This window comes from Aurantimonas sp. Leaf443, assembly GCF_001425575.1.
Lineage (GTDB): Bacteria > Pseudomonadota > Alphaproteobacteria > Rhizobiales > Rhizobiaceae > Leaf443.
In genome coordinates this window covers 1-57,671 of record NZ_LMRD01000007.1, presented here as the reverse complement: position 1 = coordinate 57,671, position 57,671 = coordinate 1, and the positions used below count along the sequence as shown (strand labels likewise).

General features: G+C 67.8%; 45 protein-coding genes (1 of these 45 running past the window's edge). 21 read left to right on the top strand and 24 right to left on the bottom strand.

What is annotated here, in order from left to right; all coding sequences use genetic code 11:
• The 9 genes from ASG48_RS08565 to ASG48_RS08525 form a co-directional block, all read left to right on the top strand.
• A protein-coding gene (locus tag ASG48_RS08565) for a transketolase (protein ID WP_082529357.1) crosses the window boundary here: on the top strand, nt 1–635 show its 3' portion. 226 nt of this gene lie to the left of the window's left edge; only the last 635 of its 861 coding nucleotides appear in the window; the start codon falls outside the window, past its left edge; the stop codon is at nt 633–635.
• The gene (locus ASG48_RS08560) at nt 632–1,579 is read left to right on the top strand and encodes a transketolase C-terminal domain-containing protein (protein WP_055848185.1); all 948 of its coding nucleotides are present in this window, start codon (nt 632–634) and stop codon (nt 1,577–1,579) included. Before ASG48_RS08565 ends, ASG48_RS08560 begins: the two co-directional genes overlap by 4 nt.
• A gap of 5 nt (nt 1,580–1,584) precedes the next feature.
• Nucleotides 1,585–3,138, top strand: coding sequence for an FGGY family carbohydrate kinase (locus ASG48_RS08555; protein ID WP_082529356.1), 1,554 nt, complete (start codon nt 1,585–1,587; stop codon nt 3,136–3,138).
• Between the two features lie 23 nt (nt 3,139–3,161).
• Complete coding sequence (locus ASG48_RS08550; RefSeq protein ID WP_082529355.1) at nt 3,162–4,139, top strand: ABC transporter permease; 978 nt, start codon at nt 3,162–3,164, stop codon at nt 4,137–4,139.
• A 76-nt stretch (nt 4,140–4,215) separates the two neighbouring features.
• Nucleotides 4,216–5,148: a substrate-binding domain-containing protein gene (locus ASG48_RS08545; protein ID WP_055848182.1), complete on the top strand. Its 933-nt coding sequence runs from the start codon at nt 4,216–4,218 to the stop codon at nt 5,146–5,148.
• Between the two features lie 104 nt (nt 5,149–5,252).
• Nucleotides 5,253–6,794: a sugar ABC transporter ATP-binding protein gene (locus tag ASG48_RS08540; RefSeq protein WP_082529354.1), complete on the top strand. Its 1,542-nt coding sequence runs from the start codon at nt 5,253–5,255 to the stop codon at nt 6,792–6,794.
• Nucleotides 6,795–6,843: 49 nt separating this feature from the next.
• Nucleotides 6,844–7,608 carry an SDR family oxidoreductase gene (locus tag ASG48_RS08535; protein WP_055848180.1) on the top strand — a complete coding sequence of 255 codons (765 nt, stop codon included), beginning with the start codon at nt 6,844–6,846 and terminating at the stop codon, nt 7,606–7,608.
• 125 nt (nt 7,609–7,733) lie between these two features.
• Nucleotides 7,734–8,696, top strand: coding sequence for a PfkB family carbohydrate kinase (locus tag ASG48_RS08530; protein ID WP_055848177.1), 963 nt, complete (start codon nt 7,734–7,736; stop codon nt 8,694–8,696).
• Complete coding sequence (locus ASG48_RS08525) at nt 8,693–9,517, top strand: inositol monophosphatase (RefSeq protein WP_055848174.1); 825 nt, start codon at nt 8,693–8,695, stop codon at nt 9,515–9,517. Before ASG48_RS08530 ends, ASG48_RS08525 begins: the two co-directional genes overlap by 4 nt.
• Before the next feature lie 40 nt (nt 9,518–9,557).
• Here ASG48_RS08525 and ASG48_RS08520 read toward each other — a convergent pair whose 3' ends face one another.
• The 7 genes from ASG48_RS08520 to ASG48_RS08490 all read right to left on the bottom strand — a co-directional run bounded on the left by ASG48_RS08520 (nt 9,558) and on the right by ASG48_RS08490 (nt 16,844).
• Nucleotides 9,558–10,943 carry an FGGY-family carbohydrate kinase gene (locus tag ASG48_RS08520; RefSeq protein WP_055848171.1) on the bottom strand — a complete coding sequence of 462 codons (1,386 nt, stop codon included), beginning with the start codon at nt 10,941–10,943 and terminating at the stop codon, nt 9,558–9,560.
• Nucleotides 10,940–11,254: an L-rhamnose mutarotase gene (locus ASG48_RS08515; protein ID WP_055849591.1), complete on the bottom strand. Its 315-nt coding sequence runs from the start codon at nt 11,252–11,254 to the stop codon at nt 10,940–10,942. The genes ASG48_RS08520 and ASG48_RS08515 overlap by 4 nt, the downstream gene beginning before the upstream one ends.
• A gap of 8 nt (nt 11,255–11,262) precedes the next feature.
• A complete protein-coding gene (locus ASG48_RS08510; protein ID WP_055848168.1) occupies nt 11,263–12,306 on the bottom strand; it encodes an ABC transporter permease in 1,044 nt (347 codons plus the stop codon).
• Nucleotides 12,303–13,292, bottom strand: a complete 990-nt coding sequence (locus tag ASG48_RS08505) for an ABC transporter permease (RefSeq protein ID WP_055848165.1) — start codon at nt 13,290–13,292, stop codon at nt 12,303–12,305. Before ASG48_RS08505 ends, ASG48_RS08510 begins: the two co-directional genes overlap by 4 nt.
• Nucleotides 13,289–14,815 carry a sugar ABC transporter ATP-binding protein gene (locus ASG48_RS08500; protein WP_055848163.1) on the bottom strand — a complete coding sequence of 509 codons (1,527 nt, stop codon included), beginning with the start codon at nt 14,813–14,815 and terminating at the stop codon, nt 13,289–13,291. The genes ASG48_RS08505 and ASG48_RS08500 overlap by 4 nt, the downstream gene beginning before the upstream one ends.
• Before the next feature lie 160 nt (nt 14,816–14,975).
• Nucleotides 14,976–15,974: a rhamnose ABC transporter substrate-binding protein gene (gene rhaS / locus ASG48_RS08495; protein WP_055848160.1), complete on the bottom strand. Its 999-nt coding sequence runs from the start codon at nt 15,972–15,974 to the stop codon at nt 14,976–14,978.
• Nucleotides 15,975–16,031: 57 nt separating this feature from the next.
• Nucleotides 16,032–16,844: a DeoR/GlpR family DNA-binding transcription regulator gene (locus ASG48_RS08490; RefSeq protein ID WP_055848158.1), complete on the bottom strand. Its 813-nt coding sequence runs from the start codon at nt 16,842–16,844 to the stop codon at nt 16,032–16,034.
• A 194-nt stretch (nt 16,845–17,038) separates the two neighbouring features.
• Here ASG48_RS08490 and ASG48_RS08485 point away from each other — a divergent pair, with 194 nt between their 5' ends.
• Both ASG48_RS08485 and rhaI read left to right on the top strand, forming a co-directional pair.
• A complete protein-coding gene (locus ASG48_RS08485; RefSeq protein ID WP_055848155.1) occupies nt 17,039–19,141 on the top strand; it encodes a bifunctional rhamnulose-1-phosphate aldolase/short-chain dehydrogenase in 2,103 nt (700 codons plus the stop codon).
• 173 nt (nt 19,142–19,314) lie between these two features.
• Complete coding sequence (gene rhaI, locus ASG48_RS08480; RefSeq protein ID WP_055848153.1) at nt 19,315–20,610, top strand: L-rhamnose catabolism isomerase; 1,296 nt, start codon at nt 19,315–19,317, stop codon at nt 20,608–20,610.
• 34 nt (nt 20,611–20,644) lie between these two features.
• Here rhaI and ASG48_RS08475 read toward each other — a convergent pair whose 3' ends face one another.
• Nucleotides 20,645–21,892, bottom strand: a complete 1,248-nt coding sequence (locus ASG48_RS08475) for a D-amino acid dehydrogenase (protein WP_055848150.1) — start codon at nt 21,890–21,892, stop codon at nt 20,645–20,647.
• Between the two features lie 163 nt (nt 21,893–22,055).
• Between ASG48_RS08475 and ASG48_RS08470 the strand changes: the two genes are divergently transcribed.
• Entirely contained in the window at nt 22,056–22,511 is a 456-nt protein-coding gene (locus ASG48_RS08470; protein ID WP_055849589.1) for an Lrp/AsnC family transcriptional regulator, read from the top strand.
• A 6-nt stretch (nt 22,512–22,517) separates the two neighbouring features.
• On the opposite strand, the gene ASG48_RS08465 is transcribed toward ASG48_RS08470, so the two are convergent.
• Nucleotides 22,518–23,339 carry a metallophosphoesterase gene (locus ASG48_RS08465; RefSeq protein ID WP_055848147.1) on the bottom strand — a complete coding sequence of 274 codons (822 nt, stop codon included), beginning with the start codon at nt 23,337–23,339 and terminating at the stop codon, nt 22,518–22,520.
• 445 nt (nt 23,340–23,784) lie between these two features.
• On the opposite strand from ASG48_RS08465, the gene ASG48_RS08460 reads away from it, so the two are divergent.
• Complete coding sequence (locus ASG48_RS08460; RefSeq protein WP_244486835.1) at nt 23,785–25,479, top strand: type I secretion system permease/ATPase; 1,695 nt, start codon at nt 23,785–23,787, stop codon at nt 25,477–25,479.
• A gap of 32 nt (nt 25,480–25,511) precedes the next feature.
• Nucleotides 25,512–26,966, top strand: coding sequence for an HlyD family type I secretion periplasmic adaptor subunit (locus ASG48_RS08455; protein ID WP_082529352.1), 1,455 nt, complete (start codon nt 25,512–25,514; stop codon nt 26,964–26,966).
• A 127-nt stretch (nt 26,967–27,093) separates the two neighbouring features.
• On the opposite strand, the gene ASG48_RS08450 is transcribed toward ASG48_RS08455, so the two are convergent.
• Together ASG48_RS08450 and ASG48_RS08445 are read right to left on the bottom strand one after the other, a co-directional pair.
• Entirely contained in the window at nt 27,094–28,623 is a 1,530-nt protein-coding gene (locus tag ASG48_RS08450; protein ID WP_055848140.1) for an SGNH/GDSL hydrolase family protein, read from the bottom strand.
• 11 nt (nt 28,624–28,634) lie between these two features.
• Nucleotides 28,635–28,964: a hypothetical protein gene (locus ASG48_RS08445; protein ID WP_055848138.1), complete on the bottom strand. Its 330-nt coding sequence runs from the start codon at nt 28,962–28,964 to the stop codon at nt 28,635–28,637.
• Between the two features lie 351 nt (nt 28,965–29,315).
• Between ASG48_RS08445 and ASG48_RS08440 the strand changes: the two genes are divergently transcribed.
• The 4 genes from ASG48_RS08440 (at nt 29,316) to ASG48_RS08425 (ending at nt 34,327) form a co-directional block, all read left to right on the top strand.
• Nucleotides 29,316–30,095, top strand: a complete 780-nt coding sequence (locus ASG48_RS08440) for a calcium-binding protein (RefSeq protein ID WP_162243920.1) — start codon at nt 29,316–29,318, stop codon at nt 30,093–30,095.
• Between the two features lie 267 nt (nt 30,096–30,362).
• Nucleotides 30,363–31,781: a polysaccharide biosynthesis/export family protein gene (locus ASG48_RS08435; protein ID WP_162243919.1), complete on the top strand. Its 1,419-nt coding sequence runs from the start codon at nt 30,363–30,365 to the stop codon at nt 31,779–31,781.
• A 237-nt stretch (nt 31,782–32,018) separates the two neighbouring features.
• Nucleotides 32,019–33,146, top strand: coding sequence for a glycosyltransferase (locus ASG48_RS08430; RefSeq protein WP_055848128.1), 1,128 nt, complete (start codon nt 32,019–32,021; stop codon nt 33,144–33,146).
• 47 nt (nt 33,147–33,193) lie between these two features.
• Nucleotides 33,194–34,327: a glycosyltransferase gene (locus tag ASG48_RS08425; protein WP_055848125.1), complete on the top strand. Its 1,134-nt coding sequence runs from the start codon at nt 33,194–33,196 to the stop codon at nt 34,325–34,327.
• 24 nt (nt 34,328–34,351) lie between these two features.
• Here the strand turns inward: ASG48_RS08425 and ASG48_RS18460 are convergent, their stop codons facing one another.
• The 7 genes from ASG48_RS18460 to ASG48_RS08390 form a co-directional block, all read right to left on the bottom strand.
• Nucleotides 34,352–35,302: a glycosyltransferase family 2 protein gene (locus ASG48_RS18460; RefSeq protein ID WP_055848121.1), complete on the bottom strand. Its 951-nt coding sequence runs from the start codon at nt 35,300–35,302 to the stop codon at nt 34,352–34,354.
• Nucleotides 35,303–35,367: 65 nt separating this feature from the next.
• Nucleotides 35,368–36,213 (bottom strand): sulfotransferase, encoded by an 846-nt coding sequence (locus ASG48_RS18455; protein ID WP_055848118.1) that lies wholly within the window; start codon nt 36,211–36,213, stop codon nt 35,368–35,370.
• Nucleotides 36,214–36,452: 239 nt separating this feature from the next.
• Nucleotides 36,453–37,643: a polysaccharide biosynthesis/export family protein gene (locus ASG48_RS08410; protein WP_156381530.1), complete on the bottom strand. Its 1,191-nt coding sequence runs from the start codon at nt 37,641–37,643 to the stop codon at nt 36,453–36,455.
• Nucleotides 37,644–37,971: 328 nt separating this feature from the next.
• Nucleotides 37,972–40,803: a type I secretion C-terminal target domain-containing protein gene (locus ASG48_RS08405; protein WP_055848115.1), complete on the bottom strand. Its 2,832-nt coding sequence runs from the start codon at nt 40,801–40,803 to the stop codon at nt 37,972–37,974.
• Between the two features lie 343 nt (nt 40,804–41,146).
• Entirely contained in the window at nt 41,147–42,331 is a 1,185-nt protein-coding gene (locus ASG48_RS08400; RefSeq protein WP_162243918.1) for an acyltransferase, read from the bottom strand.
• 122 nt (nt 42,332–42,453) lie between these two features.
• Nucleotides 42,454–43,275, bottom strand: coding sequence for a sulfotransferase family 2 domain-containing protein (locus ASG48_RS08395; RefSeq protein WP_055848109.1), 822 nt, complete (start codon nt 43,273–43,275; stop codon nt 42,454–42,456).
• Between the two features lie 117 nt (nt 43,276–43,392).
• Nucleotides 43,393–44,730 (bottom strand): O-antigen ligase family protein, encoded by a 1,338-nt coding sequence (locus ASG48_RS08390; protein ID WP_162243917.1) that lies wholly within the window; start codon nt 44,728–44,730, stop codon nt 43,393–43,395.
• 153 nt (nt 44,731–44,883) lie between these two features.
• Here ASG48_RS08390 and ASG48_RS08385 point away from each other — a divergent pair, with 153 nt between their 5' ends.
• Entirely contained in the window at nt 44,884–45,957 is a 1,074-nt protein-coding gene (locus tag ASG48_RS08385) for an acyltransferase (protein ID WP_055848105.1), read from the top strand.
• Nucleotides 45,958–46,077: 120 nt separating this feature from the next.
• Here the strand turns inward: ASG48_RS08385 and ASG48_RS08380 are convergent, their stop codons facing one another.
• From ASG48_RS08380 to ASG48_RS08365, 4 genes are all read right to left on the bottom strand, one after another.
• The gene (locus ASG48_RS08380; protein ID WP_055848102.1) at nt 46,078–47,460 is read right to left on the bottom strand and encodes a lipopolysaccharide biosynthesis protein; all 1,383 of its coding nucleotides are present in this window, start codon (nt 47,458–47,460) and stop codon (nt 46,078–46,080) included.
• 259 nt (nt 47,461–47,719) lie between these two features.
• The gene (locus tag ASG48_RS08375; RefSeq protein ID WP_156381529.1) at nt 47,720–48,205 is read right to left on the bottom strand and encodes a hypothetical protein; all 486 of its coding nucleotides are present in this window, start codon (nt 48,203–48,205) and stop codon (nt 47,720–47,722) included.
• Between the two features lie 131 nt (nt 48,206–48,336).
• Nucleotides 48,337–50,604, bottom strand: a complete 2,268-nt coding sequence (locus ASG48_RS08370) for a GNVR domain-containing protein (RefSeq protein ID WP_055848095.1) — start codon at nt 50,602–50,604, stop codon at nt 48,337–48,339.
• 172 nt (nt 50,605–50,776) lie between these two features.
• The gene (locus tag ASG48_RS08365) at nt 50,777–51,685 is read right to left on the bottom strand and encodes a hypothetical protein (protein ID WP_156381528.1); all 909 of its coding nucleotides are present in this window, start codon (nt 51,683–51,685) and stop codon (nt 50,777–50,779) included.
• Nucleotides 51,686–52,026: 341 nt separating this feature from the next.
• Between ASG48_RS08365 and ASG48_RS08360 the strand changes: the two genes are divergently transcribed.
• Nucleotides 52,027–52,905, top strand: coding sequence for a sulfotransferase domain-containing protein (locus ASG48_RS08360; RefSeq protein ID WP_162243916.1), 879 nt, complete (start codon nt 52,027–52,029; stop codon nt 52,903–52,905).
• Between the two features lie 162 nt (nt 52,906–53,067).
• Here ASG48_RS08360 and ASG48_RS08355 read toward each other — a convergent pair whose 3' ends face one another.
• Nucleotides 53,068–54,453 (bottom strand): O-antigen ligase family protein, encoded by a 1,386-nt coding sequence (locus ASG48_RS08355; RefSeq protein ID WP_055848090.1) that lies wholly within the window; start codon nt 54,451–54,453, stop codon nt 53,068–53,070.
• Between the two features lie 290 nt (nt 54,454–54,743).
• Nucleotides 54,744–55,739 (bottom strand): calcium-binding protein, encoded by a 996-nt coding sequence (locus ASG48_RS08350; RefSeq protein ID WP_055848087.1) that lies wholly within the window; start codon nt 55,737–55,739, stop codon nt 54,744–54,746.
• A gap of 1,073 nt (nt 55,740–56,812) precedes the next feature.
• On the opposite strand from ASG48_RS08350, the gene ASG48_RS08345 reads away from it, so the two are divergent.
• A complete protein-coding gene (locus tag ASG48_RS08345) occupies nt 56,813–57,397 on the top strand; it encodes a transglutaminase-like cysteine peptidase (RefSeq protein WP_082529341.1) in 585 nt (194 codons plus the stop codon).
• The last annotated feature ends 274 nt before the right edge of the window (nt 57,398–57,671 follow it).

Below are 57,671 nucleotides of genomic sequence, written 5' to 3'. Positions count from 1 at the left end.
ACCGCGATCGCTTCGTCCTCTCCAAGGGCCATTGCGCCGCCGCGCTCTACACCGTGCTGGCACGGCGCGGTTTCTTTCCGGAAGCAGAACTCGAGACGTTCATGAAGCCGCTGTCGCGGCTGAACGGCCATCCCAACCGGCGCAAGGTGCCGGGCGTGGAGGCCAATACCGGACCGCTCGGACACGGCCTGCCGATCGCGCTCGGCACGGCGGTCGGGGCCCAGGTGCGCGGCCAGACCTTCCGCTCCTTCTGCGTCACCGGCGACGGCGAGTTGCAGGAGGGCTCGAACTGGGAGGCGGCGATGTTCGCCGGCCACCGCAAGCTTTCCAACCTCACCCTCGTCGTCGACCGCAACGGCCTGCAGCAGGGCGCCAGCGTCTCGGACACCAACGATCTCTCGCCGCTCGGCGAGAAGTTCGCCGCCTTCGGCTGGGAGGTGCGCGACATCGACGGCCACGATCACGCGGCGCTGATCGACGCGCTGTCCCGGCCGGGGGAGGGCAAGCCGGTCTTCGTGCTCGCCCGCACCGTGAAGGGCAAGGGCGTCTCCTTCATGGAGCACGGCGTCGAATGGCACCATGGCGTGCCGAGCGCCGACCAGATCGCGATCGCGCTGAAGGAACTCTCCGCATGAGCGAGAAAACCGTTTCCGCAGGCCTCTTCGACTGCCGCAAGGCCTTCGCCGAGACGCTGACAGAGCTGGCCCGCACGAACGAGCGCATCGTCGCCGTCTGCAACGATTCCGTCGGATCCTCGAACCTCAAGGCGTTCCAGAAGGAGTTTCCGGACCGCCTGATCAATGTCGGCATCGCCGAGCAGAACATGGTGGGCGTGGCCGCCGGTCTCGCCAATGCCGGGCTCATTCCCTATGTCTGCTGCGCCTCGCCCTTCCTCACCGGGCGCGCGATGGAGCAGGTGAAGGTCGACGCGGCCTATAACGGCTATCACGTCGTCCTGTGCGGCATGAGCCCGGGCATGGCCTATGGCGAGCTCGGCCCCACGCACCATTCGATCGAGGATCTCGCCTGGATGCGGGCGATCCACGATCTGACCATCCTCGTGCCGGCCGATCCGTTCCAGACGCGCGAGGCGGTGCGCTGGGCGGCGCAGGCGCAGGGTCCGGTCTTCATGCGTGTCGGGCGCTACGCCGTGCCGGCCGTATCCGACGAGGCCGGCGGCTTTGCGGTCGGGCGGGCCGACGAACTCCACGACGGGTCGGACGTCACGATCGTGGCCACGGGCACGCTCGTCTCGCGCGCGGTCGAGGCGGCGCGCAACCTGAAGGCGTCCGGCATCTCGGCGCGCGTCCTCAACGTCTCCTCGCTCGCTCCGATCGATGCGCAGGCGCTGATCCGCGCGGCCCGCGAGACGCGCGGCATCGTGACGGCGGAAGAGGGCGTTCCGCAGGGCGGGCTCGGCGGCGCCGTCGCCGAGATCGTCGCGCAGAGCCACCCGGTGAGGATGCGCATTCTCGGCGTCTCGACCTTCGCCCCCACCGGCGACGCGAGCTTCCTCCTCGACCATTTTGGTCTCAACGCCGCCGGCATCGAAGCCGCCGCGCGCGAACTGGCGGCCTGACGGCCATGGCCGCCGCCCCCGACCTGATCCTGGCGATCGACCAGGGAACGAGCTCGACGAAAGGCCTTCTCGTCGACAGGGCCGGCGCGGTCGTGGCCCAGGGAACGGCGCCGCTCGGCGAGACCTGCCCGCAGCCCGGCTGGGTCGAGCAGGATCCGGACGCGATCTGGGACAGCGTCGCGGCGGCCGTGGCGTCGACCCTGCGCGGCATCGACCCCGCACGCGTGGCGGCGGTCGGCTTCTCCACCCAGCGCGAGTCGCTCCTCCTGTGGGACAAGCGCACGGGTCAGGCGATCTCGCCGCTCCTTTCCTGGCAGGACCAGCGCACGACGGGGATCGCGCGGGCCCTGGGAACGCCGACGGTGCGCGACACGGTGCGGCGCCTTTCGGGGCTGCCGCTCGATCCGATGTTCTCGGCGCTGAAGGGCCGCTGGCTCCTCGACCGGCACGATCCGGACCGGACACGATCGCGCGCCGGCGAAATCGCGCTCGGCACCGTCGACTCCTGGCTCCTCTTCCGCCTCGGCGGCGAGCACGTCATCGAGATCGGCAACGCCTCGCGCACGCAGCTGCTCGACACGGCGCAGGCCCGCTGGTCGGACGAGCTCTGCGATCTCTTCGGCATTCCGCTTCAGGCCCTGCCGCGCATCCTGCCCTCCACCGGCCCGTTTCCCGCAATCCGCAACCTTTCGCCCCTGCGCGACGGGACGCCCGTGACCGCTGTCCTCGGCGACAGCCATGCCGCGCTTTTCGGCCAGGGCGGCTTTCGCGCCGGCACCGTCAAGGCGACCTTCGGCACCGGCTCTTCGGTGATGGGCCTGCTGGGACCGGATGCGCGCGACCTCGACGAGGGCACCTGTCTGACGATCGGCTGGCAGATCGACGGGGAGGCGCCGGCCTGCGCCGCCGAGGGCAATATCCGCTCGGCCGGCTCGACGCTGCGCTGGCTGGCCGAGGTTCTGGGCCTGTCCGTCGAGGCTCTCGTGGGCGAGGGGCTTTCGGCCTCGCGCGGCTCCGGCGTCGCTCTGGTGCCCGCCTTCAACGGTCTGGGCGCGCCCTACTGGGACGACGAGGCCTGCGCGACGCTCTGCGGCTTCAAGCTCGGCACCTCGCGGGCGGCGCTGGCGCGGGCGGCCGTCGAATCGATCCCGCATCAGGTGGCCGACGTCATCGCCTCCGTCGAGCGCTCGACCGGCGTGCCGGTGACGGTGCTCTATGCCGACGGCGGCCCGTCCGCCAACGATGCGCTGATGCAGCTCCAGGCCGATCTCGCCGGCCTCACCGTCCTTCGCTCTCCCGTCGCCGGCCTTTCGGCGATCGGCGCGGCGCACATGGCGGGCCTTGGCGCCGGCTTCTGGAACATGGCGGGGCTTGCCGCCATCGAGCGCCCGCACGCCACCTTCGCCGCCACCATGCCCGACGGGGAGCGCGACGGCGAACGGCGCGACTGGGTTCGGGCGGTCGCCCGCGCACGGTACCGCATGGCCGACGCTTTCCCCGACGAGACGACAGCCGCCACGCCGACGAGCCCACCGATGCGCCTGCGCGCGGCGGGCTGACGGTGGTGAAACGGGAGGACACCATGACGACGACGACGCAGACGCCCGCGCAGCGGCGATCCTTCAAGTTCGATATCGGCGGCGGCGTGGCCGGGCCGCTGATCGGCCTCGTCCTCCTGTGCGTCGGCTTCGCGCTCGCCTCCGAGTATTTCCTCTCGGTGCGCAACGCGCTCAACATTCTCGACCAGGTCACGGTCCTCGGCATTCTGGCGATCGGCATGACGATGGTCATCGTCATCGGCGGCATCGACCTGTCGGTCGGCTCGGTCCTGGCGCTGTCGATGATGATGACGGGCTGGCTCGCCAAGACCGCCGGCCTGCCGCTGCCGGCCGCGATGATCCTCGGCGTCGCCACGGGGGCGGCCTGCGGCCTCGTCTCGGGCCTCCTGATCACCTATGCGCGTCTGCCGGCCTTCATCGCCACGCTCGCCGTCATGTCGGTGGCGCGCGGCCTTGCCAACATTCTGACCGACGGACGCCAGATCGTCGGCTATCCCGACTGGTTCACCAACCTCGCCACGATCCGCCATCTCGGCTTCTTCTCGGTGACGGTGACGCTCTTCATCGCCCTCATGATCGTGGCGGGCGTGTTTCTCCGATACCGCGCGACGGGCCGCAATCTCTTCGCCATCGGCGGCAATCCGGAGGTCGCCCGTCTCGCCGGCATCGACGTGCGCCGCTACACGCTCGCCACCTATTCGGCCGCCGGGGCGCTTGCGGGCGTCGCCGCCGTGGTGCTGGCCGCCCGCCTCAACTCCTCGCAGCCGAGCGCCGGTCTCGGCATCGAGCTCGACACGATCGCGGCCGTCGTCATCGGCGGAGCGAGCCTTGCCGGCGGCGTCGGCTCGATCGCCGGTACGCTGATCGGCGTCCTCATCATCGGCGTGCTGCGCAACGGGCTCAACCTCGTCGGCGTCTCGCCCTTCTTCCAGATGGTGGTGATCGGTTCGGTCATCGCGCTCGCCGTCGCCTTCGACACGCTGGGCCGCCATCGGAAATAGCCAAGGGTTCCGCGAGGCTGCGGAGGCAGCCCGCGAAGCGTCCAACCACCATCATCCGAGCAACGGGAGGAACCAAATGCTCAAGTCCCTGACCACCCTCACAATCGGCCTCGCCGTCTCCGCGGCCCTCTTCACCGGCGCCGCCTCGGCGCAGGAGAAGAAGACGATCGGTCTTGCCGTCGCCAACCTGCAGGCCGACTTCTTCAACCAGATCAAGCAGTCCGTCGAGAAGGACGCGGCCGCCAAGGGCATCGAGGTCATCACGGTCGACGCGGCCGGCGACAGCGCCACCCAGGTCAGCCAGATCCAGGATCTCATCACCCGCAACGTCGACGCGATCATCTACATTCCGGCCGGCGCGACCGCCGCGAGCGTGCCCGTGCAGGCCGCCAAGGCCGCCAAGATCCCGGTCGTCGCCGTCGACCGCAACCCGCCGGACGCGCCGGCCGACACGTTCATCGCAACCGACAGCGTCGCGGCGGCCGAGGAACTCGGCAACTTCGTCTGCAAGACGACCGGCGGCAAGGGCAAGCTCGCCGAGATCCAGGGCCAGATCGGCACGACGCCCCAGATCGACCGCGACGAGGGCTTCGCCAAGGCGATGAAGAACTGCCCGGGCATCACGGAAGTCGCCAAGCAGGCCTCCAACCAGTGGGCGCAGGACGAGGGCTTCAACATCGCCCAGGCGATGATCCAGCGTGATCCGGAGATCTCGATCTTCTGGGGCCAGGCCGACGCGCTGGCCCTCGGCGCCGCGCAGGCCGCCAAGGTCGGCAACCTGACCGACGTCGTCGTCGTCGGCTTCGACGGCGACGTGGCGGGCCTCGAGGCGGTGAAGTCGGGCACGCTCACGGCGACCATGACGCAGCAGACCCAGCTGATGGGCCGTCTGGCGCTCGAGTCCGCCATGAAGCTCGCGGCCGGCGAAAGCGTTCCCGCGCTCCAGCTGCAGCCGGCGACGCTGACCACGAAGGACAATGTCGAGCCTTTCCTGACCGAGCATCCCTGACCCGCAGCGACCGCGCGCGTCCCGCGCGCGGTCGCGCCCCGGACCGGCGAGACCTCCCAAGGCGCCGGTCCGGTTCCCTTCGCGCCGCGACGACGAGGATCGCCATGTCCGCACACGCCGAAGCCGCCGGCCGCCGCCCGGCGACGATCCCCGAGGCGACCGCCTCCGGCACCGCCGGCCTGTCCCTTCGCGCCATCTCCAAATCCTACGGGCCGAACCTCGTGCTCGACGGGATCGACCTCGACATCCGGCCGGGCGAATGTCTCGCCTTTCTCGGCGAGAACGGGGCCGGCAAGTCGACGCTCTCCTCCATCATCGCCGGCGTGGTGAAGCCGTCCGGCGGCACGATGCGCTGGATGGGCGAGGACTACGCGCCGCGCTCGCCCTCCGAGGCGCTGTCGCGCGGCATCGGTCTGATCCATCAGGAGATGCGCCTCCTGCCCGAACTCTCGATCGCCGAGAACGTCTTCGTCGGCCGCCTGCCGATGCGCGGCGGCAAGGTCGACCGCGCCGAGATGAACCGGCGCGCGGAAGTGCAGCTGCGCCGCCTCGGCCTCGCCGTGCCCGCGACCGCCAAGGTCGGCTCGCTCAAGGTCGCCGCCCAGCAGCAGGTCGAGATCGCCAAGGCGCTGACGCTGGACGCGCGCCTCATCATCTTCGACGAGCCGACGGCGGCTCTCGGCGGCGAGGAGACCGACCGCCTGTTCGAGCAGATCCACCGCCTGAAGGCGGAGGGCGTCTCCTCCATCTATATCTCGCACCGGCTGGAGGAGATCGCCCGCATCGCCGACCGGATCGCGGTCCTGCGCGACGGGCGGCTCGTGGCGGTGCACGAGACGGCGGACACGCCGGTGCGCCAGCTCGTCGAGGAGATGGTCGGGCGCTCCGTCGATCGGCTCTTTCCCGAGCTGTCCGCGCCGCAGGCGCGCGAAGTGCTCAGCGTCTCCAATCTGACCGGCGCCAAAGGTGCCTTCCGCGACATCGGATTCTCCGTCCAAGCGGGCGAAATCCTCGGGATCGCCGGCATCATCGGGGCCGGACGCACGGAGCTCGTGCGCGCCATCGTCGGCGCCGATCCGCTGGAGGGCGGCGAAGTGCGGCTGGAGGGGCAGGTGCTGGCCCTCGACCGGCCGCGCGCGGCCCTCGATGCCGGTATCGTGCTCGTGCCGGAGGATCGCAAGTCGCAAGGACTGCTGCTCGAGCAGACGATCGAGGAGAATATCGCCGTCGGGAATTTCGACCTGATGGACAGACGCGGCTGGGTCTGGCCGAGCCGCACCAGGGCCCTGGCGCAGAAGGCCATCGGCTCCATGGGCGTGAAGGGACGGCCCGAGCAGCTGGCCGGCCGCCTGTCCGGTGGCAACCAGCAGAAGGTGGTGATCGCCAAATGGCTGGCGCGCTCGCCCAAGCTCTTCATCATGGACGAGCCGACGCGCGGCGTCGACGTCGGCGCGCGGGCGCAGATCTACGAGGCGATCGTGGCGCTCGCGCGCTCCGGCATGGCGGTGATCGTCGTCTCCTCCGACCTTGAGGAGGTCATCGGTCTCTCCCACCGCGTCATGGTGCTCTCGCGCGGGCGCAACCGCGGCATCCTCGATCGTTCGCAGGCGACGCATGTCGCCATCATGGAGCGGGCGACCACCTGACGGGTGACGCTCTCGCTGCCAGTCTTTCCCTCCGATGGATTTTCCAGTCATGACCCTGTTCGATCTTTCCGGCGAGATCGCCCTCGTCACCGGCGCCGGCAGCGGCATCGGCCAGGCCATCGCGATCGGCCTGGCGCAGGCCGGGGCCGACGTCGCCTGTCTCGACCGGGCCGGCGGCGCCGGTCTCTCGCAGACGGTCGCCTCGATCGAGGCGGCGGGCCGGCGCGCGGTCGCGTTGGAGGCCGACGTGCGCGAGGCTGTGGAACTGGAAGCGGCCGTCCGGCGCGTGGAGAGCGGGTTCGGTCCCTTGAGCGTGGCGGTCAATGCCGCGGGCATCGCCAACGCCTTTCCCGCCGAGGAAATGAAGGAAGCGGATTGGCGCCATATGCTGGACGTCAACCTCACCGGCCTGTTCCTGTCGGCGCAGGCCGAGGCGCGCGCCATGCTGCCGCGTGGGCGCGGTTCGATCGTCAACATCGCCTCCATGTCGGGGTCGATCGTCAATCGGGGCCTTTTGCAGGCCCATTACAACACGTCCAAGGCCGGCGTGATCCATCTCTCCCGCAGCCTGGCGATGGAATGGGCGGCGCGCGGCATCCGCGTCAACGCCATCAGCCCCGGCTATACGCTGACGCCGATGAACCTGCGGCCGGAAGTCGCCGAGCAGCGCAAGATCTTCGAGGAGACGACGCCGCTCGGCCGCATGGCGAGCGTGGAGGAAATGGTCGGGCCGGCGGTGTTCCTGTCGAGCCGGGCGGCCTCCTTCGTCACCGGCCACGACCTGATCGTGGATGGCGGCTTCGTCTGCTGGTAGGAGGGGCGAGGTCGGGGCGCCGATGACCGTTCGCCGCGACCGGTCATCGCCGTGGAGCATCATGGCGGCTGGGGCGTTGGGGAGGCAGAGTTTCCGCAACCCGACCGTCCAGAGCGCAGGATCCGATGCCGCCATTCGCTTCCCGTTTCGCCCCGCCGCCGGCCGAAGAGGGGGGCGGCATCTGCGTCGTCGCGCCCTGGCCGCTCTTCACCGTCACCATTGAGCGGCACACGAACGGGGCGGACGACACCTATTTCCATGCCGGCGGGCAGGCGGTCTGGGTTGCGCGCATGATCGGCGGGCTCGGCGGCCGGGCGCGCCTCGTCGGTCCGTTCGGCGGCGAGGCCCGCACCGTCCTGGAGGCGCTGGTGGAGGCCGAGGGCATCAGCCTGCGCTCGGTGCCCGTGCGCGGCGCCAATGGCGGCTATGTCGACGACCGGCGGTCGGGCAAGCGCGAGCGCATTGCCACGATCGCGCCCCATTGCCTCGATCGGCACGAGACGGACGATTTCTACAACGCCGTCCTCGCCGAATCGCTGCGCTGCGGCACGGCCGTCATGACGGGGCTCGCCGATGACGACGTCCTGCCGCTCGACTTCTTCTCGCGCCTTGCCACCGACCTCTCGGCCAATGGCGTCAAGCTCGTCGCCGACATCGCCGGCCGCGTGCTCGAGGCGGTCGGGAGCGGCCTGACGATCCTCAAGGTCAGCCACGAGGAGCTGCAGGAGGCGGGCATCGCGAAGAGCGGCGAGCGGGCCGAACTGCTCGCGGCGATGGACCGTCTGCGGAGCAAGGCCGACAATGTCGTCGTCTCCTGCGCGGGCGAGGGCTCGCTCGCGCGGTTCGGCGACCGCCACTTCCACGCCAAGGGCCCCGAAGTGCACGCCCGCGACCACACGGGCGCCGGCGATTCCATGACCGCCGCGCTCGCCATGGCTGTCTCCGCCGGTCTCGACGGGCCGACGGCGCTGCGCCTCGCCACCGCCGCCGGCGCGATGAACGTGACGCGCGCGGGGCGCGGGACCGGCCGGCTGGAGGACATCGAGGTCCTCGCCGAGCATGTCACCGTCACGGAGATCCACGCGTGAGCCTGCCCGATCTCCAAAGCATCGAGGCGCTGGCGGTGGAACTCGCCGAACTGGCGGGCGCCGAGATCGTCGCCGCGCTCGGCCGCAGCCTCGCGGTGCGCTACAAGGCGCTCGGCGAGACCGACGCGGCCCTCTTCCGCGATCCCGTGTCGGAGATCGACCAGAAGGTCGAGCGCGTCATCCGCGAGCGGCTGGCGGAGCGCTTTCCCGCGCACGGCATCGTCGGCGAGGAGAGCGCCCCGCGCGAGGCCAGCGGCTCGGACTTCGTCTGGATCGTCGATCCCGTCGATGGAACGGCCAATTTCGTCAACGGCTACCCGCTCTTCGCCGCCTCGATCGGCGTCGCCTACAAGGGGCGTCCGGTCGTCGGCGCCGTCTGGTGTTCGTCGAGCCACGCGCTGCGGCCCGGCACCTACCACGCCGCCTCCGGCGGCCCCTTACGCTTCGAGCGTCAGGCGATCGAGAGCGTCGACCGCCGCCAGGTGCGCCGGCGCATCGTCGGCCTGCCGCGCCTGCCGGCCGGGCTCGACATCGGCTTCGAGGCCCGCCAGAGCGGCTCGGCCGCCATCGAATGCGCCTTCGTCGCCGCCGGCCTTCTCGCCGGCGCGCGCTTCGAGACGCCGAACACCTGGGACGTCGCCGGCGGGATCCCGCTTCTGGAGGCCAGCGGCGCGCGGATCCTCGCGCGTCCGGCCGAAGGGGCGCCGTGGGCGTCGTTCGCCGGCTTCGGCGAGGCCGGCTCCGGCGATGCGGGCTGGCGGCAGGCGCTCGTCGTCGGAGACAGGGCGACCTGCGAGGCGCTTTCCAAACTCCCGCTCTGAGCGGCGAGCGCCCGGACGGTCCGGCCGCGACGGGCCCCGTTCAGGCGCACCGGGCGCCGACCAGCGCCTCCCATCGCCGCCGATAGTCCTCGACGCGGGTGTCGCGGCGCGCCGGCGGCGGGAGGGTGGCGAGGGACGGCGAGACGTCGGCGCCTCTGGCCAGAAGGGCCGATCCGGCCGTCGTGCCGGTGGCGCTGTCGGAGGCGATGACGGGGCGGCGGGTGAGCGCCGCGAGGCTTTCGACATAGAGCGCGTTGCGGGCGAAGGGGCCTTCGACGACCGTCGGCCCCTTCGCGCCGATCGTGTCGAGCATGCGGAGCGTCATCAGCGCGCAGTAGAGCGTCGCCGCGGCCGTGCGGGCGCCGGGCGAGAGCGCGGCGGGGTCGGCGCTCCAGGCGCCCGAGCCGCCCGGCGCCGGACCGGTGCCGGGCGCGAGGGTCGGCAGGACGAAGGGGCCGTGTTCGAGGACGTCGGCGATCTCTTCGGCCTGCGGGGTGACCGCGTTGCGCTCCGTCAGGAGATCGAACTCCCGCCCGCCCATGAAGCGGGCGGAAGGGACGGGACGGCCGAGCGCGTCGACATTGGCGAGCGTGTCGCGCGCGGGGTCGAGCCCGCGCAGCGTGCCGCCGACGGCAAGGGCGATGATCCAGGTGCCGGTGGAGACGACGGCGAGCGGGGCGGGCCTCGAGAGGAGGTGGGGAAGCAGCGAGGCGTTGCTGTCGTGGATGCCGCAATGGACGGGCACGGCGCGTCCGCCGAGACCGACCGCGAGGGCGATCTCCTCGCGCAAGGGGCCGAGCGCGTCGAAGGCGCTGCGCAGCGGCGGCATCAGCCGGTCCCACCCGCGCCGGCGGGCAAGGCTGGAGGGCGCGCCGCGCTCGGGCGCCCAGAGATCGGTATGGCAGCCGAGCGAGGTCACCTCGCTCGCCGCGACGCCGGTGAGCCGCCAGGCCCAGTATTGCGGGTAAAAGAGGAGGTGGCGGGCGCGCGCGAAGGCGTCCGGAAACCGCTTTTCCAGGTAGAAGAGCTGCGCGCCGACGTTCAACCCGTTCGGCAGGGGCGGCGAGAAGGTCTCGGCGAAGGGCGGGCGCTCGGCCTCGTAGGCCGTCCGGCCGGCTTGCGGCGCCTCGCTCTCGTAGTCGAGGATCGGCAGGACGAGGCCCGCGTCGCCCACGAGCGCGGCGCAGGCGCCGTGCGTGGTGACGCAGATCGCCTCGACCGGATGGCGCGCGGCGCAGTCCATCAGCGCGCCGAGGAGGAAGGCCCAGAGACCCTCGACGTCGAAATGGCGGTAGGGCGGGCCGTCCAGCGGCGTGTTCGGGCGCGTGGCGACGAAGAGGTCGCGGCGGGTGTCGAGATCGTGCAGGGCGAGCTTGGCGTTGGTCTTGCCGATATCGACGACGGCGACGAAGCGCGCCTCGCTCATGGCAGATGGAAGACGGTCTGGAGGGGCACGGCGACCGGCTCGTTGTCGGCCTTCACCGCCATCAGATCGGCCATCATGTCCCACCAGCGGCGCATGACCGGATGGTCCGGCAGCGCCTCCATCCCGTGGTCGAGGGGCCGCCAGAGCGTGGCGAAGAGATGGCCCGTCTCGGCGTCGAGATGGATCGAGTAGTCGCGCACCCCGGCCTCGCGCAGCAGCGTCACGAGTTCGGGCCAGATCGCGTCGTGGCGGGCGCGGTACTGCGTCTCGCAGCCGGGTTTCAGGGTCATGCGGAAGGCGATCTTCTCCAGCGCCGGGCTCATCGCGGTCCCTTCGAGAAGCGCCGCGCGAGGCGCCCGGCGAGCACCGGCAGCGCGATGACGGCGATGAGGAGGAGGCCGATGAAGATCGACATGATGATGCCGGGCACGTTGAGAAGGCCGAGGCCGAAGGTGATGAGGCCCATGACGAAGGCGGCGAGGACGACGCCGAGGATCGAGCCCGATCCGCCGTTGATCGACACGCCGCCGAGGACGACCATCGTGACGATCTCCAGCTCCCAGCCGAGCGCGATGGAGGGACGGGTGGAACCGAGCCGGCTCGTCAGCATCACCGAGGCGAGGCCCGCGGCAAGGCCCGTGACCACGAAGGCCAGGAATTTCAGCCGCCCGACGGGAAGGCCGGAGAAGCGGGCGGCGAAGGGGTTGTGGCCGACGGCCCGGATGGCGCGCCCGACCACCGTGCGATGCAGGACGATGCCGGCGACGAGAGCGAGGACGAGGAAGGCGGCGAACTCGAAGCTCAGCCATTCCCAGACATAGCCCTGGCCGAAGAACTCGAAGCCCTCGGGATATTGCGTGAAGGCGCCGTCGCCGAGGATGGCGTAGGACAGGCCCCGGAACAGGCTCATCGTGCCGATCGTCGCCACGATCGAGGGCAGGCCGAGGCCGGTGACGAGCGCGCCGTTGACGATGCCGCAGGCAAGGCCCGTGCAAAGCCCGGCGCCCGCGACGAGCGGCAGGCCGGCGCCGCCGGCGGCGAGCAGGCCCATGACCGTCGAGGCCAGCGCGATGATGCCGGCGACCGAGATGTCGATCTCGCCGGACAGGATGACGAAGGCGAGCGCCAGCGCGACGATGGCCTTCTCGGTGAAGTTGAAGGTCGCGTCCGACAGGTTCCAGATGTCGAGGAAATACGGGGAGGCGAGGCTGTTGGCGAGGAAGATCGCGAGAAAAAGCGCCACGAGGAGCGCCTCCCAGCTGCGCAGCGCCTCCGACAGGCGCGAGCGCCCGCGGTCGGCGACGTGGCGGGGGGCGGGGGCGCGGTCCTGGATCTTGGAGAGCGGCGCGTCGGCAAGGCTCATGCCGGGGCTCCGGCATTGGCGTCGATGCGACGCAGGATGACGCGGCCGCGCGTCTTCTCGGCGCGCGTGTTGAGCGTGACGGCGGCCACGATGATCGCGCCGGAGATCGCCATCTGCCAGAAGGGCGAGACGCCGACGACGGGCAGCGCGTTCTTCAGGATGCCGAGGAAGAGGGCGCCCAGCACGGCGCCGGCCACCGAGCCGATGCCGCCGGCGATGGAGATGCCGCCGATGACGCAGGCCGCGATGACGTCGAGCTCGAAGCCGCTGGCGACGTCGACATAGGCGACGGCGAAGCGCGACACCCAGAGATAGCCGCACAGGCCCGCCAGCGCACCCGAGAGGCAGAAGGCGAGGAAGGTGGTGCGTCCGGCGTCGATGCCGGCATAGACGGCGGCGACGGGGTTGCCGCCGGTGGCGTAGAGCGCGCGGCCGAAGCGCGTCCAGCCGAAGGTGACGAAGGCGCCGGCGATGGCGAGGATCGCGATCCAGGCGAGCACCGGCAGGCCGAGGACCTGCGCGCGCGGAAGCGCCAGGAAGCTCTCCGACATCTGGAACGTGTTGACCCAGGCCCCGCCCGACAGGACGAAGGCGAGGCCGCGATAGATCGTGAGCGTGCCGAGCGTGACGACGATCGGCGGCAGCGAGAGCTTCCACACGAGTAGGCCGTTGATCGCCCCGAGGCAGAGCCCCATGCCGAGGCAGAAGAGGACGATGAGGGGAATGGGCAGTCCGGGCATGGCGGCGTTGATCATCGCGGCGGCCATGCCGGTGAAGGCGAGGTTGGCCGCCACCGACAGGTCGATCGAGCGCGTCATGATCACCGCCGCCTGGCCGAGCGCCAGGATGACGAGGATCGACGTGTCGGTGAAGATGGTGGCGAGATTGCGCGCCGTGGCGAAATCCGCGCTGCGCGAGGAGACGAAGAGGACGAGGAGGACGGCGGCGGCGAGAAGCAGGGTCTCGCGGGCCTTCAGGACGCTCATCGCACGCTCTCCGTCCCGGCGGTCTCGACATTGCCGGTCGCCGCGCGCACCAGCACCTCCGGCGACAGGCCCTCGCGGTCGTAGGTGCCGATCTGCCTGCCTTCGCGGAACACGGTGACGCGGTCGCTCATGCCGAGGATCTCGGGAAGCTCGGAGGAGACCATGAGGACGGCGAGCCCCTCGGCGGCGAGTTCCGAGATGAAGGCGTGCACGGCCGCCTTCGAGCCGATGTCGATGCCCTTGGTGGGCTCGTCGAGGATGATGATCTTCGGCCGCGTCGCCAGCCACTTGCCGATGACGACCTTCTGCTGGTTGCCGCCCGACAGCGTGCCGACGGGCTGCGTGAGGGCGGCGGCGCGCAGGTCGAGGCGCCCGGCATAGGCGCGCGCCAGGGCGAATTCCTGCGCGCTCTTCAGGAAGCCGCGGCGCGACACGGCGCCCAGCGAGGCGAGGGTCATGTTCTCGAAGATGGGCATGGCCAGCACGGCGCCGTGGCGTCCGCGCTCCTCGGGCACGTAGACGAGTCCGGCCTCGATCGCCTGTGCGGGGCGGCGGATCGCGACCTCGCGGCCCTCGATGCGCAGGCGCCCGGCCGAGGGGCGCGTCGCGCCGAACAGCGCCTGGCAGAATTCGGAGCGGCCGGCACCCACGAGCCCGTAGAGGCCGAGGATCTCGCCGCGCCGCAGCGTCAGCGAGATCGCGTCGAACTCGCTGGGATGGCAGTAGTTCTCGACCTCGAGGACGACCTCCCCGCGCGCCGCCGCGCGCTTGGGGAAGACGTCGTCGACGGGCCGCCCGACCATCTGGCGCACCAGCGCCGCCTGATCCGTCTCGGCCAGGATGCCCGCGCTCACGCATTTCCCGTCGCGGAAGACGGCATAGTCGTCGGCGATGCGGAAGACCTCGTCGAACTTGTGGCTGATGAAGAGGATCGCCGTGCCCTTGGCCTTCAGGCGCTCGACGATGACGAAGAGCTCCTGCGTCTCCTTCTGGGAGAGGGCGGCGGTCGGCTCGTCCATGATGACGACGCGGGCGTTGATGGAGAGGGCGCGGGCGACGGCGACCAGATGGCGCTGGCCGATCGACAGGTCCTTCAGGCGCGTGCGCGGTCCGAAGGGTGCGTCGAGCGAATGGAGGATGGCGCTGGCGCGCGCGTTCACGGCCTTCCAGTCGACGAGACCGAGGCGGGTTCGCGGCGTGTGACCGAGATAGATGTTCTCGGCGACGGAGAGCTCGTCGAAGAGAACCGTCTCCTGGTGGATGGCGGTGATGCCGGCGGCTTCCGCCGCGGCCGAGCTCTCGAAACGCGCCGGCTCGCCCTCGATCAGGATTTCCCCGCCGTCGGGCCGGTAGAGGCCGGTCATCGTCTTCACCAGCGTCGACTTGCCCGCGCCGTTCTCGCCGATCAGCGCGGTGACGCGGCCCGGACGCAGCACGAGATCGACGTCCGACAGCGCGCGCACGCCGGGAAAGACCTTGGTGATCGCGCGCATCTGGAGAATGGGAGGGGGCAGGTCGGACATGGCGATGTCTCGTTCCGGATGGCGCTCGACGGGCGCGGCGGGGCCGCTTCGCGCAAGGCCTGCGCGCAGACGGCGCGGGGGTCCCGTGCGGCCCCCCGCGTCCCGTCGCATCGCCCGTCTCCCGGTGAAGGGGAGACGGACGATGCGCCGACGGTCGCGATCAGAAGATCTTGGCGAACTCGTCGATATTGGAGGCGTCGTAGGTGAAGGGCACGGACATGGCGGCCTCGGCGCCTTCGCCGATCTCGATCTCGCCCATGCGGCCGGCCTTGAGCCTCTGGCCCGCCTCCACCTTGTCGAGATCCTCCTTGACGAGGTCGTTGGCGAGCATGGCGGCGGAATAGCCGAGGTCGATCGGATTCCAGATGGCGAAGCTCTTCGAGGCGCCGGACTTGATCGCGCCGGCCATCTCGGAGGGCAGGCCGAGGCCGGTGACGAAGACCTCGCCGATCTTGCCGGCGTCCTTGACGGCCTGCGCGGCGGCCACGATGCCGACCGAGGTCGGGGCGACGATGACCTTGACGTCCGGGTGGCTCTTCAGGAGCGCCTGCGTCTCGCGGTAGCTCTTGTCGGAGAGGTCGTCGCCGTAGACGGTGGTCACGAGTTCGAGGCCGGGGAATTTCGGCATCGCCTTCTTCATCTCCTCGATCCAGATGTTCTGGTTGGTCGAGGTGGCCGTGGCCGAGAGGATGGCGATCTTGCCCTTGCCCTCGGGCAGGACGTCGGCGGCGAGCTTCAGGCAGGTCTCGCCGATGAGGGCGTTGGACGAGGGATTGAGCTGCAGGATGCGGCCTTCGGGCGAGACGCCGGAATCGAAGGAGATCACCTTGATGCCGCGCTGCATCGCCTTCTTGAGCACCGGCACGACGGCGTCGGGATCGTTGGCGGAGATGGCGATGGCGTCGACCTTCTGGGAGATCAGCGAGTTGAGCACCTCGATCTGGCCCTCGGCCGTCGTCGTCGTGGGCCCGGTATAGATGATCTCGACGCCGCCGAGTTCCTTGGCCGCTTCCTGCGCGCCCTTGTTGGCGGCGTCGAAGAAGCCGTTGCCGAGCGACTTGACGACGAGGGCGATGCGCGTGTCGGCGGCCTGGGCCACCGAGGCCATGAGCCCGGCCGCGAGAACGGCGAGCGCCAGGCTCTTCCTGAACTGTGTCATGCGTGTATCCTCCCGATACGTGTGAATTCCCGGCCGTCGCGCGGCCGCCCTCTTCCCTCAGGCGGCGCTCGCAACCTCCTCCTCGGACAGCCGCGTGCCGTCCGCGACGACGAGCCGGACCCCCGCCGCCTCGATCATCTGCGCCGCCCCGTCCTCGATGCCGTCGTCGGTCACGATCGTCGTCACGCGCGACAGCGGGGCGACGATCATCGAGGAGCGCATGCGGAATTTCGAAGAGTCGGCGAGCACGACGAGTTCGTCCGCCTGGCGCATCAGGCGCTGCTCGGACTGGACGATCAGCGGATCGGCCTCGGCGATGCCGAGCGAGGAGATCGCCCGGCAGCCCATGAACATCCTCTGCGCGGCGAAATGGGCGATGCCGTCCGCCTCGAACGGGCTGATGATGAGGCCCTGCTCGCGATAGATGGCTCCGGCCGGCACCAGGACGGTGCAGTTGGAATGTTTCACCAGATGCTCGGCGATCTGGAAGGAGTTGGTCATCACCTGCAGGCGCAGCGTGGTGAGATGATGCACCATCTGGAACGTCGTCGTGCCGCCGTTGACGATGACGGAGTCGTTCTCGCCGCACAGCTCCACCGCGGCCCGCGCGATCAGGCGCTTCTCGCGCCGGTGCAGCGTCTCGCTGGCGACGAGCGACGGCGCGCCGATCTGGCCGTAGGGCGAGGGGAGGCTGGTCGCCTCGGCGCCGCCGCGCACCCGGCGCAGCTGCTTCTGCCCGGCGAGCGCCGAGATGTCGCGCCGGATCGTCGCCTCGGAGGCGCCCGTCAGCTCGGCCAGCTCGCCGACGCCGGCGACCTGGCGGCTCTGCACGGCGCTCAGGATGATCCGATGGCGTTCCAGTTCGTGCATCCGTGTTCTCCCCGAAGCGGACAATCCCGCAGCCATGGCGCGGTGTCAATCATGTTCGATCAAAACTGTTCACTGCAGCGCAGCATAATCGCAATGGTGATCGATAATGTTGACATCTGATCGGAAACGATGGGAATAGACCGGCGGGAGGGCGCTTGCAGGCAGGGCTCGCGGCGCCATCGGAGGAGAGACCCATGTCCGACGTAAAAGACGCCACCCGGCTGCAGAACCTTTGGGACGGCGCCAAGGCCGCGACGCTCGACGAGCCCGGCAAGCTCGTCTACCGCTCGAACCTTCTCGGCTCCGACAAGCGCATCACCAATTACGGCGGCGGCAACACCTCGGCCAAGGTGGTGGAGCGCGATCCGCTGACCGGCGAGGACCTCGAGGTCCTGTGGGTGAAGGGCTCGGGCGGGGATGTCGGCTCGATCCGGCTCGACGGGTTCGCCACGCTCTACCAGGACAAGCTCGACAAGCTGCGCGACCTCTATCGCGGGCCCGAGCACGAGGACGAGATGGTGGGCTACCTTCCCCACTGCACCTTCGCCCTCAACCCGCGCGCGGCCTCGATCGACACGCCGCTGCACGCCTACCTGCCCTATGCCCATGTCGACCACATGCATCCCGACGCCGTCATCGCCATCGCCGCGACGCGCAACGGGCGCGAGATCACCCGGCAGGTCTACGGCGACGAGATCGGCTGGCTGGACTGGCGGCGTCCGGGCTTCGAGCTCGGTCTGGAACTGTCGCGCTTCGCGGCCGAGAACCCGAACGCCAGGGGCGTCGTGCTCGGAAGCCACGGCCTGTTCACCTGGGGCGACACGGCGGAGGCGTGCTACGCAACGACGCTGCGCATCATCAACCGCGCCATCGAGTGGTTCGAGGGGGCGCTCTCGGGCAAGCCGGCCTTCGGCGGGGCCGCGGTCGAGGCGCTGCCCGCCCAGACCCGCCGCGAGATCGCGGCGCGGCTGATGCCGGCCATCCGCGGCCGCATCGGCCTGGACGAGGCCAAGATCGGCCATTTCGACGACAGCGCCGCCGTCCTGGAATTCGTCGGCTCCCGGGCCCTGCGCCCGCTCGCCGCCCTCGGCACGTCCTGCCCCGACCATTTCCTGCGCACCAAGATCCGGCCCCTGGTCCTCGACTTCGATCCCGCCGCGCCCGACGTCGACGCGCTGCTCGGCAGTCTCGACGCCGCGATCTCGGCCTATCGCGAGGACTACGCGCGCTATTACGAGCGCTGCCGCCATGAGGATTCGCCGTCCATGCGCGATCCGAACGCGGTGATCTATCTCGTGCCCGGCGTCGGCATGCTGTCCTTCGCCAAGGACAAGGCGACGGCGCGCATCGCGGGCGAGTTCTACGTCAACGCCATCAACGTCATGCGCGGCGCCTCGGGCGTCGACACCTACGAGGGCCTGCCCGAGCAGGAGGCGTTCGACATCGAGTACTGGCTGCTCGAGGAGGCGAAGCTGCAGCGCATGCCGAAGGCCAGGCCGCTCGCCGGGCGCATCGCGCTCGTCACCGGCGGGGCCGGCGGCATCGGGCGCGCCAGCGCCGCGCGCCTTCTCGCGGACGGCGCCTGCGTGGTGCTCGCCGATATCGACGAGGCGGCCCTGGAGCGCACGAAGGGCGAGTTTGCGGCGAGCTTCGGAGCTGACCAGGTGCGCACGCAGCGCATGGACGTGACGTCCGAGGCCGAGGTCGCCGAGAGCTTCCGCGCCGCGTCGGTCGCCTTCGGCGGGCTCGACATCCTCGTCTCCAACGCCGGCATCGCCTCGGCCGCCCCCATCGAGGAGACGACGCTCGAGGTCTGGGACCGCAACGTCTCGATCCTGGCGACGGGCTACTTCCTCGTCTCGCGCGAGGCGTTCCGGCTGTTCCGGCACCAGAATCTCGGCGGCTCGGTGATCTTCATCGCCTCCAAGAACGGCCTCGCCGCGTCCGCCGGCGCCTCGGCCTACTGCACGGCCAAGGCCGCGGAGATCCATCTCGCCCGTTGCCTCGCGCTCGAAGGGGCGGAGGCGGGCATCCGCGTCAACACGGTCAATCCCGACGCGGTGCTGCGCGGCTCGACGATCTGGAACGGCGAATGGCGCCAGCAGCGCGCCGCCTCCTCCAAGATCGACCTCGACCAGCTGGAGGAGCACTACCGCAACCGCTCGCTCCTCAAGCGCTCCGTCTTCCCCGAGGACATCGCCGAGGCCGTGCATTTCTTCGCCTCCGACCGCTCGGCGAAGTCGACCGGCAACATCGTCAATGTCGATGCCGGCAATGCGATGAGCTTCACGCGCTAGGCGTGCGCGAGGCGGCTGCCTTCTCTCCCGTGCGGGGGAGAAGGTCGCGCGGCGGGACGAGGGGAGGCCCGCCACGACGGCGGCAAGCCCCTCATGCGCCCGCTCCGCATCCACCTTCTCCCCGCGAGGGAGAAGAAGGGCGACCATTCGGCGCCGTTCCAGGGAGGATTTCCATGACCACGCCCATCGACGCGAGCGTCATCGCCGAACACAACGCGCCGCGCGAGGCCGACCTTGCCGCCGACTACGAGGCGCTCGGGGAGCGGCTGTCGCGGCGCGGCGTCGACATCGCCGCGATCACCGACGCGGTCGCCGCCTTCTTCGTCGCCGTCCCCTCCTGGGGCACGGGCACCGGCGGCACGCGCTTTGCCCGCTTTCCCGGACCCGGCGAGCCGCGCGGCATCTTCGAGAAGCTCGACGACTGCGCCGTCATCAACGCCTTCGGGCGCGCCACGCCCGGCGTCTCGCTGCACATCCCCTGGGACAAGGCGGATCCGGCCGAGTTGAAGGCCCATTCGCAAGCGCTGGGGCTGCATTTCGACGCGATGAACTCCAACACGTTCCAGGACCATCCGGACGACCCGCGCCAGCCGCTCTCCTACAAGTTCGGCTCGCTGAGCCATGCCGACGCCGCCGTGCGCGCGCAGGCCGTCGCCCACAATCTCGAGACGATCGAGATCGGCACCGCCATCGGCTCCAAGGCGATCACCGTCTGGATCGGAGACGGCGCGAACTTCGCCGGGCAGAGCGACCTCTCCCGCAGCTTCGAGCGCTATCTCGGCTCGATGAAGGAGATCGTCGCGGCGCTGCCGGAGGACTGGCGCATCTTCTCCGAGCACAAGATGTACGAGCCGGCCTTCTACTCGACCGTCGTCTCCGACTGGGGCACGAGCTACATGGTGGCGCAGGAACTCGGGGCGAAGGCCTTCTGCCTCGTCGATCTCGGCCACCACGCGCCCAACGTGAACATCGAGCAGATCGTGGCGCGCCTCGTGCGGGCGCGCAAGCTCGGCGGCTTCCACTTCAACGATTCCCGATATGGCGACGACGATCTCGACGCCGGCTCCATCGATCCGTTCCGCCTGTTCCTGATCTTCAATGAACTGGTCGGCGCGGGCGAGGCGCTGGAGCGGCTGCATCCGGCGCATATGATCGACCAGTCGCACAACGTGACCGACCCGATCGAGAGCCTCATCCGCTCGGCGAGCGAGATCCGGCGGGCCTTCGCGCAGGCCCTCCTCGTCGACCGCGCCGCCCTGGAGGCGCATCAGGAGGCGAGCGACGCGATGATGGCCTCGGAGACGCTGAAGGCGGCCTTCCGCACCGACGTCGAGCCCATTCTCGCCGAGGCCCGCCGCCGCGCCGGCGGCGCCATCGACCCGATCGCCGCCTATCGCGCCAGCGGCTATCGCCGCAAGGTGGCCGAGACGCGTCCCGCCGTGGCGGGTTCGGGCGGCGGCATCGTGTGAGCGCCGCTCCCTTCCGCGGCGCGATCGCGACGGGTCAGTAGCGCGCGATCGAGAGGTCGCGGGCGTCGATCTCGGGCGCCCTGCCGCCGACGAGATCGGCGAGGAGCCGCCCCGAGCCGCAGGACATGGTCCAGCCGAGCGTGCCGTGGCCGGTGTTGAGGAAGAGGCCCTTGACCTTCGTCGCGCCGATCACCGGCGTGCCGTCCGGCGTCATCGGGCGAAGGCCCGACCAGAAGCTCGACTTCGACAGGTCGCCGCCGGGGAAGAGGTCGGTGACCGAATGCTCCAGCGTGCGGCGCCGGGCGGGGACGAGGTCGTTGGTGAAGCCGGAGATCTCGGCCATGCCGCCGACGCGGATGCGATCGCCGAGGCGGGTGATGGCGATCTTGTAGCTCTCGTCCATCACGGTCGATTCGGGGGCGAGCTCCGGGTTCCGTATCGGGATCGTCAGCGAATAGCCCTTCACCGGATAGACCGGCAGCGACAGGCCGTGCGGGGCCACCAGGGCCGGCGAATGGGAGCCGAGCGCCACCACCACCGCCTCGGCCGGGACGACACCGGCATCGGTCTCGACGCCCGTTATCCGGCCGGCATCGACGATCAGGCGCCGGATCGTGCGCCCGTAATCGAAGGAGACGCCCCTTTCGGCGCAGAGACGCGCGAGCGCGTTGGTGAACTTGAAGCAGTCGCCGGTCTCGTCGTTCGGCGTCAGGAGGCCGCCGACGATGCGGTTGTGGGCGCGCGCCAGCGCCGGCTCGGCGCGGACGCAGCCGGACGGGTCGAGGATCTCGTAGGCGATGCCGTCCTCGGCCAGCGCCTTGACGTCCTTGGCGGACGCGTCGAGCTGGGCCTGCGTGCGGAAGAGCTGCAGCGTGCCCTTCATGCGCTGGTCGTACTCCACGCCCGTCTCGGCGCGAAGCTCGGCAAGGCAGGTGCGGCTGTAGTCGGAGAGGCGCAGCATGCGGCTCTTGTTCAGCGCGTAGCGCTCGGCGGTGCAGTTGCGCAGCATCCGCACCATCCACGAGATCATCGCGAGATCGGGCTTGGGGCGCAGGATCAGCGGCGCGTGCTCCATCAGGAGCCACTTGATCGCCTTCTTCGGAATGCCGGGCGCGGCCCAGGGCGAGCAGTAGCCGAACGAGACCTCGCCGGCATTGGCGAAGCTCGTCTCCAGCGCCGGGCCGGGCTGCCGGTCGATCACCGTGACCTCGTGGCCGGCGCGCATCAGATACCAGGCGGAGGTGACGCCGATGACGCCGGCGCCCAGGACCACGACCTTCATGACGATTGCTCCCGGCAGGCGCCGCCCTCCGTCGGGCGACGTTCGACGCGTTCGAACGGACGGTTCAGTATGGCGCAACGATCGGCGCATGTTCGCCGCCTTCGCCGCATGCTATGCGAAATTGAGCGCCATGGCCGCATCTTCCACGAGAGAACGCAACGTCATGCAGATCCTCGATGCCATCGACCGGCGCATCCTCCAGGCGCTGCGCCGGGACGGGCGGATCACCAATGTCGCGCTCGCCGCCGAAGTCGGGCTCTCCCCGTCGGCCTGCCTTCGCCGCGTCCAGCTTCTGGAGGAAAGCGGCACGATCCGCGGCTACACGGCGATCGTCGCCGGGCCGGGCGGGCAGGAGGGCCATGTCGTCATCGTGCGCATCAGCCTCGAACGCCAGACGGAGGACGTCCTCAACCGGTTCGAGGCGGAGGTGCGACGCCATCCCGAGATCCGCGAATGCTACCTGATGACGGGCGAGGAGGACTATCTTCTGCGCGTGCGGGCCGAAGGGGCGGGCGACTACGAGCGTCTGCACAAGGAGGTGCTGTCGCGCCTTCCCGGCGTCCAGCGCATCAATTCGAGCTTCGCCATCCGCAGCGTCCTGCAGGGCGCCGAGCGCTGAGCGCGGTCAGCGGCCCGGCGCGGGACCCGGTTCGACGCTGAGGAAATCGACCTGCCCCGCCCGAAGGCGCACGGCGGTGAGGCGCCCGCCCTGGCCCGCGCCGGTATCGACGCAGATCTCGCCCGGTCGCACCACCGGGCGCGTTCCCGGCGTGTGGCCGTGCACGATCACGCGGTCGCCTTCGGCAAAGTCCGGCGCGGGCGAGCGGATCGTTATGAGATCGAGGTCGGTCTGCTCCTCGAAGGGCACGCCCGGGCGAAGGCCGGCATGGACGAAGCGGTAGCGCGGCGTCGAGATGGCGACGGGAAGGGCGCGCATGAAATCGACATGGCGGGCGGGAATGGCCTCCCGCAGGAGGCGCTGCCGCTCGCCTGCCTCCGAGCGCAGGAGCGCGTCGGGATCGAGGCCGTAGGATTTCAGCGTGGCGCGCCCGCCCATCCGCAGCCAGGACGCGGAGGGGAGGGGATCGGCGAGGAAGCCGAGGAAGGCCTCCTCGTGATTGCCGCACAGGCACAGGCGCACGAGTCCGTCCGGGGGCGGCGCGCTGAGGCGCTCCAGCACGCCCGCGCTCTCGGGCCCGCGATCGACCGCATCGCCGAGATGGACCACCACGACCGCCTCGACGCCGGCCGCCCGCGCATCGGCCCGGATCGCTTCCTCCAGACGCTCCAGCATGTCGAGATGCCCGTGCACGTCGCCGACGGCGTAGAGAAGCGCGTGCTCGACCTCGCTCTCGAGCCGCGCCCGCTTCTCGCTCGCGCGACGGACGGGCCGCGCGGTGCTGGCGCCGGGGCGCAGGAGAGACGTGAGACGACCAAGGACACGCAAGACGACACCGGGTTTCATGCTGGGACGAAGGACTGCCGTCCGACCTGCCCGCCGCCCCGGGCCGAGGCTCGAGGCGTGCCCGCAGGGCGTGCGGAGGGTCGTACCAGCGTCAATATCGGGACGGAACGCGCCGCGGCCAGCCCCCGCGGAAAGGTCGACGTGCGGACCGCACGTTCAAGACGACCGGCAAGGCTTCCGCCCCCTGTGGACGCAGCGGAAGCTCGGTCCGAGGGGCGGGCCGGGACGGCGCGCCCGAGCGCCCTGGAGCGGCGACGCGCTGCGGGCACGCGCACGGAAAAGTTTTTTCCATCAAGCGCATGCGGCACGTTGCCGCCGTTCTGCGCAGGGCGCGTCCCTGCCCTGATTCGAGCGCCCTTGCCCGTGGCTTTAGGAAAATCGTAGATGTCTTCAACTAGCATTCGGATGCTAGATGGATCGAAGGCTGATGCGCTCAGAACTTAGCATATGTTTCGCCAAGTGCCGCAAGGCATTCGTGGCCGTCGCGGCGCTGAGCGGCGTGGCGAACGTCCTGGCGCTGACCGGCTCCATCTTCATGCTGGCGGTCTACGACCGCGTCATTCCGAGCGGCAGCATCCCGAGCCTCGTGGCGCTCGGCCTCTTCGCGCTCGCGCTCTACGTGTTCCAGGGCGGCGTCGACATCCTGCGCTCGCGCATGCTGACGCGCATCGGCCTGATGGTGAAGGAGTCCTTCGGCGCGCGCACCTTCGACACGATCGTGCGCAATGCGGCTTCCGGCAACCAGCAGGCGGCGAGCGCGGTGCGCGATCTCGACCAGGTGCGCACCTTCCTCTCCTCGCAGGGGCCGACGGCGATCTTCGACCTGCCGTGGATCCCGCTCTACCTCCTGATCTGCTTCCTCTTCCATTTCTACATCGGCCTCGCCGTCCTCGTCGGCGCGCTGGTGCTCATCGCCATCACCTATGTCAGCAACATCGTCACCAAGCAGCCGTCCAAGGAGCTGAACGACGTCACCAACAAGCGCGCCTTCCTCCTGGCCGCCTGCCAGTCCAATGCCGAGACGCTGCAGTCCATGGGCATGACGCTCGCCATGTCCGGCAACTGGAACCGGGTGAACGGCGAGCTCGTGGAGAAGAGCCTCGCGATCTCCGACAAGTCCAACTCGCTCGGCACCGTCTCGCGCGTGGCGCGCATGGTGCTGCAGTCGGGCGTCCTTGCGCTCGGCGCCTATCTCGTGATCACGCAGCAGGCGACCGGCGGCGTGATGATCGCGAGCTCCATCCTCTCGGCCCGCGCGCTGGCGCCGATCGAACTGGCCATCGCGCACTGGAAGAACCTCGTCGCCGCCCGCCAGAGCTGGGCGCGCCTCGACGAGCTCTTCATCCGCAACCCGCCCGAGCGCGCGCATTTCTCCACGCCCGCGCCGAGCCGCCAGATGACCTGCGAGATGGTCTCGGTTGCCCCGCCCAACATCCGCAAGCTCATCGTGCGCGACGTGTCCTTCCTCCTGAAGGCCGGCGAGGGCCTCGGCATCATCGGTTCGACGGGCTCGGGCAAGTCCACGCTGGTGCGCGCGCTCGTCGGCCTCTGGAACCCGGCGCTCGGCACCGTGCGCCTCGACGGCATCGCCATGTCGCAATGGTCGTCGACGGAACGGGGCAAGTTCGTCGGCTACCTGCCGCAGAACGTCGCTCTCTTCGAGGGCACGATCGCCCAGAACATCGCGCGCTTCGACCCGAACGCCGATAGCGGCATGATCGTCAACGTCGCCCGCGCCGCCGGCGTCCACGACATGATCGTGCGCCTGCCCGACGGCTACGACACGATGATCAGCGACACGGGCGGCGGCCTGTCCGGCGGCCAGTCGCAGCGCATCGGCCTCGCCCGCGCGCTCTACGGCGACCCGTTCCTCGTCGTCCTCGACGAGCCGAACTCCAACCTCGACAACGAAGGCGAACTGGCGCTACAATCGGCGCTGGAAGGCGTGAAGGCGCGGGGTGGCATCGTCATCATCGTGGCGCACAGGCCGAGCATCCTGTCCACCGTCAACCAGGTCCTCATCCTCAACGACGGCCGGGTGCAGAAATACGGACCTCGCGACGAGGTGCTGGAGCTCTTTTCCCGACGCGCACCCGCCGTCGGCGCGGTCACCGCCGCTTGAGCGACCTGGGTGGAAAGCAAGGCGAGCCGAACATGACGCGCGAAGACATCGCCTCCAAGGCCCGCGAGCGGATGGCCGTCCAGGCCACGTCCGGCCGGCCGAAGACCGAGAACGACAGCCTCGCTCTCTACAAGGGCAGCAAGCATCTTGAAAAACGCGAGCACGTCCTGACGCTCGACGTGGTCCCCGCCGAAGCCACCAGCGCCTACCGGGCGTTGCGCCGCAACATCCTGATCGGCGTCACCGCCGTCCTGATGATGAGCGGCAGCATCGTCGGGCTCATGGCCAAGACCGTGATCGGCGGCGCGGTGATCGCGCAGGGCTTCCTCGCGGTCGAGACCGGTCCCAAGCTCGTGCAGCATCCGATGGGCGGCGTCGTCGCCAAAGTCTTCGTCGCCGACGGCGACAAGGTGACGGCCGGCCAGCCGCTGGTGCAGCTCGACACGACGGTCGCCGAGGCGCAGGTCCAGGCCACCCAGACCAGCCTCTTCCAGCAGCAGGCGCGCCTCGACCGCCTGCTCGCCGAGCGCGACGGGCTGGCCGAACTCACCTTCCCGAGCATCTCCCAGGCTCAGCTCCTGCGCTACCCGCAGTTCGAGACCGCGCTCGATTCGGAGCGCCGCCAGTTCCTGCTGCGCCGCGAGGAGCGCGACGGACAGCGCTCGCAGCTGCGCGAGCGCAGTCGGCAGGCCGAGGAGCAGGTGCGCGGCGACATCTCCCAGCTCGACGCCTCCACCGCCGAGATCGACACGGTGGAGAAGGAGATCGAGGGCCTGCGCGGCCTCTTCAAGAAGAAGCTCGTTCCCTATCAGCGGCTTTCCGAGATGGAGCGCGAGCTCTCCCAGCTGAAGGGAACGCAGGGCGCGCTCCGATCGTCGATCGCGGCCGGCCGCGGCAAGATCGCCGAGATCGAGCTGCAGATCATGCAGGTCGATCAGGCGCTGCGTGCGGAGCTGACGGACCAGATCGCGTCCGCGCAGGAGGCCATCTCGACGCTTTCGGAGAAGCGCACGGTCGCGGCCGACACGATGGCGCGCAGCATGATCCTCGCGCCCCAGAGCGGCGTCGTGAACGAGCTGAAGATCCACACGGTCGGCGGCGTCATCCAGCCGGCGGAGACGGTGATGGTGATCGTGCCGGAATCGGACCGTCTGGTGGGCGAGGTGAAGATCCGCCCCGTCGACGTCGACCAGCTCTATGCCGGCCAGGACGTCACGCTGCATTTCTCGGCCTTCGACCGCGGCACCACACCGGCGCTCAATGCCGAACTCGCCTCGGTCTCGCCGGATCTCATCGAGGACAAGCGCACGGGCACGATGTATTATCTCGCCCGCATCAAGGCGAGCGACGAGGAACTCTCCAAGCTCAAGGGGCTGGAACTCGTGCCGGGCATGCCGATCGAGGCCTTCGTGAAGACGAGCGATCGCACCATCATGTCCTATCTCACCAAGCCGCTGACGGACCAGATGAACCGCGCGCTGCGCTAGCGCCGCCCGCCTTCCTTTCGCCGCGCGATTGCACGACCGGCCCGGGAATCGCCCTGCGATTCCCGGGCTTTCGTCTATTGGAGGAAGGCCTGCGCCATGCCGGGCCGGTGCCTTCGCCCGTCGTTTCTCACGCCGGCCAGACGACCTTGCGGACGCGGGGCCGCAAGATTCGCGCGACGGTCGAAAGATTGGCATTCTGGCCGTGGAAGGCGAGGATCACCGCGAGATCGATCGCTCCGTAGGTGCCGGGCTTGATCTGGCGCGGGGCGGTGTGCAGCACGAGCGCGGAGGCGCCGGACAGCGCCGCCGTGTCGTTCCATTCGCGGTAGGGCGTGCCGTTGGGCGGCGGCTGAAGGCAGCGCACGGTCCGCAGCACCCCGTCCGGCTCGGTGAAGCGCAAGGCGAGGTCCGCGCCGCGAAAGCCGCTGGACTGGGCGAGTTCGATCCGCACCAGCGCCTCGATCCAGTCGCCGGCCGAAAGGCCCGCGAGCGGCACGGCGGTGCGCGCCTCCAGCTGTACCGTGTTGTCGTTCGAGCGCGCCGTGCTGTTGCAGGCGACGGTGACGGTGAAGACGCGCTCGGCCCCGCTCGGCTCCACCACGCCCGTCACCGTTCCCTTGACATTGGTCGTGCCCGACGCGCTCCAGGCCCCGCCCGAGGGAACGCCGGGAATGAGGGTCCAGCCATCCGGCGCGGAGCCGGAGATGGTGAAGCCGGCATTGGCCGACACGCTTCCGAGCGCCTGCAGCGTGCCGCCGCTTCCCGCCATCTGACCGCGCGATCCCAGGAGGTCTGCCGGGTCGGGGCCGGAAGCCAGCTGAGGCGCGAAGGCCGGACGCAGCAGCGCGTCCGCCGCCGCCAGCCCCGAAAGGGCGAGTTCCCGCGCGAAGTCGGGGGAGGGGTGCACGCCGTCATAGGTCTTGCCGACAACGGCATCGCCATTGCCCTCGGCGACCTCCTGCAGCCAGCCATTCGCCACCTTGACCTTGCCGAGAAGCGTCGGCACCTGCTCGATCTGCGTCAGCACGCGGTCGCGCAGCCCCTTGGCGAAGGCGATCTGCGCACTTGTCAGCCGGGCGCCGGTATTGGCCGTATCGCCCCGGGGGCTCGCGGTGAAGAGGACCACGCTGATGCCGAGCGCCGCGATCTTCTCGCAGATCGCCACGAGATTGGAGAAGCTCTGCTCGACGGTGAGCCCGCTCGTCGCGTCGTTCGTCCCCGCATGGAGCAGGCACAGGTCCACGGGCCGGCCGGCCGCCTGCTCGGCCTGCATGCGGGCGCGGAAGAGGCTGAACCGATCGGTGCCGGTGCCGCTCGTCTGCCCGCCGTCCTGCTTGAGCTGTTCCGTGGTGGAGCCGCCGACCGCGAAGTTCAGCTGGTAGGGCATGACGTAGCGGCCGCCCGAGAGCGCCGCCATCCAGGCGCCGACGCCCCAGGCGACGCCGCCGACTGCATTGGTCTGGGGGCCCGGGAAATTGAACAGGCCGGTGCTGACGGCCGTGGCGCCGTCCTCGCCCGGCGAGCCGCTGACGTCCTGCGAACGCTGGCCGAAACTGTCGCCGAAGATCGCCGTGCGGATCGGGCGCGTGCGCGGCGCCGAGGCGGCGATGCGGGCGCGGCGGGGCGCGGAGAGGGACAGAGGTGCGAGATCGAGCATGGCCGGTGTCCTCAGGCGTCGATCACGGCGACCCTGTCGCCCTGGCCGACGGCAAGGTCGAGCGGCGCGCCGGCCTTGACGCGAAGGCCGGCCAAGGCCTGGCCGGCGGCGGGGACGACGGCCACTGGCGCCGCCCCGACGGTGGCCCAGACATCGCCATCGGCCGAGATCCGCACGAAACCCGTTCCGGCCGCATCGCCGCTCGCGCTCGTCGTGGCCGCCGAGACACTGCCGCTCGCAAGGACTTCCGTGCGCAGGTTGGAGGCACGCGGAACCGGCATCGTGCCGCCTTCGGCCGAGCGGTTGCCCGTCGTGAAAAAGCTGATCTCGATCCTCGCCATGGGACTCTCCGTGGTTGAACGCCGGCAAGGATAGGCGGCGTCGGACAGGGCGGGGAAAAGTCGGGTGCGGGGCGGTGAGAACGACATCCTACGATTGCCCCGCGGATGGACGGGACCCGTGTCGGGCGCTCTTGCGTGAAGGGACGTATTCTTCGTCGTCGAAGTGCCTGTATGGAAAGGCGGAGTCGGAGTTGATTAAATCTTTATCTAATCCACAAGTTAAGATTAATTTTCCAATAACAATCGTTTGGCGATCCGGGCCGTTGCCCGGCAAGCGGAAATTCAGTACATGACGCTGCCAGGTTTTAACGGAGTGTTAACCCGATGTTCGCGTCATTTTTGAATGTATACGTGCCTTACAATGCGTCGCTCCTGAACTTCCTCAACTGCTTCCCGCCGATCACGCTGCCGGCCTGGGACTGCAAGGACGACAATTCCTGGGGTCACTCCGCCGGTAGGATCTTCGTCGGCACGCATCGCGACGACGTCATCAACGGCACGACCTGCGGTGACAAGATCTACGGTCTCGGCGGCAACGACACGCTGAACGGCGACGACGGCGACGACAAGGTCTATGGCGGCGACGGCAATGACCGCATCACCGGCCATGGCGGCTGCGACGTGCTCGACGGCGGCAAGGGCAACGACACGATCATCGGCGGCGTCGGCAACGACCGCATCTATGGCGGCGACGGCGACGATACGATCCAGGGCGGCAACGGCGACGACCTGCTCGACGGTGGCAAGGGCAACGACGTGATCCTCGGCGGGCTCGACATGGATCATATGTTCGGCGGCGCAGGCAACGACTCGCTCCTCGGCAACGGCGGGAACGATGTTCTGAACGGCGGCGACGGCGACGACATCCTGTTCGGCGGCCAGGCCGACGACATCATGACCGGCGGGGCCGGCAAGGACGTCTTCCGGTTCACCGGCGCCACCGGCCTCAGCGCCGACATCATCGTCGATTTCGAGATGGGCAAGGACTCGATCGACCTCGACGGCTACTCGAAGGCGCAGTTCAGCGCGAGCACGGTGGCCGAGGGCCTGCTCCTAACCCACACGTCCGGTGGCACGATCCTTCTCGAGGACCTCACGGCAGCCGATTTCGGTCAGATCAACTTCATCTGATCCACGGCCCCGCCCTTCGGAACCGTGCGGTCGCCGGGCGCAGCCCGGCGACCGCAGTCTTGTGCAGCGGTTCACCTTTGGCGACGTTGCGGCAGGGGAATTGAATCGACCGGAAGACCCGATTGAGTTGTGTTTCGGATTGGGCCTATCCTTCCCGATGAACTTCAGTGGCGATATGGGTGAAGCATGAGGCCGATGGGGCGAGTGCCGTCCAGGGCGCGTCCGGCGCGTTTCGCGATCCTCGTTCTGGGGTCGGTCCTGGCCGCGATGCCGGCCCCGTCCCGGGCCGAGGACTACCGCATCGCCACGGGGGACGTGATCGGCTTCGACATCGTCGGCATTGCCGGCCTCCAGCGCAACGCGACGGTCGCCGTCGACGGCAGCGTGACGGTGCCGGTGGCGGGCCAGGTCGGCGCGGCCGGATTGACGCTGCGCGAGCTGCGAGAACGCATCGTGTCGATCCTGGCGCAGAAATCCTATCCCGGCGCCCGCGATGCCTCCGGCAAGGAAAGCTGGCAGGTCATCTTTCCCGAGGAGGTTGTGGTCGACATCGTGGAGTATCGGCCGGTCTTCCTGCGTGGCGACGTGACGACGCAGGGGCGCCAGGCCTATACGCCCGGCCTGACCGTCCGCCAGAGCATCGCGGCCGCCGGCGGCCTTCTCGGGCCGGTCTCCGCCTCCGGCGACGTCGCCGTCGAACTCGCCGCCGCCGCGAACGCCTATCGCGATCTCTGGCGCCAGTTCGTCCTGGCCGAGGCGCAGACGCTGCGGCTTCAGGCCGAACAGGATGGCGCCACGACCATCGACCGTTCGGCCGCGACGCGCTCGCCGCTGCCCGCCGCCACGACCGCGCAGATCTTCGATCTCGAGGAGCGCCAGGCGGCGATCCGGGCGCAGGAGTTCCGCGCCTCGCAGGCGGCGGTCGCGGAGGTGATCGCGCAGGCCGACAGACGCATCGCTCTCCTCGCCGACAAGCGCCGGACCGGCGAGGAGGCGCTTGCCGCCGACGAGGACGAGTTCCGCCGGGTGGACGCGCTTCTGGACCGCGGCCTCATCAAGGCCATCAGCTCCAACGCCGCCCGCCGCATGGTGCTGGACAGCTCGATCCGGCTCCTGGAGACGGCGACGTCGCTCGCCACGGTGCAGCGCGAGCGCATCGAGCTCGGCCGCGCCCTCGAGCGGCTCGTGGCGGAGCGCGGCCTGTCGATCGCCGCCGAGCAGCAGGCGGCGCGGGCCCGTCTCTCCAGCCTGCGGGCCGAGCTCGAGACGGCCCGCGAGAAACTCCTCTATCTCGGCGGCAGCGACACGCTCTCGGCGACCCCCGGCGAGCGCGAGCCGGCGATCCGCCTCGTGCGCGTCGCGTATGGCCATGCCAGCGTCGTCGAGGCCGATCTCGACGCGGCCCTCCAGCCCGGCGACGTCGTCGAGATCCTGCGCCCGCGCGCCGTGCCCTCGCTGGGCCTGCAGGAGATCGGCCCCGTGGCGACCGCGGTCTCCGAGCCGTCCCGGCCGGACACGGCCGCGCCGGCCGTCCTCCTGTCTCCAGCCGTTGCCGCCGCCATGCCGGTCGAGGCGCTCGCGGCCCCGGACGACCAGCCGAAGAACGTGCCCATTCCGCAGCCGCGCACGGAGGGGGACGGTTCACGGCGCAATCTTTCCGAGACCGGCCTGTCGGACGGCCGCTGAGGGACCGCATGGCAAACGCTTCGTTCCGCGCGATGAGCGCCATGCGGCTTCCATCCGGGCGCGGGAACATCGCCTGAACGCGCGCCGGCGTTTACGACGCCGGAGGATTGGCCGCCTGCGGGACGCTGCAGTGCAAGAAGTGCCATGCGCCTGCCGCGATCCTCGTGCTAGACGGTGACTGTCTTCATCGCCGGCAAGGTCTGCCGCAGCCGTCTCCAGTTGCATGAGGAAAGACACGTGACGATATTCTGGCTCGTCCTCGCGGCCTTGTGCGCATTTCTCCTCGTCTATCCCTATCTCGTCTATCCCTGGGTGCTGTCGCGTCTTTCGCCGCGGCCGCTGTCGCCGCCGCAGCCCGGATCGAGCCTCACCTTCGCGCTGATGTTCTGCGCCTATAACGAGGAGAAGGCGCTGCCGGAGACGATCGCGAACCTGCGCAAGGTCAAGGCGGCCTGGCCGCAGCTGCAGATCCTCGCCTATGCCGACTGCTGCTCCGACCGCACTTTCGAGATCCTGAACGCGGCGCCCGAGATCCTCACCGCCGTCGAGGGCAAGGAGCGCGCGGGCAAGCCCGCCGGCATGGCCAAGCTCGTCGCGCGCACCGAGGCCGACATCGCCATCTTCATGGATGCCAACGTCCTCGTGGACCCGGCGACGATCCGGCGCTTCGAGGACTATTTCGCCCGCCCCGACGTCGGCGCGGTGGCCGGCACGCTGCATTACGTCAACGAAGACGACAGCGTGGTCGCCAATGTCGGCGGCCTCTACTGGCGCATCGAGGAGAAGATCAAGCGGCTGGAATCGGAGACGGGCTCCACGATGGGCGCCGACGGATCGCTCTTCGCCATGCGCCGCCGGCTCTATCCGGCCGTGCGCAGCGACCTGCAGGACGACTTCCTGGCCTCCATGGAGGTCGTTTTCCACGACCTGCGCTGCATCAGCGCGCCCGATATCCTCGCCTATGAGCGGGCGGCGGTCTCCTCCTCCTCGGAGTTTCGCCGCAAGCGCCGCATCGCCTGCGGTGCCTTCTCCTCGCACCGCCATATGTGGTCGCGCGTGCGGGCGCTCGGCGGGCGCGATCTCTTCAAGTACCTGTCGCACAAGCTGATCCGCTGGTTCGGCGCGTTCTTTCTTCTCGCCGGTTTCGTGGCGGCGGCCGGCTTTGCCATCGCGGCGGGCCTCGGCCTCTGGTTTCTCGGCGCCTGCCTTCTCGGCGGGCTGGCCTTCGCGCTGGCGCTGCGCCTGCAGGTCGGCCCGGCGGTGAAGGTCTACGAGATCCTCTCGGCCATCGTGGCGACGGGCGTCGGCGTCCTGGAATCCCTCGTGGGCGCGAAATACGCCATCTGGAACCCGACCGAGCGCTGAGCGGCCTCGCCGCCGCCGCCCTCTCCCTCCTCACGCCCAGGCTTTGCATGACCCGTATCGTCGTCTTCGGTTTCGACGCCGCCGAAAGCTCGCAGATCCGCCGCATTAGCAGCTTCCAGGGGGCAGGCTACGACGTCGTCGCCTTCACCATGCGGCGCGACAATATGGGCGCGGACTTCGTGCCGACATGGCGCAACATCCATCTCTTCAAGGTGGCCAACGAGCGCATCGTGCGGCGCCTCGCGGTGCTCTTCCTGTCGATCTTCAAGATCGCCTGGCACCGTTCGGCCTTTCGCGGCGCCGACGTCATCGTGGCGCGCAACTTCGACATGCTCATGCTCGCCTTTGTCGGGCGGCTCGTGGCGCTGAAGCCGCGCCTGCCGATCGTCTACGAATGCCTCGACATCCACGGCAGCTTCACGGCGCAGTCGCGGGCGGGCGCGCTGTTCCGGCGCATCGAGCGCTTCATGCTCGACCGGATCGCCCTGCTCGTGGTGAGCTCGCCCGGCTTCGTGCGCAACTATTTCGAGCCCGTCCAGCGCTATCACGGGCCGGTCTATCTGATGGAAAACAAGATCTGGTTCGGCGACACCCACCCGGCCCGCCGATCGAGCGCCGCCAATGTCTCGGGCGGGGACCCCTGGGTGCTCGGCTGGGTGGGGTCGCTGCGCTGCGAGCCGAGCCTGCGCATCCTCCTGCGCGCCGCCGAACGGCTCGGGAACCGCGTGCGCATCGAGATGCACGGCAACGTGCATCACCACGTCCTGCCGGACTTCGAGGCCCGGATCGCGGCTTACCCCAATATCGTCTATCGCGGCCCCTATACCTATCCGCACGGGCTGGCGGCGGTCTATTCGGCCTGCGACTTCGTCTGGGCGCAGGACCTGTGGCAGGCCGGCGCCAATTCCGACTGGCTCCTGCCGAACCGGATCTACGAGGCGAGCTATTTCGGCTGCCTGTCGATCGCCGTCGCCGGCATGGAAACGGGCCGCAAGGTCGCGGCCGAGGAACTCGGCTACACGATCGCCACGCCCGATGGCGACGCGCTGGTCGCCCTGCTCGACGCTCTCGATCCCGCCGAGGTCGAGCGCCGCCGCCAGGCGCTGCTCGAGCGCGATCCGGCCGCCTTCGTCTCCTCCTCGGGCGACATCTACCGCATGATCGAGCAGGTCGTGGCGTAGCGCCAAGCCCGTCGGACGCTCTCGTCAGCGGTTGAGGCTGCGATATTCCTCGATGTCGCGGCCGAAGGCGGACATCATGAAGCCGAGCCCGCGCGAGGCGACGCGCAGATGTTCGGCCGGCACGTGCCCCTTGCCCATCAGCGCCAGCGGGCTCTTCAGAAGAGCGAGCCCGCCGCCGACGCAGAGCCGCACGAGACCGCCGCCGAACACTTCGAAGACGCGTGCGCGCAGGCCCGGCTTGAAGCGCATCACGATCCGCCCGTCCGTGTTGCCCGAGCGCCGCCAGCGCTGGATCAGCCAGGGCAGGGTCGCGCGATGGGGCACGATCTGCTCGTAGACGATGCCGCTCTTGCAGAAGACGATGCGCCCGCCCGCCGCCTGGACATGCTCGAAGAAATAGGTGTCCTCGCCGCCCGTGAGGCCGAAGGCGAGGTCGAAGCGAAGGCCGTGCTCGCGCACGAAGCGCATGTCGAAGAGGACGTTCGACGTGTTGCCGAAATCGAGCACCGTGCCTTCGGCATAGCGGTCGATCTCGAAGAAGCCGCCGGTCACCATCCAGTCGGACGGCGGGGCGTCGAAATCGGCCTTGACGGCGCCGACCACGACGTCGGCGCCGGTCTGCCGCGCCATGGCGATCATCCGGTCGAGCCAGAGCGGATCGGGATATTCGTCGTCGTCGATGAAGGCGAACCAGTCCGCCCCGCGCTCCAGACCAGCCTCCAGCGCGCGGTTGCGGGTGTGGGCGATTCCGCGCTGGTCCTGATGGGCATAGTGCAGCGGCCACCGGTAGGTGGCCGCCGTCGCCTCGACGGCCGCGCGCGCATTGGCATCGACGCTGTTGTCGACGATGACGACCTCGATCTGCGGCTCGTCCTGCCCGAAGGTCAGGCCTCGAAGGCCGGCGAGAAGGCGCGCGAGGCCCTTCGGCCGGTTGAACGTGGCGGCGGCCACGACGAGTTTGGAACCCTGCTTCACGGTCGTCTCCGGAGGGATGTCAGTCAGGCCGTCACGTCCGCCCTTCGCTGCGGGCCGAGGCCGGCTCAGAGCGACCAGGTCTCGAAGGGCATGCCGCTTGCGATGCGGAACTGTGCGACGTCGTCGCGCAGGTCCTCGCGCACCCGCGCGCGCAGCGCCTGCGGGAAGGGCGGCGGCTGGCGGGCCTTGCCGCGCGCCAGGAGCCCGCGGATGCGGTCGCGCATCTCGCGGTCGAAGAGGCCGGCCAGCGAGCGGCCGAGACGCGACTGCGCGAAGCGCAGGATCGGCGCCGGGATCTTCGAGATCTCGGCATTGTCGTTGAACTTGCCCCCTTGCGGCAGGGGATGATGCGAGACGCCGATGAAGCGCTCCACCTCCGCGACGACCGTGGCGGGGTCGGAGGTCAGGCGATCGAAATCGACGATCAGGATGTCCTCGGACGCAAAATGCGCGCGGAAGGCCGCGAGCTGGTGGGCGTAGCGGCTGACATTGAGGATATGGCGGTATTCGGACGTCTGCGGCAGGGCGTCCGGCGTCATGGCGATGTCGCCCATCGTCCAGGAATGGCGGTACTGGGAGACGAAGCGGTCGACGGGATCGCGCACCACGTAGATCAGCTTCACGCCCGGACAGTGCGCCTTGATACGGGCGGGCACGCCGGTGAAGTCGTCGGTCTTGGTGTAGTTGGGGCTCGCTTCGCCGTAGACCTTGCGTCCGGCCGGGAACTGGTCGGAATACCATTGCAGGCCGCGCGGGAAGTTCATCGTCTCGATGAAGAAGTCCGTCTCCTTATCCCGCGACATGCCGATGTCTGGATGCAGCGACAGGAGGCGGTAGAGCGTCGTCGTGCCCGATTTCATCGATCCGATGATGATGAAGTCGGGTCTCGTCTGGCCGTTCACGATCGACATTTCGAACCTGCCTCAAACGTCGCTGGGGGCTTGGCTCGCCCGCATGGGCCGGGGGAGGGCCCGGTCGCTCATGCGTCCCTGTATCGGGTCTGGCGCGGCGATGCGCAAGACGTTGTGCGATGCAGCGTAAACGGTCCGGCATGACGGCCGGACCACGGGCCGCGCCGTGCGTGTCCGCAGTCCGGAATCGAAACGCCGGCATCGGTCGGTCCGATGCCGGCGTTTCAGGGAATGAAACCTCAGTTGCGCGTGAGGTTGCGCACGCCCACGACCGGGGCGATCGTGCCCTGCGTCGTCGTGCCGATGATGTCGAGGACCTTGGAGACCTCCACCGACTTGGCATTGTCGATGTAGAGGATGTCCTTGTCCTGCATCAGGAAGCGCTGGGCGAGGAAGTAGCTCGACGGATCGCGGAAGTTGGCGCGGAAGATGACGGGCACGAGCACGTCGTCCTTGATCGACGTCTGCAGGCCCATGGCGAGAACCTGACGGGCCGGCATCAGGCGATAGACGAAGACCTGGCCCGGATCGGCGCGCTCGTCGAGCAGGCCACCGGACTTGCCGACCGCTTCGGCGAGCGTGAGGTTGGATTCCTCGAAGTCGATGCGGCCGTTCTCGCCCGAGGCGCCGAAGGCCACGAAGGTGCGGCGATCGCGGTTCACGTAGATCGTGTCGCCGGGATAGACGTAGATATTGTCGGACGGTGTGTTGAGCAGCGTGTCGAACAGGACGGTCGCGGTGCGCCCGTCGCGCTGCAGCGTGACGGAGGTCTCGGTCGCCGGCGCGCTGATGCCGCCCGCCTGCGAGATCACGTCGAGCACCCGCTCGCCGCCCGCGCTGATCGAGATCTTCGCCGGATTGCGCACGTCGCCGAGCACCGCGACCTCGCGCGACTTGGTCTGCACCAGACGCACCACCGCCTGCGGCTCGATCGCGCGGTCGGCGAGGCGCTGCTCGATGAGCGCCTTCACAGCCGTCTGCGTGCGGCCGGCGGCCTTGATCTGGCCGGCATAGGGAACGGTGATGATGCCGTCGGCATCGATCGTCTGCTGCGGCAGGGTGATGAAATTGCCCGGCCGGCTGCCGGCGTCGGACGGAACGAACAGGCCGCCGGCCGCCGATTCGAACAGCGAGATCTCGACGATGTCGCCCGGTCCGAGCGGAAGGGTGGGGGCGGAGCCGCGGCGCGAACCGAATCCGCGACCCAGCGAATTGGTCGTCGTGGGTTCGAGGCTCGTCACGACGGGCTGGGAGAGGTCGACGACGACATAGTCGACCAGCGCGCGTCGCGTGTCGGCCGTGTAGTAGACGTTCGCCTGATTCTTGATCGCGGTGGAGGAAGGACCGGCCTTCGGCAGGTTGCCGCAGGCAGAGATCGTGATGAGCCCGAGGGCGGCGGTTGCTCGTAAAGCGAGAGTGACGTTCAGCACTGGGTCAACATCCGCCTGTTCAGGATTGGCTCGGACCGGACTCTTTGCCCACAACCGCTAAAAATGCGACTGATTTTTATCGTTAACGAAAACCCTGCGCAGCTGCTGAAACCATTATGCAACAGAACAGATGCCGCAGCGTGAGCGGGGCCGCCGGTGGTGGTTCTCGCGGCGCCGCTTCCCGTCTGGATTGCAGGGCCGGACGACAGGGCGAAGATCGAGGCGGCGAGCCGGTCTCGACCGGTCCGATGGGCCCGCGGACGGCGGCCCGATACGCAAGCGGCCGCCCGAGGGCGGCCGCATCTTGGTTCGAGCACTCGATCCGATCTCAGACGATGAGGCCTGCCAGCACGTCGGCCACCTTGGCGTTCATGATGAGCGCCAGCGTCTCGAAATGCTGTCCGTTGGCGGCGCCGTCCGTGTCGACGCTGATGACCGTGCCGGCCTTGGTCTCCATGACGTTCACGTAGGAATACATGGTCTGGGAGGTCACATCGACCTGGAAGAGGCCCGACAGATCGATCTTGTCGCCCTGGAGGCGGCTGAAATCCATCACGCGATCCATCTCGCCCTTGTTGAAGTCGGTGAAGGCGAAAGTGTCGGCACCGTTGCCGCCGAAGAGCCGGTCGCTGCCGAGGCCGCCATTGAGGATGTCGTTCCCGGCCTCGCCTTTGACGACGTCGTCGCCGGCGCCTCCGAGCACCCGGTCGTTGCCATTGCCGGCGACGAGCGTGTCGTTGCCGATCCCGCCGTCCAGGAGGTCGTCGCCCTCGCCGCCGTTCAGGACGTCGTTTCCGTCCTCCCCGAGGAGCGTGTCGTGCCCGGCTTCGCCCAGAAGGCGATCGTCGCCCGCGCCGCCGCGGATCGTGTCGTCGCCGTCGCGGCCGCGCAGGATGTCGTTGCCGGCATCGCCGGAGATCGTGTCCGCGCCGAGGCTGCCGGAAATCTGGTCGTTGCCCTTGCCGCCGGAAATTGTGGTCGACTGGCCCGTCTTCCAGACGATCTTGTCGTCTGCGTCCGTACCGACAACGGGGGCGAGCGAACCCGAGCTCGGGCTCGTGGGCTTGACGACGGGCGAGGTCGGGGCCGTGATGACCGGGTCGACCTCGATCGCGCCCGCCGAGGTCAGCGTCGGGATGTAGTTCTTGTAGGACAGCGAGCCGACCACGGTCGACGCGCCGGTGTCGAAGGCGAAATTGGCCGCGGTCAGCGTCGAGGCCTTCACCCCCTGCAGGATCACCGACTGCCCGGCGCCGAGATCGACCAGCGTATCCGTGCCGATCGAGATCAGGCGTTTCTGCAGATCGGCGAAGGCCGGAAACTTGAAGCCGCTCAGCTGCAGGACGTCGTCGCTGCCGAAGCCGCGCACGGTGTCGTTGCCGTCGCCGGCCGCGTAGACGATGCGGTCCGCCCCGCCGCCGGTGACGATGAGATCGTCGCCCTTGCCGCCGACGAAGACTTCCTTGCGCGCCGAGCCGATGAGCCGGTTGCCGCCGGAATTGCCGGTCATGATCTGGCCGTCGACCGTGCCGAGGCTGGTCATGTTCTCGACGTTTTCGGCGAGGACGATGTTTTTGGCCGTATAGACGGTGTCGATGCCGCCATTGGTCTTCTCGACGATCTTCGTGTCGGCGCTGTAGACGTAGAATTCGTCGCCGCCCTTGCCGCCGATGAGGGTGCGGGCACCGTTGAAGCCGCTCGGCGTGTCGGAGAGCTTGCTGCCGACATTCGTGCCCTGCACGATGCCGTCATTGTCGGTGTCCGACAGGCGCGACCCGTTGACGCCGGCATCCGCCCAGACGTTCTGCGTGACGGACCAGCGCACGTCGAAGTCGTCCTGCTGGAAGTTCGAGACCTTCGCGTCCTTGAAGATGATCGTCTGCGGGTTGGCCGGATCGGCGCCGTTGGCGAGCCAGACGTCATTACCCTGCTGCGTCAGCCGGGCCATGACATCCTGCACGCCGTCGAAGAAGAAGCCGTCGAGGACCATGCGGTCGTCCGGTCCGAAGCCGGTGACGATCTTGTTGCCGATGCCCTTCTCGATGAAGATCGTGTCGGCGCCGCCGTTCAGCGTGAGCATGTCCTGGCCGCCGCCGGTCACGATCCGGTCGTTGCCCGCCGTGCCGACGATCTTGGTGTCGCCGTCGCCGTCGACCAGCGTGGCGCCCTTTCCGGTGCCCTTCAGCTCGGCCTCGGGGTTGAGCGCCCAGACCTTGATATAGTCGATCTTGAGGTCGTTGCCCTCGGCGAAGGTGAGGTGATCCTCGCCCTCCACCGGATTCCAGCCGAAGGTCGAGCTGATCTGATCGTTGGCGATCAGATACATGGGCGCGGTGGCATCCTTGGGCGTGGGAGCCTTGTAGATCTCCACGAGACTGTCATGGTCCTTGCCAAAGTAGAAGGTGATCGTCTCGGGCGTCCACTTGGTGGCGTAGGTCCACATGCCGCTGTAGATGTCGGCGCCGAACTCCTCCAGCGCATTGGTGCGCTCGTGGAAGATCGACTGCTCGCCGCCCTGCTTGGTCTTGACGGTGGGCGACTCGGGATTGCCGTTCTCGTCGACGGCGTAAGGGTTGGTGATGTCGACGTTCTGCGTCTTGTTCCCGTCGGCGTCGACCGCGTCGAAGAAGACGGCCGTGTTGAATTGGTTGTCGGCGCCCGTCCTGGCGTTCAGACCCTTGCCGTAGGCCTCGAAGATGTCGATCTCCGGCGGCCAGCCGAGGCCGGAGGGCGCAAGCCAGAAGGCCGACCAGTGGCCCTTGCCGGCCGGAACCTGCGCCTTGATCTCGAAGAAGCCGTAGGCCTGACCGAGCGTCTCGTTGGTGGCGATCATGCCGGTATAGTACTTGGCCTTGTCGACATACTGTTCCTGGCCGGCAAGCTTCAGCGCGTCCTGCACGGCCGCGAGATTGGCCTGCGGAATGACGCCGGACTTGATGTGAAGGACGCCGTCCTTCACCTCAAGCGGATCGATGCCGACCCCTTTGCCATCGGACGTGGCCGTCGCGTCGGAGAGGAACACCGACTGCGGACCGTTCGTGACGAGCACGTCGCGGCGCGGCCCGGTGGACCAGATGCCCGATGTGCCGTCGTAGACGCTGAGCCCCTTGTCGAAATTTTCGTCGAGCACGGAAGTGAAATTGCTCAGGTCGATAGCCATTGGAGACTGCCCCTTGTCCGCTGGAGACGCGGACTGCGAAGCCGCGCTCTGTGTGAGCACGAACATCGCAGGGGCAAGTGTTGTTAGAGCTATGAATGTCTTTGCAATTTGAACGAGTTGAGCCATCCGGGCAGCGTGTCCATTTCGTTGTTAAGGCGGCGTTGCTGTCGCGGTTTTAAGACAAACTGTCATGACATCCCGTTCGACCGAGACGTACCTGTCCTTGGTTGCCGCAGTCGCAGGGCCGAAGGCCCGGCAGGGGCAGACGGCGTGGCGAGTGTCTCCGGGGAATACGGCCGTTTTCAGTTGCGGCGCAGCACAGGGCGCAACGCGCCGCTGTCCCTCAGGCCTTGAACCGGGCGCGCAGAAGGTTGGTCGCCCCCTGTTCGAGAACGATTTGGCTCAGGTGAGACAGGACGAGCGTCGGAACGATCGAGATCGCAAGGAAGGCGAGCTGGGACCAGGGCCCGACCAAAGTGGGAATTCCGGTCGCGTACATCAGCGCCTTCACCACCCCGAGAACGATGACATGCCAGAGGTAGAGGCTGTAGCTGATCGTGCCGAGCCAGAGCATGGGCTTCGTCCTCAAGACCCCTGCCAGCCACCCTTCGCCGCGCGATATGCCCTCCAGCATGAGCGTCGCGGCCGCGAAGGCGACGAGCGCCCAGAACGGCTTGGCCGTTCCGATCCAGTCCCCCATCGTCGTGAAGAACGGTTGGTCCGGATTGGCGACGAGCATCCAGGAGAACAGGAACAGCGCGAGCCACAGGCCTGCGAAGCGCGTCAGCGCCGATGGCAGGCCCTTCAGCGAGGCGGAGGCGACGATCACGCCGCTGATGAAGAACAGACCGCGGGGAAAGAAGAAGACGAGGACGAGGCCGACCGCGAAGGCGGGCAGGAGGAGATTGGCCTTCCAGCGGCGCAGCGCCAGCAGATGGACGAAGCAGAGGACGTAGAAGACGAGCTCGAAACTCAGCGTCCAGGCCGCGGGGTGAAACAGCGGCAGGGGAAAGATGCCTGGCAACGCCAGGAGATTCGCCACCGTCAGGAGTCCGAGGCTCGCCGGGTCGAGCGTCGCCGGCAGTTCCCGGCCGCTGACGAGCGACATCGCCACGATGCACAGGACCGCAACCCAAAGAACCGGAAAGATGCGGGTCGCGCGGTTGAGGATGAAATGCCCCGGCGAGCGGGCCCGCGCCAGAGTTCCCGCGATCACGTAGCCGCTGATGGCGAAGAACAGTTCGACGCCGAACTTCAACGAGTGGAAGAACTCGGCCACGAAATGCGGCATGTCCCACACCGGAAGACCGGAATTGGAAATGTGGTAGACATAGACGGCCATGGCGAAGAGGCCTCGGGCGCCGTGGACGCTGAGATTGATGGGATTGGCGTGGTGACGCCCCGTTCCCGTCTGCACCGTCGTGCGGTCCGACGCCCACAGGAAGCGAAGGCGCGAGGATCGTTCTTCCGCCACCCTTTCGGTCGCCGAGGCGAGGGGGGCAGTCTTGGCCGAAGCAGTCTCGTTCACGGCGTGGCTCCAGCTTGGCAGACGGTCTCGCTCGCCCGGCGCCATTTTCGGCGTCGGACAGTCTCCCATCGAAAATGCGGCCGGGTGGGACCGGAGCCCGCGCCGGCCGGTACGGCGCACCGTCAGGTCAGCCGCTTGGCGAGTTCGTAGAGCTCGATATCGGGCGCGCAGAGCGCCTCGAGCCTCTGCCGCATGCCCTGATCGAGAGGCGCGGGCTTTTCGGCGCCCTTGTTGTAGTGGCCAATGCTCGGACGGCTGCCGAAGACGTCGTGAAACTTCTCCACGAACCGTTCCTGGTCCTCGATGAAGCCGATCACCGAGAATTTCGGCATCGCCGCCTTGGCGCGCTCCATCGCACCCGCTTCCTCGCCGGGCGCGATCTCGGCCTGTCCGCTGAAGTAGCGCAGGTTATGAAGCGCCATGCGCCGACCCATCGCGCTGTCGACGAAAGCTTCGAGGGACCCGTCGAACACCCCGTTCGCGGACGCCATCTTGTAGTTCGAGAGGGTGCGGGCGATCGGGTCGCGCATGATCGTGACGAACTTGTAGCGATCGCCGAAATGACGATAGGCCGTCTCGCTGAACAGGACATGGCCGTGCACCAGGCGACAGTCGTGCGCCAGATGCATCAGGAGGAGCATTTCGCGGAACGCCATGACCTCGGTCGTGCGATCGCCCTCGTCGTGGTAGGGTCGGGGATCGTTCACATCGGCATTCTTGATGGAGAGGGCCCGCCTGATCGACGCGGAGTCGAGAATGCCGATCTTCTGGTTCAGGGGAACGAGCGAGTAGAGACCTTCCGAAAGTGAGGTTCCCCCGCATTTGGGCAGATGCATGAAGACGCAAGGGGACGAGAGCGTCTTCTGCGTGGCCATCCGGGCGATGCGACCGCGATAGACGCGGCTGCGCCGCAGGCTTCTTTCCAGAAACGGCAGCTTTCTCATCGTTTACCCACATGCTCCTCGAAAATGCTCCTTGCCGCGTCGGCAGGTGCGGGACTGGTCGTAGGACTTACCATAGTCTGCTGCACCTGCGAACGTCGGCATCGGCCAGGGCCAGCGTCATGGCCGGCCGGTCGGGACAAGGGGCACGTCCCCATCGGAAGATCTGGCATTCGCCCGCGCTCTTCGGAAGCGGCGCAGTTCCTCTCCCGCGGACACGGCGAGCATCGTGATGAGGAGCATCGAGAATTCATGCTGGCGATAGAGGCTCGTTCCAAGGAGAGCGAGGACGATCGACACGCCGATGGCGATGGCGCCGTAGGCTGCCGACACGTCCCGTGTCCTGAGATAGAGAAGGCCGGTGCGGTAGAGTGCAACGACGATCAAAAGACCGATGCCCATGAGGCCGGGAAGGCCGGTACCGACCCAAATCTCGAGAATGAAATTGTGGAAGCCCATCACGGCCTCGCCGCCGATATGCTGCGCGAGAAGCGCGAGGCTTGCGAACTCGCTGCTCCGCCAGAAAGCCAGATAGCCGACGCCGAGCGAGAAATGCTTGCTGAGAACCGCTTCTCCGATGTCCCAGATAGAGGTACGGCCGGTCAGCGAGGCGTCCTTGCCGAACGCCTTGAGGATCAGCGTCACCGGGTTGAGGTCGAGGAGCGCCAGCGTCAACGGGATCGTGCCGAGAGCGACGACGCCCAGGAGGACCGTAATGGCGAAGAATCCCTGGTTCAGCCGATGCGCGCAGAGGAAGACGAGCGCCGCCGCGAACGGAACGACGAGGATGTTGGACGTGGCGGATTTCGACAGCGCCAGGGCAACGAGCATGATCAGCACCGTTCCCAGTACGAAGGCGCGTAGGACGATGCTCGTTCTTCCGGGGGTCAGAAGGATGGCGAAACCTGCGAGCAGCGCGATGAGGCAACGTTGTCCGAGCGCGTTCTTTTGGCTGTAGATGCCCAGAAGTCCGCCCGAACCGGCATAGACCGTTCCGAATATACCTGTCGCCCAGTTCACGAGCGATAGGAATGCCGTTGCCCCGACGACAATGAAGACGAAGAGGATGATGCTGCGCAGTTTGAACCGTGCGCCAATGAATGTCGCGATGACGATGGTCGCAAGAAGCTGCAGGGCGGACGCCATCGAGATGCCGCGTTCTACCGACCAAACCACGGATAGAAGGCAGACGGCGGGGTAGACGAAGAGAAGAGCGTTCCGGGCAAGCACGCCGACGAAGGCGTTCAGCACAAACGCAATCCGAAGCAGCGTCATCGCGTAGACAATTGCCCAAAGAGGTGAGGCAATGCCAAAACGGTTCAGGGCTTCCGTCGCCAGAAGGATGGCCAGCACGGCAAGCCCGACGTCGTAGACGAGCCAGAGGGCCGCCATCGTCTCTGTCGAGCGATAGGGCATTGCCGGCTTCGCAGCCGTCATCTGCATGCGTGCTTGAGACACGACCGCTCCTCGATCATCCATGCCGATTTCGGGTGGACCACATTCGCGAAGGCTTTAAAGCGCTAAAAACCGTGCGCGCTTTTTCGTTAGCGGTCACCTATGCCGGGCACTATAGCGTATTGCGATGCGAGATACACGACGAGGAGTTCCATCATGGAACGAAACCAGTGCCTGACCGCGATTCGCGCTCTCGCCGCTCTGGCCGTCTTCATATCGCACTGCGCAAACGCCGGACTGGCGCCGCGCGTGCTTGGATATGGTTTCGGGCAGATCGGCGTGATGCTGTTCTTCGCGCTCAGTGGCTTTCTCATGACGGCGCTTTATGCTGAACGACCGTTCGACGGCAAGAACGTGTGGTCATTCTTCTCCGCCCGGGTCGGGCGCGTCGTGCCGCTGTTCTTCGCGGTCGTCCTCGTATCCGTCGCTTTGACGCAGGCAACGGACGGTCTGTGGCACTACCGGCTCGATTCCGGTCTTGTAGTCGCTCGAGCGCTGCTCTTCATCGCGGCTCCTTATGAGCTGTGGTCGATTCCCGTCGAGGTCCAGTATTATGTTGCGTTCATCGTCATCTGGTGGGCGCTGAACCAGCTACGGAACTGGGTCCTGCAGGTAGGGCTCCACCTTCTGCTCGTTGCGGCCAGTCTGGCCGGCATCGTGCTGGCACGGCGCTTCGGCCTGCAAGAGGGCGTTTTGCCCTACTATTCCAGCCTGTTCCTCATCGGGGGCGCGGTGGCCATCCTCAGCCGCCAGCGATGGTTCATGGCCGCTTTCGACGGGAGAAAGGGAACGGTCCTGGGGATCGTCGCCTTGGCTCTTTTTGCTCTCAATCTGCCGCAACTGCGATCCGATCTGGGGCTTTCCTTCGGCGGTTTCCTGATGCGGACGTGGCTCGATCCACTCAACATCGTCGCAGTCACGCTGCTGCTCGCGGCCGCCGTGCATCAGGTGCGCCCGCTGCGAATGATCTGCATTGCACCCCTGATCTATCTCGGGGACATTTCCTACGGATTCTATCTCTTTCATAGACCGATCGTCGAACTGATGGTTCATTACCAGGTCGCGAGCGTCGTCACAGCGTTCGGAGCATTCGTCCTGACGCTCGGGATCACCGCCGGACTGGCCGCACTTTCCTTCGAATACTTCGAGCGTCCGATGCTGCGGATCGTTCGTGATCGGCTGCAGGCGAGACGGGCCAATGCGCGGGGCCCCACGGCGCGAGCGTCTTAGCGGAACCTGCCGCCCACGCAGTCCTCCACGGCTGCCGCGGGGGAGTGATGGCCAAATCGGTCGACGGCCAAGACACCCCCGTCGCGCCTGCGCGGCGGGCGCTTAGAAGCAGCGGGGATATCAGCGGGTGACCGCCGTCTTCGTCCCGCCACCCTTGCCCAGACGCCGGACGAGGACTTTCGCCGCGCCGAAGACCGAAGTGTCGATCGAGGACCTTGAGCGCGAGAAGATCCACATCGCCATGTTGCCCGCCGCATAGGACAGGCTGCCTGCCGCCGCTGCCGCTTCCAGCCCGTAGAATTGTCCGGCGAGCGGGATGGTCACGACGAGGGAGACGATGGCGCAGAAGGTCACCCAGAAGATCGTCGTGCGGTGGCCGGCGACCTGGAGGACGAGGTCCGACGGGCCGAAGAACGCGCGCGAGAGCGGCATGAGAAGGAACCAGAGGATCGTGGGCGCGGCCGCCACATAGGTCGGGCCGAAGAGGCCGAGGAGAGGGCCGGAGAAGGTGACGAGGACGACGGAGGCGGCGGCGATCGGCACGATCTTCAGGCCGCTCGAGACCGCCAGGAGCATGTCGCGCCGATGCGTCTTCCCGGCGGCCATGGCCCCGGCGATCTTCGGGCTGAAGGTCATGTCCACGGAGGAGACGCCGAAGTTGAGGAAGGTGATGAGGCTGAGGGCGACGGCGAACAGGGCCGTGTCGCCCTTCGCCAGTCCGAACGAGGCCGCCACGATGAAGAGGTTCTTCAGGTGCTCGTTGATGATGCGCGACGGGATGAGGAACAGGCCGGTCGTCAGCCAGTGCCGCCAGCCAGCGGTGCGCGGCGTGGCCGTCTTCATGAAGGCAAAGGAGGGGCGCAGCAGGAGATACTGAACCAGCGCCGTGAGGATCACGGCGACGAGGTAGAGGAAGACGGCGAATTCCACCGTCGGCCGCCAGCCGGCGGCGAGCGCGGCGCCGAAGGCGGCGAGGAAGACGAGGGGGCGCATGAGCTCGCGCGGCGCCTGGCTGTAGAGCGCCTTGTGGAGCGCGGCCGCCTGGCTGGCATTGATCTGCACCCAGCCCATGATCGGCAGCGATATGGTGGCCCAGATGAAGGCCCATTCATATTGCGAGACATGCGCTTCGTCGCCGATGCGGTAGAAGAGATAGAAGCCCAGCATCGCGAGGGGGCTGGCCACGAGGAGCACGCGTCGCCCGACCGTGATGAAGCCGGCGGCCAGATCGTCATCCCCTTGCGCGCGGGCGGCCACCACCTCCCGGATCGCGCCGGCGCCGATATTGACGGTCGCGAAGGTCGAGGCAATGAAACTGGCCGACCAGATGGACCAGACCAGACCGACATCGTCCGGCGACATCGTCCGCGCGATGAGGAGGGTATAGGCGAAGGTCACCGCGGTGCCGGCCACGCGCACGCCGACGATGAGCGCGGACGAGGCGGTCGTGCGGAAGGTCTCGGAACCGGCGAGACGGCCGTGCCATCGGGCTATCGAGGACATGCAGGTCTTCTCTCATCCATTTGGCGGTCGCCGGCCGGTATGGGGCCGAGCGGTTCTCCGTCATCGCCATCAAGTTCATACCGCAATGCAGCACTGAGCGCACGGGGCATGTCGCCCTTCGGTTCGCCATCCGAACGGATGGGCCCGTCGTCGGCGATCGTCACGCTGCGGCGCTCCAGCCCGTCGTCCCGAGCAGACCCTGCCGCTTGGCACTCTCGGCCGACCAGATGTTTTCGCGGGCACGGATATGCCCGTCGCCTCAATAGCCCGATCGCCGCTTGCCGGCTCTGATCGCGTTTTCGCGCAAGTAGCTGGGGAAGCGCGGCTGCACCGCCGCGATCCGCCTGTCACGATCGAGACAGGCCTGTAGCGACGCCGGCAGGGCGGACTGGATGGGCGCAAAGCCCTTCAGCCGGGCGCTCGCGCTCCAGCTCTGCGTGGGGCCCGTGCGACAGGCCATCTCGAGGTCGGACACGACCTGGGGCGAGAGCCCGTCCGTGAAGGCGCGCAGTCGCGCGGAGGCCAGCCAGAGATCGGAGCTGACGGGCGCGCAGGCGAGCGAGCGGGCGATCTTCGTCAGCGTCTGCGGCACGAGGGTTTCGACGGAGGCGAGATCCTGTCCATCGAAGGCCGCATCGACCTGCCGCACGGCGGAGATCGCCGCGCCGTAGACACCGTTTCCGCAGTGGCGCAGGTCGAGGATCCCGGAGGTCGCCGGGTCGGCCGGTCCGACCGCGCCGCGCATCGGCACGGTCGCCTTCCAGATCGAACCGGCGACGAAGAGGGAGAAGACGCAGACGCAGATCTTCAAGCCGAGGAAGAGCGCCCGGCTCCTCCGCTCCGTTACTGCAGGGATGCGTGTGTTCTGGCGCCGCATCAGTGGGGGTAGTTGTAGTAGCCGCTCGGGGTCTGGCTGTTATACTTGTTGTAGGCCGCGAGCTTCACCTTGGTATAGATCGCTCCGATGAGGCGCGAGCGCAGCTGCGGGCTGCTGTAGACGACGCTGCGGGTGAGGCTCGGCTTGGTCCGCCCCCATTCGATCGCCAGGACGACGTGGTCGACGACGTTCGAGGCGGCGCGCGCGTCGACGAGATTGGCGAGCGGCGGAAGGTCGAGGATCACGAGGTCGAAGTCGCGGCGCAGATTGGCGAGGATGATGTCCATGGACTTCGCGAAGCCGACATCGCTCGGGTCGTAGGCCATGGCCTTTCCGTCGTTGCCGATGAAGCACGCGCCTTCCAGCACCGGATTGGCCACGAGCCCGGCGGTCGCGTGCGGGTTCTTCAACAGAGCGCCGAGATACTGGTCCGCGTTCGAGCCTCGCATCACACGCGTGAGGCTCGGATTGCGGAAGTCGAAGTCGATCAGGGCGACGCGGTTGCCGACCGAGGCCATGTAGCTGGCGAAGTTGCTCGACAGGGTCGACTTGCCTTCGCCCGCCTCGGTCGAGGTGATGCCGAGAATGCTGGCGCCGGGTTCGCTCCGCGCGGAATTGACGGCGAAGGAGAGGGCCCGCAGCGTCTCGGTGAACATCGACATCGGATGATCGACGGCGAAGCGGTAGCTCGCCGCATTGCGGGCGAGCTCGGCGAGATCCCCGAACTTCTCGCGCGAGGCCGCCGCCGTCGGAGCCGTATGGCCGCTCCTGCGAGCCATGCGTCGGTCGATCGCGAAATTGGGAATGAGGCCGAGAAGCGGCGTCCCGAGTTCGTCCTCGGGGCTCGTGGCGGAGCGGAACACGTCGTCCAGCTGCTCGCGCAGGAACGCCCCGCCGGCGCCGATGACGAGGCCGCCGAGAATGCCGAGCGCCAGGATGACCTTGCCCTGCGGAGCGGACTTGCGATCCGGCGGCACGGCGCGCGCGATGACGCGGGCCGGCGCGGACTTGAAGCTCTCGGCCTGCGTCGTCTCGTTCAGCTTGCCCAGCATCGATTCGTAGAGCGTGCGGCTGGACGTGGCCTCGCGCTCGAGCTCGCGCAGCCTGATCATCTTCTGCGCATCCTCCGACGCCTTCACGCGCAGGGCGGCGATGCGCGTCTGGTTTTCCGCGTCCTGGGCCCGCAAGGTCGCCAGACGGCTTGATTCCGCCGCCACGATCTTCTGGAACTCCTCGACGATCTGCGTGCGCGTCGCCGCGATTTCGTCGCGGGCCCGCACGGCGAGCTGGTGGCCCGAGCCGAAGCGCGTGCTGAGATCGCGCTCGCGGCCGACGAGTTCGGCGAAGCGGGTCTGCAGGGTCGTCAGCGAGGGCGTGCGGACGGCCGGATCCACGGACGCATTCAGGGCATTGTTCGCGATGATCTGGCGCAGCTGGCCGATATTCGTCTCGAGCTCGACGATCGTGCCGCGAACCGCGATCGCCTGATCGTTGGCCGAGGCCAGTTCCACCTGGCTCGGCAGGCTGTCGTTCTGGATGTTGAAGAGACCGTTTTCCTGCTTGTACTGCTCGACGGCCTGATCGGCGGCGACGACCTGCTGGCCGAGAAGCTCGACGCGCTGGCCCAGCCACTCGTTGACCCGCCTCGTATTCTCGTAGACCGCTTCGGCCTGGAGGAGGAAATACTGTTCGGTCAGGGCGTTGGCGATCCGCGCCGCATAGACGGGATCGGGCGAGGTGAAGGACACGGCGATGACATAGGTCTCGCCCGTGCGCGACACCGTCAGCGCATCGCCGATCGCGCGGATGATGTCTTCCCGGCGGCGCTGCAGCGCCTCCTCGGCACTGACGGCTTCCTCGCTCGAGGACTCGTCGACGAGATACTCGTCGATGAAGGAGCGCACCGTCGTCGAGATCTCGTCGATCAGTCCGGTGGAGGGCTGGGCCTCCGCGTCGTTCAGGAGGTCCAGGCGATCGATGACGCGGTTGCGCAACTCGCGCGAGAGCAGGACCTCCACCTCGCTGTCGACCACGAGCGCATCCGAGAGAAGCAGCATGGGCGCGGACGGCGTATCGGGTCCGCTGCTGACGCGCGGATCGATGATGATGCTGGATGTCGCGGTGAACTGGGGCGTCGCCGTCAGCACATAGATCAGGGCGATCGTCACCATGCCGAGGACGGCGGCCGCCACGATCGGCCACTGCCGATGCAAGCCCTGCAGGACGGACCGAACCACCTGACCGAACTCGATCTGGCTCCCGTCCATGCCGCCGGACTGTTGATTGACGAACTGCCTCGACGGAATTTCAAGCATGTGTGTTGCCCACCGCTCGACCGGCTCGTGCCGATCACACCGAGCCGACGGCTTTCGCCGTCGGCTGAATCATCCAAAAGTCCAGGTGCCTACGCCGCAGCCACAGCCGCAGCCGAGGCTCGGCCTAGCGGCAGATCGCGAAGGTCGTCGGGCTCGTGCAGATCACGACCGTCAGATTGTCTCCATCGCCGCCGTCGCCGACCGCGCCGAGCGTCAGGCCGCCCGAGCGGCCCGCCTGGCGCGACAGGACGTCGATCGGCCCGTCGCTGCCGGAATTCGCCGAGCCGCTCAGCGAATTGCCGGAGATCGACGGACCCGATGCCGAAGCGGTGCCGCCGCCGGCGCCGACCGAGCCGAAGCCGAGGGCTGCGGTCGCGATGTCGCCCGTCGCCGCGGAGAAGGCGAGACGGATGGTCTCGCTCTCGAGCGCGGCCATGCGCTCCTGGAAGGCCACGGAGACTTCCGGAAGGGTCTTCGAATAGACGAGGGCGGCCTGCCCGACGCCCACCGCCAGCTGGCGCGCCGGCTCGGTGCTGAGACCGTAGGTCCGCATGGCCTCGATGACCTGGTCGATCGCGGCGGGCCGGCTGAGAAGGACGTTGCGGGCCGGCACCGCGACGGAGGAGCCGCGCGCCACGAACCCGTCGAAGAACACCTTCGGGTTGCGATCGAAATCGGCCGCCAGCGAGTCGTAGACCGGGTTGGCCGGGATCCTGGATTGCAGCGCGGCGAGATCGATCGTGGTCGCCTGGTCCGGCGTGCCGGTCATGTTGGCGGCCGTCGTGTCAGCCGGGGTGGTGGCCGCCGGGTCGACGGCGCCGGGGACCGTCGCGCCGGTATCGGCGGCGGCAGGCGCGACCGTCGAAGACGGGGCCGCGGTCTCGCCGGTCGCAGCCGGCGCCGTCGCGGACCCGCCATCCTGTGCGTAGCCGACCGACATGGACATGCCGATCGTGAGGGCCGCGAGACCCGCTGCGACGCGCAAGGCGAAAACCGAGGATCGTCCACGATCCGAGACCGTCGAGAATGTCATGAAACCGAACTCCGCCCTTGCGCGGCCTGCAAACTTGGCTGCTGGGCCACGGCTACGATAGAATAAAGACTTTCGTTGGACCGGCAGGGCCCGCCTTGCCCAAACCGTTATCACGCTAGCCAGGGATATTCAAAGACCAGCGGGCGATGCAACGTAAAGGTTTGATTCACGGTAAAGATGCAATGTGACCCGGATGCCGCAAGGTCGGGTCCGGATGCAGCGCCGCCGTCACCGCCGCTCAGCCATGCGGGGATGCGGGGCAGACGCCATGCGAAAGCATGGTACGTTGCACCAACGCGTGGCGACCGGGACGATGCCCTTCGCCGGCATGGCGCGGCGTCGTGGACGGCCAGCATATTGAGGAAGTCACCTTGCAGAAAGCCAACTTCATCGGCATCGGCGCGCAGAAATGCGCCTCGACCTGGCTCTACGGCGCTCTGGCGCAGTTTCCTGACGTCTATGTCAGCGATCGGAAAGAGGTCGATTTCTTCAGCTACTTCTACGACCACGGATACGAATGGTACGAGCGCCACTTCGCGGAGGGCGCGCAACGGAGGTTCCGCGGAGAGGTTTCGCCGTCCTACTTCATCTCGTCCGACGCACCGCAGAGAGCGCATCTCTACAATCGCGATCTCCTCATTCTCGTGACGTTGCGCGATCCGGTCGAACGCGCCTATTCGAACCATCTCCACGAGGTCCGGGCCGGCCACCTCTCCGGCGCGAATCTCGTGTTCGAAACGGCCATCGAGAACAATCCGCTCTACCTGAACCAGGGGCGCTACGCGCATCATCTCCAGCGATGGTTCGCGACGTTTCCGCGAGAGCAGATCCACGTGACCTTCCAGGAGGACGTGAAGGCCGATAGCCTTGCGCAAACCCGGCGTCTGGCGGCCTTCATGGGTACGCGCGAGCCCGAGCAGTTCGTCCGGCGCAGCGCCAACGAAAGTGTCGACTACAAGAACCGGGCTGTCGGAATGATGCTGTGGCGGCTCGGGAAGCGGGCGCGCAAGGCGGGGCTCGGCGCGGTTGTCGAACAGGTGAAGACCTTGCCCGGCATTCGGCAGATGCGAAGCGCAAATCAGAAAAGCCTTCGGGACGCGACCGCGCCGATGCGCCCCGAAACCGAGGCGGCGCTCGTCCGGAGTTTCGAGGAGGACGTCCGCGCGCTGGAATCTCTGCTCGGGACCCAGGTGCCGTGGAAGCGCTTCCGCGCTTCGTAGAACGCGGCGCCGCGACCGCTTTCGATCGTCCGATCATCACTTGATCGAGGAAGGCCCAGCGCAACGGACGGGCGCGAGGCGCTGCGAGGTTGAAGCTTCGTCGGATTTCGAAGGATCCCATTCGAGGCCTGCGGCTTCGCCTTCGCCAGATCTGGCGGTCGGTCAGCTTCGAGGGGCGCGGCTCTCCGGCTGTGCGAGCGCGAGGCCCACGATGGCGAGCAGCGGCGCGACATAGCCGAATGTGTCGTAGATGACGTCGATCGACACGAAGGGGATGGCGGAGAAGGCCGCCAACACCCCGGCCGAACGCAGGGCGTCGAAGCGTGTCGCACGAAGCAGGCCCGCCAGAAGATAGACGCTGATACCCAGCCATAGCCCACAGAGAAGAACGGCGATCGGCAGGCCCGATTCCGATGCGATCTCCAGCGGCAGACTGTGCGCCTTCTGGATGGGGCCGAGCGACGCAAGCGCTTCGCTTCGGAAGAGGGGAAACAGGTCTCGAAACGTCCCCGCGCCGAAGCCCAGGATCGGGCGGTCGAGAATGGCGCGGAGGGTCGATCCCCAGATCTCCCATCGCCCTTCCTCGAAGAAGCTCGTGTCGGCCAGCCGATCGCGCAGGCCCGAGCCGGCGGCAGCGAACATCAGCGCGAAGCCGGTGAGCACTGTGACGGCGATGGCCACGGTGGCGCGCGTCGAACCGAGGCGCGTCATGAAAAGGATTGCGACCAGGCCAAGGATGTTGAACCCGAATACGAGGCCCGCCGTCCGCGACTGCGTCAGCAGCAATCCTGCCACGGTGAGGACCGTGACCGTTGCCAGGAAGGTCAGGCGGATCGGCTCGGCGAAGAAGGCCAGGAGCAGCCGCTTGGGCAGGGAAGCGTCGTCCACGACGAAATGTGTCAGGAGATGATCCAGCGCCCTGACCAGAAGCAGGGCTGCGCTGATCCCCAAGAGGCAAAGCCAGGCGCCTGCCGCGCCGCGATGCACGAAGGGTCCGGTGAAATCCCTGAAATAGGCGACCTTCTCCCGCCAGAGGACGCGACTGGGATCGGCGACGAAGAGGGCGATGGTCAAAGCGCTCATGATCGCCGTGGCGACCACCATCGTGTTGAGGCTGGCGAGCGCGCGGTTGCGGTCCTGGCCGTAGAGGAGAGCGTTCCAGAAGACCAGCGTGGCCAGGAGGGCGCGCATCATGGTTTCGGGATAGAGGCTGGCGTCAAGACTAAAGGCGGGGCCACCTGGGACGGGCAGGAGAAGCGACCGCGCCTCGTCGACGAGAGCGATCGGGTCGAATCCGACGAGCCCGAAGGCGAACGTCAGTTGCAGCGACGAGAACAGCGCGAACATGACGAAGGCGCTGCCGCTCAGGGCGAGCAGGACGGCGAGGCGACGGGACGATGGCGCGGGAGCCAGAAGGAGAGCAAGCGCTGAAAGGGCCAGCAGGAACGCAATCGAGCGGACGGTGGCCGATCCGAAGAGAAGGGGAGCCAGTATCACGACGGCAAGGAAGACGCGCGGCCCGATCTGGCGCGCAATGAGTTGCATCATGCTCGTTCTTCCGCCTGCCCATCTTCGTCGGCAGCATTCTCGTTGCAAGCCGGGCGCTGCATGCATTCCTGTTCGACCGGGACGATCCGCCAACGGCGCGTCGCGACGGGCTGTGTCTGAGGCGAATCCTTCGGCGCCGATTGCCGACTCGGCGCTTTCGACGGCGCGAAGAGATTTACAGGGATCGATATGTCGAAGGCGTCCCGCTCGACGGCAGCCTTCTCTAAAGAGGAAAAGCCCGGATCGCAAAGCGATCCGGGCTTTTCCTCATTCTGTCTCCGCGGCGGAGATTACAGAATTCCGACCGTGGCGCCGTCCTGGAAAACGAAGTCGTCGATCGTGATCGTGCTGACGTCGACGCCCTTCAGGAACACCGTCGAGCCGTTGTCGAAGGTGACCTTGGTGCCGGCCGTACCAACGCTCGAAACCGAAGCGACGGACATGTTGCCGCGCAGGACGATCGTGTCCACACCGTCCTGGAAGTCGGTGATCGTGTCGTTGGAGTTCGAGCCGTCCGAAGCCAGGAAGAAGAACTCGTCGGCACCCGTGCCGCCGGTCAGGCGATCGTTGCCTTCGCCGCCGAACAGGCGATCGTTGCCTTCGCCGCCGAACACGATGTCATTGCCTTCGCCGCCCTGCAGCGTGTCGCTGCCCGCGCCGCCGGAAAGCTGATCGTTGCCCAGGCCGCCGAGGATGAAGTCGTCGCCGTTGCTGCCCTTGATCGTATCGTTGCCTTCGCCGCCATTGATGACGTCGCCGCCGCCGCCGCCGTTCACGGTGTCGTTGCCGTTGCCAGCGCGGATCATGTCGTCACCGGCGCCGCCGTTGATCTTATCGTTGCCGCCACCGCCGAGGATCTGGTCGTCGCCAGCGCCACCGCTAATGATGTCACGGCCGACGCCACCGTTGAGCTTGTCGTTGCCGGGGCCGCCAGAGAGAGCGTCATTGCCCGGACCGCCGGACAGAACGTCATCTCCGAGACCGCCGACCAGGCGGTCGTCACCGTTGCCGCCGACGAGACGGTCGTTGCCTTCGCCGCCGTTGATCCGGTCGTTGCCTTCGCCGCCGTTGATCGTGTCGTTGCCGTTGGAGCCCTTCAGAACGTCGTCGCCGTTCGACCCCTTGATGAAGTCGTCGCCGCCGCCGCCGTTCACGACGTCGTCGCCGCCGCCAGCGTTGATCGTGTCGTTGCCGGCGAGGGCGTTGATCGTATCGTTGCCCGCCAGTGCGTCAATGATGTCGGGGCCGTTCGTGCCGTCGATGATGTCGTTGCCGTTCGTGGCCATATGAGGCTCCTCTAGAAAGTCATGGTCGGCGGCGGGTCGTGTAGAGCCGCCGGTTGCATACGAGGCACGATGGATGGGCGTTAGCGGGGGCTCGATGCGCGGCATCCGTCATTCGTCGTTAGGAAAGCGCATACCATGGTGCAGGAGGTAAAGAAAAGCCTCGTTGCTTGCCTCGGATTCCGGTCGCGCCTTTAAGAAATCGAAAACTAAAATGGAACTGTCCTAATATGGGGCAATTCAACGCAACGGTGCTCGGAGATCGTGCGCGCAGGAAAGTAGAGATGCCATTTTCAGAATGATTCCCGAGCTTACAGATTTTTACCGTCGTCAAAAGCGGCGGGAGGGCGGATGCTATGCTTGGCGAAAAATCCCATTCCATACGCGTCTGGCGTGCATATCGTGGAGCGACGCGTCGATATCCTTGGACATACGTTCGCATCGGCCGATCGGGAACGCAGTCAAGGGAAGAATTACACAGTGTAAAAAACACGCCCTGCTATGTAGCGTGCCACGACGATGGTGAACAAGTTTTGTTGATAGCCTGTGTGCGGAAAAATTTCAGGAGTCCGGGAACCTTTTGCAAGTGTAAAATGGAGTTCCGCCGGTCATCTCGCAGGCTTCCAAGGACTGTAAGGATCGTCTTTGCAGCGGGAACGGCGATGCACAAGACTTTCCAGTAGCGTCACTTCGGCAACGATACGGTCGTAAGGGCGCCCGTTGCGAAATCGGACAATAGGTCAACGGCTTGGGTTCACGGTCGCGAGCAGCGGTTTGGGTTGCGACGCAGCGTGCAGCTCACCCCGCCGCCGGCGGGCGGAACCCGGCGGTCGCCGGTCGGGCGTGTCACGAGTGGGACGGACGGAAGCCGACATGCCCCGGCGTCCGGCTACGCGTTCGCGAGGGGCTCTCTTTTCTTCGGGTCGAGCGAACCGGCCGGGATGGCCGAGCGCCCCGCCGGATCGCGCACGATGAAAAGTGGCCAATTGGTAAAATTGGGGGAATGCCCGAAAACAGACTCTAAGACGCCCGTGGTCCTCTGAGCTCATCGAAGGCATGGATGACGGAGCAGGGCAATGGCGGCATCGCCTCTCTACAGATCACTACTGGCGGCCGTGGGTCTCGTCGTCTGCGCACCCGATCTCGCGCCGGCCGCGGATGTCGGGCTCTATGCGCGACGCATGGAACGTTCCGCCCCGATGGCGGTGCGCGGCACGACGCTGGCGCCCTTCGCCTACATTCTCTTCTGCCGCAAGAATCCGGGCGATTGCCAGGCCGGCGGGCCGGCGGTCGCGGAAGCCGAAGCGGAGGTTCTGGCGACGGTGCGGCGAATCAATCGGAGCGTGAACGCCCGGATCAAGGGGCGGGTCGACGACGAACGCGATCTCTGGGAGGTCGGCACCGCGTCCGGCGACTGCGAGGATTTCGCGCTGACCAAGCGCCGCCAGCTCATCGCGGCGGGCCTGCCGGCCTCGTCGCTGCGCATGGCGGTCGCGACCACGCGGGAAGGGGACGGGCACGCGGTCCTCGTCTTCCACACGACCGCCGGAAATTTCGTCCTCGACAATCGCACCGATGCGATCCTGCCGTGGAACCGCACGGGCCTGTCCTGGATCAAGATGGCCTCGGCCGACAATCCCAAGGTCTGGAACGCGCTGTAACAGTTGCGACGGTCGGGAGGGAGTGAAGACGGCTCTTTCCCGCCGATGCGTGTTTGACATGCGACCGCCCCGCGCGGGGGGGCCGGTGGGGCGTTCGGTCGTGTCGGTCTTCCGGCGCAGGGCCTGACGCCGGTGCGAGGCGCGTGGCCCGCCAACCGTCGGCTTGGGCGCATCCCCGCGGCGGTTTGCGCCGCGGGGATGCGTCGGTCGTCGGTCGTCAGTCGATGTAGTGATGGGCCTTGAGATAGGCCACGACCTGGTCGGCGAGGGTCTC

What these genes read in the sequence shown, in the direction of transcription:
- ASG48_RS08405 (WP_055848115.1), bottom strand. Translation starts at nt 40,803, where the DNA reads ATGGCTATCGACCTGAGCAATTTCACTTCCGTGCTCGACGAAAATTTC.
- rhaI (WP_055848153.1), top strand. Translation starts at nt 19,315, where the DNA reads ATGACCACGCCCATCGACGCGAGCGTCATCGCCGAACACAACGCGCCG.
- ASG48_RS08445 (WP_055848138.1), bottom strand. Translation starts at nt 28,964, where the DNA reads ATGGCGAGGATCGAGATCAGCTTTTTCACGACGGGCAACCGCTCGGCC.
- ASG48_RS08510 (WP_055848168.1), bottom strand. Translation starts at nt 12,306, where the DNA reads ATGAGCCTTGCCGACGCGCCGCTCTCCAAGATCCAGGACCGCGCCCCC.
- ASG48_RS08500 (WP_055848163.1), bottom strand. Translation starts at nt 14,815, where the DNA reads ATGTCCGACCTGCCCCCTCCCATTCTCCAGATGCGCGCGATCACCAAG.
- ASG48_RS08365 (WP_156381528.1), bottom strand. Translation starts at nt 51,685, where the DNA reads ATGACATTCTCGACGGTCTCGGATCGTGGACGATCCTCGGTTTTCGCC.
- ASG48_RS08370 (WP_055848095.1), bottom strand. Translation starts at nt 50,604, where the DNA reads ATGGACGGGAGCCAGATCGAGTTCGGTCAGGTGGTTCGGTCCGTCCTG.
- ASG48_RS08350 (WP_055848087.1), bottom strand. Translation starts at nt 55,739, where the DNA reads ATGGCCACGAACGGCAACGACATCATCGACGGCACGAACGGCCCCGAC.
- ASG48_RS08460 (WP_244486835.1), top strand. Translation starts at nt 23,785, where the DNA reads ATGCGCTCAGAACTTAGCATATGTTTCGCCAAGTGCCGCAAGGCATTC.
- ASG48_RS08555 (WP_082529356.1), top strand. Translation starts at nt 1,585, where the DNA reads ATGGCCGCCGCCCCCGACCTGATCCTGGCGATCGACCAGGGAACGAGC.
- ASG48_RS08345 (WP_082529341.1), top strand. Translation starts at nt 56,813, where the DNA reads ATGGCGGCATCGCCTCTCTACAGATCACTACTGGCGGCCGTGGGTCTC.
- ASG48_RS08385 (WP_055848105.1), top strand. Translation starts at nt 44,884, where the DNA reads ATGGAACGAAACCAGTGCCTGACCGCGATTCGCGCTCTCGCCGCTCTG.
- ASG48_RS08475 (WP_055848150.1), bottom strand. Translation starts at nt 21,892, where the DNA reads ATGAAGGTCGTGGTCCTGGGCGCCGGCGTCATCGGCGTCACCTCCGCC.
- rhaS (WP_055848160.1), bottom strand. Translation starts at nt 15,974, where the DNA reads ATGACACAGTTCAGGAAGAGCCTGGCGCTCGCCGTTCTCGCGGCCGGG.
- ASG48_RS08550 (WP_082529355.1), top strand. Translation starts at nt 3,162, where the DNA reads ATGACGACGACGACGCAGACGCCCGCGCAGCGGCGATCCTTCAAGTTC.
- ASG48_RS08375 (WP_156381529.1), bottom strand. Translation starts at nt 48,205, where the DNA reads ATGCGCGGCGCGGTCGGACCGGCCGACCCGGCGACCTCCGGGATCCTC.
- ASG48_RS08530 (WP_055848177.1), top strand. Translation starts at nt 7,734, where the DNA reads ATGCCGCCATTCGCTTCCCGTTTCGCCCCGCCGCCGGCCGAAGAGGGG.
- ASG48_RS08505 (WP_055848165.1), bottom strand. Translation starts at nt 13,292, where the DNA reads ATGAGCGTCCTGAAGGCCCGCGAGACCCTGCTTCTCGCCGCCGCCGTC.
- ASG48_RS08485 (WP_055848155.1), top strand. Translation starts at nt 17,039, where the DNA reads ATGTCCGACGTAAAAGACGCCACCCGGCTGCAGAACCTTTGGGACGGC.
- ASG48_RS18455 (WP_055848118.1), bottom strand. Translation starts at nt 36,213, where the DNA reads ATGTCGATCGTGAACGGCCAGACGAGACCCGACTTCATCATCATCGGA.
- ASG48_RS08395 (WP_055848109.1), bottom strand. Translation starts at nt 43,275, where the DNA reads ATGAGAAAGCTGCCGTTTCTGGAAAGAAGCCTGCGGCGCAGCCGCGTC.
- ASG48_RS08425 (WP_055848125.1), top strand. Translation starts at nt 33,194, where the DNA reads ATGACCCGTATCGTCGTCTTCGGTTTCGACGCCGCCGAAAGCTCGCAG.
- ASG48_RS08435 (WP_162243919.1), top strand. Translation starts at nt 30,363, where the DNA reads ATGCCGGCCCCGTCCCGGGCCGAGGACTACCGCATCGCCACGGGGGAC.
- ASG48_RS08540 (WP_082529354.1), top strand. Translation starts at nt 5,253, where the DNA reads ATGTCCGCACACGCCGAAGCCGCCGGCCGCCGCCCGGCGACGATCCCC.
- ASG48_RS08450 (WP_055848140.1), bottom strand. Translation starts at nt 28,623, where the DNA reads ATGCTCGATCTCGCACCTCTGTCCCTCTCCGCGCCCCGCCGCGCCCGC.
- ASG48_RS08535 (WP_055848180.1), top strand. Translation starts at nt 6,844, where the DNA reads ATGACCCTGTTCGATCTTTCCGGCGAGATCGCCCTCGTCACCGGCGCC.
- ASG48_RS08560 (WP_055848185.1), top strand. Translation starts at nt 632, where the DNA reads ATGAGCGAGAAAACCGTTTCCGCAGGCCTCTTCGACTGCCGCAAGGCC.
- ASG48_RS08520 (WP_055848171.1), bottom strand. Translation starts at nt 10,943, where the DNA reads ATGAGCGAGGCGCGCTTCGTCGCCGTCGTCGATATCGGCAAGACCAAC.
- ASG48_RS08380 (WP_055848102.1), bottom strand. Translation starts at nt 47,460, where the DNA reads ATGTCCTCGATAGCCCGATGGCACGGCCGTCTCGCCGGTTCCGAGACC.
- ASG48_RS08355 (WP_055848090.1), bottom strand. Translation starts at nt 54,453, where the DNA reads ATGATGCAACTCATTGCGCGCCAGATCGGGCCGCGCGTCTTCCTTGCC.
- ASG48_RS08455 (WP_082529352.1), top strand. Translation starts at nt 25,512, where the DNA reads ATGACGCGCGAAGACATCGCCTCCAAGGCCCGCGAGCGGATGGCCGTC.
- ASG48_RS08470 (WP_055849589.1), top strand. Translation starts at nt 22,056, where the DNA reads ATGCAGATCCTCGATGCCATCGACCGGCGCATCCTCCAGGCGCTGCGC.
- ASG48_RS08545 (WP_055848182.1), top strand. Translation starts at nt 4,216, where the DNA reads ATGCTCAAGTCCCTGACCACCCTCACAATCGGCCTCGCCGTCTCCGCG.
- ASG48_RS08490 (WP_055848158.1), bottom strand. Translation starts at nt 16,844, where the DNA reads ATGCACGAACTGGAACGCCATCGGATCATCCTGAGCGCCGTGCAGAGC.